39 protein-coding genes and 3 pseudogenes are annotated in these 49,034 nt (G+C 52.1%); all 42 read right to left on the minus strand.

Translation table 11 applies throughout. The features are described 5' to 3' along the window. A partial coding sequence (locus tag M3G15_RS14020) for a hypothetical protein (RefSeq protein WP_260071276.1) occupies nucleotides 1–1,280 on the minus strand: 1,280 nt, incomplete at its 3' end. An 89-nt stretch (nucleotides 1,281–1,369) separates the two neighbouring features. Then, nucleotides 1,370–2,692, minus strand: coding sequence for a helix-turn-helix domain-containing protein (locus tag M3G15_RS14025; RefSeq protein WP_260071277.1), 1,323 nt, complete (start codon nucleotides 2,690–2,692; stop codon nucleotides 1,370–1,372). Next, nucleotides 2,689–3,525, minus strand: a complete 837-nt coding sequence (locus M3G15_RS14030) for a sugar phosphate isomerase/epimerase family protein (protein WP_260071278.1) — start codon at nucleotides 3,523–3,525, stop codon at nucleotides 2,689–2,691. The genes M3G15_RS14025 and M3G15_RS14030 overlap by 4 nt, the downstream gene beginning before the upstream one ends. After that, the gene (locus tag M3G15_RS14035; protein ID WP_260071279.1) at nucleotides 3,515–4,507 is read right to left on the minus strand and encodes a Gfo/Idh/MocA family protein; all 993 of its coding nucleotides are present in this window, start codon (nucleotides 4,505–4,507) and stop codon (nucleotides 3,515–3,517) included. The genes M3G15_RS14030 and M3G15_RS14035 overlap by 11 nt, the downstream gene beginning before the upstream one ends. 49 nt (nucleotides 4,508–4,556) lie before the next feature. Beyond that, entirely contained in the window at nucleotides 4,557–5,372 is an 816-nt protein-coding gene (locus tag M3G15_RS14040) for a carbohydrate ABC transporter permease (protein WP_260071280.1), read from the minus strand. Continuing rightward, nucleotides 5,369–6,340: a carbohydrate ABC transporter permease gene (locus M3G15_RS14045; RefSeq protein ID WP_260071281.1), complete on the minus strand. Its 972-nt coding sequence runs from the start codon at nucleotides 6,338–6,340 to the stop codon at nucleotides 5,369–5,371. Before M3G15_RS14045 ends, M3G15_RS14040 begins: the two co-directional genes overlap by 4 nt. 38 nt (nucleotides 6,341–6,378) lie before the next feature. Then, a complete protein-coding gene (locus M3G15_RS14050) occupies nucleotides 6,379–7,761 on the minus strand; it encodes an ABC transporter substrate-binding protein (RefSeq protein ID WP_260071282.1) in 1,383 nt (460 codons plus the stop codon). A 138-nt stretch (nucleotides 7,762–7,899) separates the two neighbouring features. Then, entirely contained in the window at nucleotides 7,900–9,969 is a 2,070-nt protein-coding gene (locus M3G15_RS14055) for an alginate lyase family protein (RefSeq protein WP_260071283.1), read from the minus strand. Nucleotides 9,970–10,039: 70 nt separating this feature from the next. After that, nucleotides 10,040–11,116: a dihydrodipicolinate synthase family protein gene (locus tag M3G15_RS14060; RefSeq protein ID WP_260071284.1), complete on the minus strand. Its 1,077-nt coding sequence runs from the start codon at nucleotides 11,114–11,116 to the stop codon at nucleotides 10,040–10,042. After that, nucleotides 11,116–12,132, minus strand: a complete 1,017-nt coding sequence (locus M3G15_RS14065; RefSeq protein WP_260071285.1) for an NAD-dependent epimerase/dehydratase family protein — start codon at nucleotides 12,130–12,132, stop codon at nucleotides 11,116–11,118. Before M3G15_RS14065 ends, M3G15_RS14060 begins: the two co-directional genes overlap by 1 nt. Before the next feature lie 169 nt (nucleotides 12,133–12,301). Further along, nucleotides 12,302–12,877 (minus strand): ATP-binding protein, encoded by a 576-nt coding sequence (locus M3G15_RS14070; RefSeq protein WP_260071286.1) that lies wholly within the window; start codon nucleotides 12,875–12,877, stop codon nucleotides 12,302–12,304. 132 nt (nucleotides 12,878–13,009) lie between these two features. After that, a pseudogene (locus tag M3G15_RS14075) lies at nucleotides 13,010–13,177 on the minus strand (GNAT family N-acetyltransferase); the annotation flags it as partial. Nucleotides 13,178–13,356: 179 nt separating this feature from the next. Then, on the minus strand, nucleotides 13,357–13,899 hold the full coding sequence (locus M3G15_RS14080) for a histidine phosphatase family protein (protein WP_260071287.1): 543 nt from the start codon (nucleotides 13,897–13,899) through the stop codon (nucleotides 13,357–13,359). Between the two features lie 40 nt (nucleotides 13,900–13,939). Further along, the gene (locus M3G15_RS14085) at nucleotides 13,940–14,446 is read right to left on the minus strand and encodes a GNAT family N-acetyltransferase (RefSeq protein WP_260071288.1); all 507 of its coding nucleotides are present in this window, start codon (nucleotides 14,444–14,446) and stop codon (nucleotides 13,940–13,942) included. 115 nt (nucleotides 14,447–14,561) lie between these two features. Continuing rightward, nucleotides 14,562–15,107, minus strand: a complete 546-nt coding sequence (locus M3G15_RS14090) for a GNAT family N-acetyltransferase (RefSeq protein WP_260071289.1) — start codon at nucleotides 15,105–15,107, stop codon at nucleotides 14,562–14,564. Nucleotides 15,108–15,528: 421 nt separating this feature from the next. Beyond that, a complete protein-coding gene (locus tag M3G15_RS14095; protein WP_260071290.1) occupies nucleotides 15,529–15,792 on the minus strand; it encodes a helix-turn-helix domain-containing protein in 264 nt (87 codons plus the stop codon). 14 nt (nucleotides 15,793–15,806) lie between these two features. Further along, the gene (locus M3G15_RS14100; RefSeq protein ID WP_260071291.1) at nucleotides 15,807–16,814 is read right to left on the minus strand and encodes a GPP34 family phosphoprotein; all 1,008 of its coding nucleotides are present in this window, start codon (nucleotides 16,812–16,814) and stop codon (nucleotides 15,807–15,809) included. Between the two features lie 181 nt (nucleotides 16,815–16,995). Then, the gene (gene helD, locus M3G15_RS14105; protein WP_260071292.1) at nucleotides 16,996–19,371 is read right to left on the minus strand and encodes an RNA polymerase recycling motor HelD; all 2,376 of its coding nucleotides are present in this window, start codon (nucleotides 19,369–19,371) and stop codon (nucleotides 16,996–16,998) included. A gap of 232 nt (nucleotides 19,372–19,603) precedes the next feature. After that, nucleotides 19,604–20,089, minus strand: coding sequence for a nitroreductase family protein (locus M3G15_RS14110; RefSeq protein ID WP_260071293.1), 486 nt, complete (start codon nucleotides 20,087–20,089; stop codon nucleotides 19,604–19,606). 172 nt (nucleotides 20,090–20,261) lie between these two features. After that, complete coding sequence (locus M3G15_RS14115; protein ID WP_260071294.1) at nucleotides 20,262–20,435, minus strand: hypothetical protein; 174 nt, start codon at nucleotides 20,433–20,435, stop codon at nucleotides 20,262–20,264. Nucleotides 20,436–20,532: 97 nt separating this feature from the next. After that, nucleotides 20,533–20,748, minus strand: a pseudogene (locus M3G15_RS14120) (SDR family oxidoreductase); the annotation flags it as partial. Between the two features lie 158 nt (nucleotides 20,749–20,906). Next, a complete protein-coding gene (locus M3G15_RS14125) occupies nucleotides 20,907–21,257 on the minus strand; it encodes a hypothetical protein (RefSeq protein WP_260071295.1) in 351 nt (116 codons plus the stop codon). 78 nt (nucleotides 21,258–21,335) lie between these two features. Then, the gene (locus tag M3G15_RS14130) at nucleotides 21,336–22,382 is read right to left on the minus strand and encodes a glycoside hydrolase family 88/105 protein (RefSeq protein WP_397376626.1); all 1,047 of its coding nucleotides are present in this window, start codon (nucleotides 22,380–22,382) and stop codon (nucleotides 21,336–21,338) included. Nucleotides 22,383–22,416: 34 nt separating this feature from the next. Continuing rightward, on the minus strand, nucleotides 22,417–24,057 hold the full coding sequence (locus M3G15_RS14135; protein WP_260071297.1) for a type 2 periplasmic-binding domain-containing protein: 1,641 nt from the start codon (nucleotides 24,055–24,057) through the stop codon (nucleotides 22,417–22,419). Between the two features lie 26 nt (nucleotides 24,058–24,083). Beyond that, complete coding sequence (locus M3G15_RS14140; RefSeq protein ID WP_085278312.1) at nucleotides 24,084–24,983, minus strand: carbohydrate ABC transporter permease; 900 nt, start codon at nucleotides 24,981–24,983, stop codon at nucleotides 24,084–24,086. Between the two features lie 15 nt (nucleotides 24,984–24,998). Then, the gene (locus tag M3G15_RS14145) at nucleotides 24,999–25,961 is read right to left on the minus strand and encodes an ABC transporter permease (protein ID WP_085278313.1); all 963 of its coding nucleotides are present in this window, start codon (nucleotides 25,959–25,961) and stop codon (nucleotides 24,999–25,001) included. 267 nt (nucleotides 25,962–26,228) lie between these two features. Then, nucleotides 26,229–28,508 (minus strand): helix-turn-helix domain-containing protein, encoded by a 2,280-nt coding sequence (locus tag M3G15_RS14150; RefSeq protein WP_260071298.1) that lies wholly within the window; start codon nucleotides 28,506–28,508, stop codon nucleotides 26,229–26,231. Nucleotides 28,509–28,801: 293 nt separating this feature from the next. Next, nucleotides 28,802–29,275, minus strand: a complete 474-nt coding sequence (tnpA, locus tag M3G15_RS14155) for an IS200/IS605 family transposase (protein WP_016311435.1) — start codon at nucleotides 29,273–29,275, stop codon at nucleotides 28,802–28,804. A gap of 190 nt (nucleotides 29,276–29,465) precedes the next feature. Next, nucleotides 29,466–31,079, minus strand: coding sequence for a response regulator (locus M3G15_RS14160; protein WP_260071299.1), 1,614 nt, complete (start codon nucleotides 31,077–31,079; stop codon nucleotides 29,466–29,468). After that, a complete protein-coding gene (locus M3G15_RS14165) occupies nucleotides 31,054–32,973 on the minus strand; it encodes a cache domain-containing sensor histidine kinase (protein ID WP_260071300.1) in 1,920 nt (639 codons plus the stop codon). Before M3G15_RS14165 ends, M3G15_RS14160 begins: the two co-directional genes overlap by 26 nt. 70 nt (nucleotides 32,974–33,043) lie before the next feature. Beyond that, entirely contained in the window at nucleotides 33,044–34,735 is a 1,692-nt protein-coding gene (locus M3G15_RS14170) for a type 2 periplasmic-binding domain-containing protein (RefSeq protein WP_260071301.1), read from the minus strand. Nucleotides 34,736–34,855: 120 nt separating this feature from the next. Then, complete coding sequence (locus M3G15_RS14175) at nucleotides 34,856–35,746, minus strand: carbohydrate ABC transporter permease (RefSeq protein WP_260071302.1); 891 nt, start codon at nucleotides 35,744–35,746, stop codon at nucleotides 34,856–34,858. An 18-nt stretch (nucleotides 35,747–35,764) separates the two neighbouring features. Further along, a complete protein-coding gene (locus tag M3G15_RS14180; RefSeq protein WP_397376627.1) occupies nucleotides 35,765–36,733 on the minus strand; it encodes an ABC transporter permease in 969 nt (322 codons plus the stop codon). Nucleotides 36,734–36,902: 169 nt separating this feature from the next. Next, the gene (locus tag M3G15_RS14185; RefSeq protein ID WP_260071303.1) at nucleotides 36,903–38,888 is read right to left on the minus strand and encodes a hypothetical protein; all 1,986 of its coding nucleotides are present in this window, start codon (nucleotides 38,886–38,888) and stop codon (nucleotides 36,903–36,905) included. A 299-nt stretch (nucleotides 38,889–39,187) separates the two neighbouring features. Further along, entirely contained in the window at nucleotides 39,188–40,933 is a 1,746-nt protein-coding gene (locus tag M3G15_RS14190) for a class I mannose-6-phosphate isomerase (protein WP_260071304.1), read from the minus strand. 20 nt (nucleotides 40,934–40,953) lie between these two features. Then, nucleotides 40,954–42,432, minus strand: coding sequence for a glycoside hydrolase family 38 C-terminal domain-containing protein (locus M3G15_RS14195; protein WP_260071305.1), 1,479 nt, complete (start codon nucleotides 42,430–42,432; stop codon nucleotides 40,954–40,956). A gap of 234 nt (nucleotides 42,433–42,666) precedes the next feature. After that, a complete protein-coding gene (locus M3G15_RS14200; RefSeq protein WP_260071306.1) occupies nucleotides 42,667–43,749 on the minus strand; it encodes a Gfo/Idh/MocA family protein in 1,083 nt (360 codons plus the stop codon). Between the two features lie 19 nt (nucleotides 43,750–43,768). After that, nucleotides 43,769–44,752, minus strand: coding sequence for a Gfo/Idh/MocA family protein (locus M3G15_RS14205; protein ID WP_260071307.1), 984 nt, complete (start codon nucleotides 44,750–44,752; stop codon nucleotides 43,769–43,771). Between the two features lie 36 nt (nucleotides 44,753–44,788). Further along, a complete protein-coding gene (locus M3G15_RS14210) occupies nucleotides 44,789–46,486 on the minus strand; it encodes an extracellular solute-binding protein (protein ID WP_260071308.1) in 1,698 nt (565 codons plus the stop codon). Nucleotides 46,487–46,544: 58 nt separating this feature from the next. Next, entirely contained in the window at nucleotides 46,545–47,465 is a 921-nt protein-coding gene (locus M3G15_RS14215; RefSeq protein WP_260071309.1) for a carbohydrate ABC transporter permease, read from the minus strand. 33 nt (nucleotides 47,466–47,498) lie between these two features. Continuing rightward, a complete protein-coding gene (locus tag M3G15_RS14220) occupies nucleotides 47,499–48,407 on the minus strand; it encodes an ABC transporter permease (RefSeq protein ID WP_260071310.1) in 909 nt (302 codons plus the stop codon). A gap of 359 nt (nucleotides 48,408–48,766) precedes the next feature. Further along, nucleotides 48,767–49,034 (minus strand): annotated as a pseudogene (locus M3G15_RS14225) (hypothetical protein); the annotation flags it as partial.

The raw sequence follows: 49,034 nt of genomic DNA on the forward strand, positions 1-49,034 counted from the left end.
AGGAAGAAATCACGTCCCTGTTTTTGATACCAGGTGGTCACGTCGCGGAAAGCAGCGATTCCTTCCCGGTATCCGATCTCCCCGGTCTCTCTTAAATGAAGCATCCAAGTCACCAACCCGTTCTCCGGATGAAAATACAGCTCATGCAACGCCCGCTGCGTCTTGCTGCCGCGGGTCATGCCATACGCGCTGGAGGGGAGTTGGAATAAGGTGTGCATCTGCAAGCTTGTCGCACCGCGCAGCGCGTATTCCAAGGCCATCTTGCCGGAGCGAACATCCCCTGTCCCCGAAATGACCGGAACCGGAGCTGATAGTTTTCCTTGCAGCTCCAGCCTGCGTAATCGGGATAGCATGCACAGATTCCGCCGGCTTAGATCGGGCCCGCCGTAGGCAGCCCCGCCTCCCCCGGAATCCAGACGCGTGCGGTCATATAATCGGTTGGCATAAATCAGGTAATCCGGCCGAGCCTCGCCTTCCTCAATCAACGTCCGGATCGTTTGAAGCTGGAAGTCATCATCAAACACCGTATTCATCAGCTTGATGCCCAGCAGAATTTCGCCCGGCGGCAAAGCCGATCGGATCAGCTTAGGCACCTCGCGATACCACCGCAGAATTGCCTCCTGCTGCATCGCCCGGTCCGAGCCGGCCAGGGTTGGGCTAAAATCTTTTTCCAATTGAAGCGGCCCCGCTTCTCCGGCTTGCTGCCATACCTGAGCCAAGCTCTGCGTGCTGTAGTGATATTCCTCCAACGCGAAATCGTCGTCCCCTGCCGGCAAATGATATTTGCAGGAGGGCACGACAACGGTTCCCCATTCCCGTCCAATTTGCAGGGAGGCGGAGACAAAGCGCAAGTATTCTGCAAAAGTCCCATGCCAACCTCGTCCGTTCCAGGTCACGTTCCAACCGGTTTCGCCCGTTTCCTTCCCTACGATGGGCTCCACCTTCATCCGTGTATCCTTGATGGCCCAAGCCTCCATCGAACGCTGGCCTTGTCCGTTTTCCGCGATCACCGTCTTAAGGACGACAAACCCCAAGCCCGTCTGCGCATCGGTACGGACTTGGGAATCATTCAGCGACAGCTGACCGGCGGCTTTCCCAAACGGGTTCTTGATCGGGGCCGGTCCATAATTCGAGGATACGTCGATGCCATATTCCTCCAACAGATATGCTTCAACCCGGTCCGGAAGACCGGTATGCCGGAACCGTTCGTAGTCGCGACGGATTCGCGCCTCATCGCTGAGACGGATGTTGGGCACGGCGGGCAGTATCAGGCGGTCCATCGGCTTCATCCCCTTTGCATCGTGTATATCCCCAATTGTATGCCGACCGAGCGCCCGTTTTATCCGTCGAAACACCTATTTTTGCCCCGTCAAAAAAATCCGTCGATATGCAGCGCATATATCTGCCTTGGGCGACCGCGGCCCACCGGCTGCTCCTCCCCAACGATCGTGGCCAGTTCGTATTTCTCCAGCGCGGCCATAATCCGCCGGGCACTGCGCAGCGTAATCCCAAACCCTTCGGCCAGCTGGGCGGCGGTTAAGGTGGAGCTGTCCAACCTTCGACACAGGGAAATCAAGCGGTTGAGCGTCCCGACACTTAACCCGGCCTTCTTGGCCATCGAGATCAGTTCGGGATCTTCGCTGCGCGCCGAATATTTTAGCGTCAGCTCCGACCCCATTGGCCCGTAGACCTGCCCGTCCTGCATCATCAGAAAGCAGTTACCGCCTCCGCTCGTTTTGGCTTTCAGGAGCGCCTCGCGGGCCTTCCCTTCCGCCTCATTTGCCGTTCGACCTAACCCGATCCCGATGCTCGCCTTCCACTGCAGCCGTTCCATCACTTCCAGCAGCAGCGGGGCCTGTTCAAATTTGCGGGTCACTTGTTCAATGATTCCGCGTGTTGTAATGAAGGAGACCTCATTGGAGTCCGTCCAATTAATCAAGGATTGGGTCTCTTCGCCAAAGTCGATCAGGATTTGCTGGAGGATGATTTTTTTGCGTTGAATTTCGTAATCGGAAGCCGCCTCCTTCACCACCCGCTCAAAGTGGTCGATACTCAAAATGCCGATGGCCATTTGGTTGCTGGATAACCGCAGGCTCTTCCCCTCAAGTAACGCCCGGTTCAAGGCGTCTCGAATCGCGGATTGCGTAGGGACGACGCGAAAGGCCGGAACGCCAAGCTCAACTAGCTGCTGGTATACCGAAGTGAGGCAAGTGACGGTGGCATGAACGAGTCCGCGGCTCCACAAATCATAGTGAAAGGCGACCAAATCTTCATGATGGATTCCGGTACTGTAGGGTTTGACATAAATTTTCCGATGCATCAGCCCCAGCTCGCCGAGCTGCTCTTCCAGTTCATGTAGTAAGAGCACGTCCGCACTGATGCGTATTTCCTCCTCCAAATCGAACAGGCGACTCCGATAAAAATCAAACAATACCTTATACAACGCCGTCCCGGAATATTGCACATGCAGCATCGGAACGCCAGGCTCACGATCCAGCGCCAGATGATAGGGGATCGGTCCCGTAAATAACAAGATGTCCGCCTGCTCCCGAACGCGGGCGACAACCCCTAACGTTTCCTGCTCATGCGAATAGGGAGTCGGGATCATCGTGAGCTCCTGAAACAAGCTGCCCACTTCTACGACCTTATCCACCAGGTCGCTTGGACCGATTACCGCGACATTCAGATTCACGGACGTTTTGCACCTCCGCCGGAGAATTGATTTGCCACTTCGAGATAGGACAACCGCGTTAACTCCAAGACCTGATCGCCAAAATATTCAAACGAGACGAATCCGCCATACTCCAGCTCCACCAACTTTTGCAGAATTGTACGCTGGTCGCTGTCTCCCTGCAGCACGGGAACGGGAACGCTTTGAGCCCAGTCGTGGTGGTTCCATTTGTAGTTTTTGACATGAACGTGCGTGATTCGGGGATAGAACTTCAGCAACGCCGGTAACGGGTCCAGCTGATCCACGAAAAAATTAAACCCGTCGAAAATCAGCTCCACCGAGGGTCCCCCGAGCTCCAGCAGTGCTGCGAGGCTCTCCTCCGTATCAGCTAGCGTATTGTTGTGCATTTCGACGGCCAGGCGAATGCCAAACTGCGCGCAAACCTCCGACGCCGCACACAACCCGGATTGAACTTGCTCCCATAACGCAGAGTTCGCCTCACGGGAAGGCAGATGTCCGGCGAACGTGCGAACCCTTGGGCAGTCCAGCTCTGCCGCCCAGTGGGCTGCCCTTTGGATGTGCTGGAGATCCTGCTCCCAATCTTCTTTGCTTTTGGAAAAAGCAGCATACGTGCTGATCGCCGGTACTTCAAGCTGGTGCGCGGTGAGTTGCTGCCTTAACTCCGCAAGCGAGCCGCCGCTGTCTAGATACGCCTCGATATGGCCGTCCCACAGCTCAACGCCATGAAGCTGCAGCTGGGTTGCTGCTTCCAGCACTTTTTCGAGGATCATCCCTTTGAGTCCGGTGGAGCAGATGCTGAATTTCATCGCGGGGGTTCTTGGGTTATTTAACAACCTGCTCCGCCCCCTCCTCCTGCGAACGGTACACCGCCTCCAGAACAGAAATCACGGACTTGGCGTATTCGCCGGAGCACTCCGGCTCGGTGTGATGCTCGATCGCATCCAGCAGATCATCAAGCTGTGCGGCAAAAGGTTCTTCGGCCTCTTGAGCCTGGAATTCCTCTGCCGGCTCGTATTGCCCATCACGGCTGATCCATAGTCCCTGGTGCGAAACCAGCCTGGCCATTCCGCCGGTAAAAATCAGCTCCGTCTCATCTTTCGCCACACCGGGATAGCCAGATTGAACAATCACTGCACCGATGCCGCCTTCCGTTTCCGCCAGGACCACACCGCTGCCCTCCACATTACCGATCGGCGCTTCGTAGCTTAGGACCGCCTTAACCTTGGTCACCCGGCTGCCGGTGAGCCATTGGATTTTGTCGATCGAGTGGGCGCCCAAATTCATCAGGATGCCGCCGCCCGCCTTCTCCTTCTCCAGGAACCAACGCGGCCGGTCCTCTTCGAAGTAGGCTTTATGCCGGGTGTCGTGAATCGCCACCAGCTTGCCCAGCCGGCCGCTTCCGATTAAGGCTTTCGCTTGCCGGTTCTCCGGCAAATAATGCTGCGTGTGCCCGACCATCAATGTGACGCCCGCTTCCCTCACCGCGTTCAGAATGACGTCGCAGGACGCCGAGCTTAAAGCCATCGGCTTCTCCAGCAGCAGATGGCTGCCGTTTGCCGCGCAGAAGACGGCACATTCCTCGTGCAGATGGTGCGGCAACGCAATAATGGCGATGTCCGGCTGTTCCTGAATGATCATCTCCCGATAGTCGTCGTACCATCTCAAGCCATATTCCGTAGCCACCACCCGCCCCTTCGCCTCATCCGGCTCCGCCACCGCCACCGCGGTCAGCCGCTCCGGCCCCAACTGCCGGATCGCGTCCAAATGATGGCGCGAAATGCCGCCAGCCCCGATCAATGCAACCCGGTAACGCATAAGCTCCCTCCTTTTCCGTGAATTGCTGCCTTGGCAGAAATCCGCTGCCTTATTTAATACCCGCGGAATTGCTCCCTTGCACAAAATACTTCTCCGCAAACAAGAACACGAGCAGGATCGGAATCAGACTCATCAACGCGGCGGCGACCATATATTGTTCATTACCCGACCATTGGCCGGCCATAGACAAGATGCCAATCGGCAGCGTAAAGTTTTCCTTCGAGGTTAAGAAGATGGCGGGGGACAAAATCTCGTTCCATTTTGTCATAAATGTAAATACCGCCAGCGTCGCGAAGGTAGGCTTACACATCGGTATAAAGATCCGCCAATAAATCTGCATCGGATTGCAGCCGTCCAGCCGGGCCGACTCCTCATAATCCCGGGGGATGCCCAGAAAGGCTTGCCGCATCAGAAAAATACCAAACGGCTGAGCCAACCATTCGATGAGCCAGAGCGGCGTCAACGTGTCGAGCAAGTGCAGCGACTTGAAGATCACGAATTGCGGAATGATCAGTACGACCGGCGGAATCATCATCGTACCGAGAACGACGAGGAACAGGGTGTTTTTGAACGGAAACTTGAGCCGGGCAAACGCAAACGCCACCATGGAGCAGGAAATCAATGCGCCAATCACCGACAGCACCGTGATGATGACACTGTTCATCGTATACTGGCCAAACGAACCGAGCTTCCACACTTCGGCATAATTGCTCCACTGCACCGGCGAAGGCAGCCATTCCGGCGGAAATTTGGTGTATTGGGCATAGCTTTTCAAGGAGTTAAACACCGTTGTGAGAAAAGGCAAAAACATAATCAGCGAGCTGCAAATGATGACGATGTAACCGGCGATTTTTTTCTTCTTCATTCGTAATGCACCCACTTTTTCTGCAGCGTCATTTGGACGACCGTCAGCAAGAACAGGATCACGAACAGCACCCAGGCGATGGCGGAAGCATACCCCATGCGCAGGAACGAGAAGCCCTCCTGATACAAGTAAATCATCAGCACCAGGCTCGCTTTGTTAGGCCCGCCTGCGGACGAAGCGTCCATCGCCCCGCCGGTCATGACGTAGATTTGCTCAAACGCCTGGAACGTTGAGATCGTACTCATGATCAGCACAAGGAAGGTGGTGCTCGAAATGAGCGGTACCGTAATCCGGCGAAACTTCTGGATCGTCCCCGCACCGTCGATTTCAGCCGCCTCGTATACCTCGGAGGAGACGTTTTGCAGTCCGGCCAAATAGATCACCATAATGTACCCGATGCCCTTCCACACCGCGATGAGCACGAGCAGCGGAATGACGAGATGTTCGTCCTGGAGCCATTTTTGCGGACTTAGGCCGATCGATTGCAGCAGTGAATTGGCAAACCCAAACCGCGGGTTGAACACCGCATCCGATACGTACATAATGACCGTCCAGGAGGAGATGACCGGCAAAAAATGCGCCAGCCGGAACAGCTTTAATGCCCGCAGCTTCTGGTTTAACGCCACCGCCAGGACGAGGGCGAAAAAGGTTTGCAGCGGCACGAACAAGATCGTGAAATAGACGGTGTTCCACAGCGCTTTCCAGAAAACCGGCTCGTTCAGCAGTTTGGTGTAGTTGTCCAATCCGGTCCATTTCGGCGGATTCAGGATGTCATACTCGGAGAAGCTGAAATACAAGGAGGCCAGCAGCGAACCTAGTACAAACACGAGAAAATGAATGATATAGGGGGTCACCATCAGGAGCCCCCATTTGCCGTCGTTATGCAAGCGACTTCGTCTTCGGCGAATCGGAGGAGACTCGACCTGAGTCACGTCTCCCGTCCGAAGTTCCACCGATTTTTCAACCATGTTCATCACGCTTTCTTATCGAAATGTACAACCCGGCCTTATTTCTTATAAAATTCGTCCAGCACCTGCTGCACATCCTTATCCGACTGAGTTAACGCCTCGTCGACGCTGATCTCGCCTTCGAAAGCCCGGTTGATGCTGTCTCCAAACTTGCCGACCCATTCGCTCCAGACCGCGTTGACGTCCAGCGTTCCGGCGAATTCGAAGCTGTCCAGGAACGCCTGCTTGTTGTCGGGCTTACCGCTTAAGAATTGCTCAGAGTTGGCCACCGATTTTTTCACCGGCACCGCTTCGCCTAAGCTGGCCCATTCTTTTTGTACGTCGTCTTCGGTCGCCCAATATTTCACCCATTCCCAGGCTGCCTCGCCCTTGGCGCCTTCCGCCTTCTTATTGATGACCCAGGAGTTGGCGATTACCGGGGAGAACCGCTTGCCTTCCGGACCCTTAGGCAGCAAGGTCACGTCGTAATTAAGCCCTGCCGCGTTGGCGTCGATCGTGCGGGCGTAAATCCCGATGCGCATCGCTGCCGCTTTGCTTGGGAAGGGGGCCATGTTGCTCTGGAAGCTTTTTAAATCGGAAGGGGTTGTTAACAGCTCACGCTGCATGCCGTCTACGATCCATTCCATCGCTTGCTTGTTCTCCGGGGTATTGATGATCGACTTCGTCAACGTTTCGTCCAACACGCCGCCTCCGTACGATTTCAGCACCGTCATCCAGCCTTCTGTTATGCTGAAGAACGTTAGGCCGTATTGCGTCACTTTGTTTTTGTCAAAAGCGGGATCGGTCGCATACACGCCGCTCGAATCCTTGGTCAGCTTCTCAGCCGCTGCTTTGAGATCGTCCCAGGTCCAGTCTTCGGTTGGGTACTCCACTTTTGCTTCATCGAACATGTCCTTGTTATAGTAGAGAACCGCGATTTGAATGCCCTGCGGGACGCCCCAATATTTCCCGTTCGCGTCCTTGTTGAAGTCAAGTCCGTAATAGTCGTCCTTCTGCAAATCCCGTTCAATCCATTCGGTTAAGTCCTTTAACACGCCACGCTCTGCGTATTTCGGGACAAGCACGCCGTCGGACAACCAAAGGTCGGGCGCGCTTTCGGCAGCGATTTGCGTATCGAGCTTCTGGAAGAACTGATTATACGGTGAAGACTCCGTCTTGATCTTAATATTCGGATGCTTCTCCTGAAACTTGGCGATCAGCTCCTGCATCTTGGCATCGGTTTGCGCCGAGGAATAATAGCCGAGTCTCAGCTCCACCGGTTTGTCGGCCGCCTCCTGCGGTTGATTTTGCGGTTGTCCCTCACCGCCGCCATTGCTGGACGGAGCCCCGTTCCCTCCTCCGGAACAAGCCGATACGACCAACATGAACGTCAATATGACGATAGCCCCTATGCCTTTCCGCTTTCTACCCAGACGTCCCATTTCCATCCCCCTTGCTTATTCCACCCCGTGTAAGCTTTTTCAAGAAGGTCGATGAGAGTGGTGTTGTGGTTATCTTCAAAGTAATGGACGCCGAATTAGAGTTCAACGTCCTTAAATCGCCCCAAAATCGTATGCACGCTAGACGTTAACGATATACGATTCAATGGGGGATGCTGCCGCGTTAGATCGGCGTACCAGCAGCACATCGCCGCTGAGGTGAACGCCGGCAAATTGATAACTTCGAGGACCCTGGTGCGAAAATAACACCGCATCCTCCCCGCCGCCATGCGTAATCGACAGGGCCGTTGCCAACTCCTTTGGAACGGTATTACCGTAGCTGTCCCGTACGTCCAGCAGACGGATGACCGGCGGTACCTCGCTCTGCCGCTGGGCAGGGTATAACACCGTAACAAACTGCGTCAACCCTTGGCCAGATTGGCGAAGGATCACTCTGCAGGACGGAGTTCTTTCGTTATAGTTACGGGAAATCCAGCTGGGTTCCACGTCGATCTTCACCGGGTGAACCGGTAAAATTCGCAGCACGGGTCCCTCGCCGTCGCCAGCGTCTCCGATGACGAGATGGCCATCGGCTTGAAACCGCACTTCAAGCCCTTCGGCCAAATGAAAGGGTAGCGCATACGCATGCTCCGCGTCTCCATGGGAACGGCAGGTGTCGACGACAACCCAATAATCCGGCTTGACGAACAGGATTTGCCGCAGCACTTGAACCGGATGGGACAAGCGCCAATAGCCGTCATGGCCCCCTTGGGCATAATCGTATTCCGGAGCGGTCCGCCATACGCGGCCCAGCGAACGGGCGACGTTGTTCCACTTCCAGGAATCCACATAGTCCGAAATCGTCTGCCCGTCGACAGAGACCGTATTATGCTGGAGCGATTCCTTAAAATACTGACGATCCCGGTTCTCCATATAGGTGCAACGCCCCGGATCAACCAGAAACTCGCGGCCGTAAGCAAATAGGCTGATGTGCAGGGCATCGTCATGACCGTGGGCCCGAATCACATCCATATGCCCGTTATCAAACCAAAGGTAACGGGCCGCCCGATGCCAATCGCTGCGCATGAAGGCATACCCGCTTTGCGCCAGCTCCTTGGAGACGAAATCCGGCGCTTTAGCTTCAAGTTGCTCGTAAAGCTCGAACCCTTTTTGCGTGAAATACCAGATCCCTTCGTAATCCAGCACAGCGTAAGCTTGCGACTTCAAATCCCCCCGTCGGTACAGCACCGCCCCTCGCGCCAGTACATCGCGGATATCCGTACTGTCGCTGTCGCTAAAATTCGGCTGGCGTCCATCCGGCTGAACGATCGTCAGCGAGGCGGTGTACATACGGTTTAAGGTATCGCGCAGGACTGAAGGTAACGTAATGCCGTTAAGCTCCGCAAGCCACACCGATTCAAATAAGCAATGCAGCACCTCATGGTGGTACATGCTGCTTTGTTCATTTTGCAGGCCATCATCATAAACCTGGAGCTGACACATCTCAACCAGTCGTTCAATCGCGGTTTGCAGCCAGGTTGCGGCTTCCTCCAGTTCAGGGAACAAGAGCGCCAGTTGAAATAAGCCGTTCGTTTCGAGAAAGCCCCAGTTGCTTTGCCGGTCATGCGGCGTATAAGCGATGTTCAGATACATCCCGTGACGTCGGACCGCTTCGAGGAATAACGCTTCCTCTTCCGCCCCCCAATGCTTCGAACCGCGCACACAATAATAGCCCTTGAGCCAATGCGTGATCCGGATGCCGCTGTCCAGCTTCCGCCAAGTGTCCTTGACGTTATAGCTTAGGTCCGCGCTTTCCCGCACTTCGTCTTCCGTCAGTGGATTCTGCGTCATCCAATCCTTCAGCAGCCGAATATACGCCAGAGCGTACGATTCATCGCCGGTTAACCAATACGCTTGCCCCAGCTCGCCCATGTACCTCGCGCGGTTCAGCATCACCAGCCATTCCAAATCCTCGTTATGCCGGTAATACCAATTGATCCCGTTCTCGAAGGTAACTTCCTCTTCGCATCGTTCCATATCCCAGCGATGGGTGAAAATAAACGTGTTCCGCGCAGCCAACCTGGCCCGGTGCAGCACCTGCTCCACTTCCTCCGGCCAATGCCTGCGGCAGGCATCCACGATAAATGTTCGATCCTCCTCATTCCAATAAAAACGCCGTGTTTCCAAGCTTCCCTGCTTCTTAAGCGCCATGGATTCTGCTTGCCTCCCTCATGTCTCCTCATTCGGCCAAGGGTTCCTGACCGCTCTCAAGCCACACACGTTAATGACCCAGCCATTGCTGCAACCCGGCTTGGACAAACTGATCATCATTAAGATCAGGATATGCGCGATAGACGCGATCAATTTCTTCAATTTGTCCCGGCGACAGCTCTTCCTCCGGATCGAGGCACCATCTCCCGTACAGCAAGCCTTGGCGCCGCAGCACTTCATGAATGCCGGGAAGACAGCCCTTAAACCCGTTCGCCGCATCAAAAAAAGCTGCATTCGCATCGGTAATTCGGATGCCGCGGGTTAGCAGCTCCGAAGGAATCGGGGCTCCGCTTTCACGGAGAGCGAGGATTTCCTCTAGCAGCTCCACCGCTTTGGACGTCCACACTGCCCAGTGACCCAGCAGGCCGCCAACGATTCGCTTCTCCACCGTTTGCCCCGCGGCGGTGCGGCATTGGTAGACCATCAGCAAATCGGCAACGATGTTATCGTCATTCCCCGTATACAAGGCAATGTCGTCCCGGCGGCTGGATTCGCAAATCGCCCGTACCACATCCAGCGTTTGGTAACGGTTAAAGGGGGCGATTTTGATCGCCTTCACCCCCGGCAGCTCGGCCAGTTCGCGCCAAAACGCAAAACTAAGCCGCCTTCCCCCAACGGCCGGCTGCAAATAGAAGCCGCAGACGGGAAGCACCTCCGAGATCGCTTCCGTACGGCGGAGCAGCTCGGCTTCGCTGTAGTCCGCCAGCCCGCCGTTGCTGACCAGCCCCAGGTCGTAGCCGAGCCCGGCGGCCAGCTCGGCTTCGCGAACGGCCTGGTCGGTTGGGCCGCAAATGCCCGCCACCTTGAGGAACGGGCGCTGAAGCCCGGCGGCATCCACCTCCTCGGCGGCCAGGCGGAGCACCGGTTCAAACAGGCCGATCTCAGGGTCGCGGATCTGGAATTGCGTCGAGTGGACACCGACCGCGATTCCGCCGCTGCCGGCGGCGATGTAATACCGCGTTAACGCGCGTTGCCGCCGCTCATCCAACCGGCGCGCCGCGTCCAGCGCCAGCGGGTGCGCGGGGATCACGGTTCCGCGATGCAGCAGCTGGTTCAGTTCAGGTTTCAACTGCGGTTGCTCGCCCATCAGAACACCCCTCCCCTTTCCTGAAAATGCGTAGGTTTGCCTAAAGTTGCGCCCCCGGCCTCAATCCACTCGACCGTCCAATGCATCATTTGTCTCAAGGAAACTAGCGGATACCCCCATAAAGCATGGGAGGTGGAGGCATTGCTCAATAATGCGGTCGGCTGTTCCTCCCCGGTGAATATCGGCTGGATCCCGAAGGCTTCGCCAAACCGTTCGGCCAGCCAACGGATCGATACGGTCTCCGGTCCGGTGACATTGATCGTCTTCGGCGGTGAAGCACAATGGAGCAGCGAGCGAATCGCCATTTCATTGGCGTCCCCCTGCCAAATGACGTTGACCATGCCCATATTCAGGTCGATGGGCTCCCGCTCCTTCACCGCTTTGGCGACCTCCAGCAAGATGCCGTAACGCATATCAATCGCATAATTCAGCCGGAAGTTGACCAGCGGAGTACCGTTTTTACGAGAAAAATACTCAAACACCCGCTCCCGCCCCAAGCAGGATTGCGCGTATTCACCAATCGGCGCAGGCGCGGTTTCTTCGGAAGCCCCGCCTTTCGTGATCTCCGTCAGCGGATAAATATTGCCGGACGAGAAAGCGACGATCCGCGACGCCTTAAACTTCTCCGCGACCCGCCCTGGCAAATAAGCGTTCATTGCCCAGGTATAATACTCGCGCCCGGTCGTTCCAAACTTATGGCCAGCCATGTAAATCACATTTGGCGCCTCCGGCAAGTGCGACATCGCGGTTTCATCCAGCAGGTCCGCTGAAATGGTGCGAATGCCGGCAGCCTCCAGCTCTTCCCGCAGCGTTCCTGAAGAAAACCGCGACACGCCGGTGACCTTCGTGGTCTTCCCTGCGGCGGCCAAGCCCCGGGCGAGCAGCTTCGCCAAGCTGGGGCCCATTTTTCCACCGACCCCAAGAATCAGCACATCGCCGTCCAGTTGGGCCAGATCCCGAATCAGCCGGTCTGAGGGCTCGCTTAACCGCTGCTCCAACTCCGATATCGTTTTCATTTTTCGTCACCTCTTCTATGCAAGGGATTCGCAAGACGGACTAAGAAGCCTTACTGTTTCCCCTTTATGGTAGAAGCGGGAGGAATTCCAGACAACGACCTTATATCGCCCCAAAAAAATCGGAACAGGAGGAAACCGGCCGTTGCCGATCCCCTCCTGTACTTTTGGGCTATAGCTTTTTGGGCAAACTCACTTCGTTCAATGTAATGAGTTTCTTGATCTGCGCAATGATTGCAGGGATGTCGCACGGATCCTTGATGACAAAGAAATAATCCGCTTCTTCTGGAGTCGGTCGATCCAGTTTTAAGCCTCTTTGTCGATCTAAGACTTCCTGAAAACTAGACGCATTCCGAAAGATCGCTTTACTTCTCTGAGTCCTTTTGATTCGTTCCTCTAGTAATTTAAAGGGCACATCAAAGTAAACCAAAATGCTCTTAAACCCCTTCTCCTGAAAAAAGCGAAGCACATCCCTTCGCGAGGGTTCATGCAGATTCGAATTGCTTAAAATGATGTGCATGGAACTATGATCTACCGCATACGTCACAATCGTGTTAGTGATGGAGAATTTTAACGTGTTTGGCCCTTCTGAGGGTCGCAGCTTCCGATAATGGGCGTTAATAAATGCTGCATGATTATCCTGATCAATGACGACTGCATCAGGCTCCATGGCGATTTCCAGCTCCGCGGCAAATGTCGTTTTTCCGCTATGCGTCATTCCGACCGTCATAATTACAAAGCGATTCATGAGTGCTGCTCAAACTCGCTTTTTAATACACTCATGAAAATGCTATAGTCCAAGTCCGAATCACGATATTGTCTAAAAACCACTTGCTTTCCGATGAGATGGGACATATTAATTCATCCTTTCCTTTCGAGGTCAATCAATGGCTTTAATAAACGCCACGATTCTGCCAGCTTCCCTAAATCCAATGCGTTGATGAAACGCTTGACTCCCGCGATTGTCCTGCTCCGTATCCGAGCCGATCTCCTTACAACCCAGCGATTTGGCCCAAGCTTCTCCCGCCTCTACCCGTTTTCTAGAGACGCCTTGGTTTCGGGTATATGCTTAAAAGGTTCTTCTCCTCAAAGTAAAATAGATCAGGCCTTCTTTTAATTCGCTTTCCGAACTGTTCCCCCTACTTTCACGACCTGATTGACGTTTCCACCGTTTAACATTTCTTCGTGTCCAGACAAGGCTTACACCTCCTTCGCTTCGTTGTCAGTCTAGATCCAGAAACGTTGGATATCCGTCCCCCCGCTGCTAGAGAATTCAAGCAGGTACACATCTGGATTCGTCAGCCGGCTCCATGCCTTGAACCCAAATGAACCAGTATAGTGTTTCAAGATTAAGGACATCAAATTCCCGTGGGTAACGACAGCCATATTCTCCTCTGGCCGTTGAATCAGGTCCTTGATGGCAGAGACTCCCCGGTTCATCGCCTCACGTGAAGATTCCCCTCCGGGCAGCTTCAAATCGAGATCGTCAAACGATTTACTTAAATGATCCATCCAGTCCGGCAATTCATGAGAAGCCAAAACTCGCTCACAGAGCCGATCATCCTGATAGATAGGTAAGCCCAATCGTTCTGCTAACGGTTGGATCGTGGAAACGGCTCGAAGATAAGGGCTGGTAACGATGCGGTCAATCGGTCTGTCATACAAAACATCAGCCAGTTGCTCCGCTTGCTGACGTCCCTCTTCTGTGAGTTCCGCCGAGGGCTCCTGCCCATTCGCTTTGCAATGCCTAATTAGATAAAAACGTTTCATCTCATCCCTCCGTTGTTGTTATTTCGCAGGATGGCCCATGTTACGCCTCAGGCACGCGATATACTTTGCTATAAATAAGCGCTCTGCACGCGAGGAACTCCTCTTGAGTGAGAGGTTTCGGGTAACTCATAATTTTCAGAGGAAGCTCGGCTCCACCGGACCGCAGCGGCGGCTGGACATAGCTGTAATCGTTGAGATGGAAGCCAAGCCGTTCGTAAAACCGGATCCGTCTGCAGGAGACGTTATTTTCCGGAAGTTCCACCTCTAATATGGTCAGTTTGTCAGAAGACTTCAAAAATGTATCTACCAACCTTTTCCCAATTCCCCCTCCTCTCACAGAGGGATCTACGGCAAGATGCTCAATAAATCGAAAGGTCGGAAATTCCCAAGCCGCCAAAAAAGCGATAATCTGTCCCTTCTCATCCGACTCGGTGATCAGCCGATATTCCGGATGCCACAACAACTCCATTTGCCCGGATTTGGTTCGATATTCGATCTCCGGAAAGGATGCGGACATGATCTCATATACACGCTCAAAATCATTCATTCTGCGAACAACACTTCCTCCTGGCTCATTTCTCAAAAAAGGCCTTTGGATAGTGGAGGTCCCCCTGAATCCGTTCAATTCGTTTGGACATCTCTAGGTTCTTCCGCTCTGATCATCATATGCCTGGATTCCACTCCTCTTTTAAGAGCCCGTAAATCACTTTATCGATGTAACGGTCAATGAACCATTCCGCTTGACGCAAAATCCCTTCCTGAACAAATCCGAGTCTTTCCGGGATTTTTCGACTTCTTGCATTGTCGGGGTGAACTCGAAGCTCGATTCGATGAAGTGCCAACTCTTCAAATATATACTTTATGACTTCACGGCACGATCGGATGATAATTCCTTTCCCTTCATATTCCTGCGCGAGGTAATACCCGATTTCGGTTGTTTGATCCTTCCGGTTGATTTGTACTAACCCAATGGCTCCGATTAATTGGTGCTCCTGCCAGATGCCGCACCAACCTCCATTCCCGGAGGCCTGTTTCTGTATCGTTCTAGCAATGAACGCTCTGGTATCGTTAACGGTATGGGTGTGATGAGGGAATTCAAGCCACTTGCCAAAATGATCCCGGTTCGATTGAATGAGCTTAAACAAAGCTTCGGAATGACTAAGCTCGAATAGTTCAATCCGAAGCTTCTCATCTACGTTTCTTCGCATGTAAATTCCCCCTTAACATCGATCATACGATGAATTGACTCAGGTCATATTTCGCAATGCCCAATTCATTCACTAATTCGGATCTAGATTTCATATCTAGGGCTGGCGGGAAAGAAGTTAATGATTTGGTCACCTGAAGACCGCGCTTCATTCCGCAGCATCCCCCTTTCTCATAATAGGATTCTCTGAAATTCCTGTAGAGGCTGGAGTCTTCCATAATTATACAACCGATCCTGAGGGGGCGATAGCAACGATTCTGTTATAAGAAAAACGTTTATCGACGTACATTCAAAGTAGACAGACCGCGTTGATCGGAAGTTTTTCTTGCGATATCAGGATGCCAATGCCCCGAAGTGTATACTTTCTGATATCTGAAAAAAGAAAACCCCGCCATTCGCAGGGTCATTCTTATCATATGCTTCTAAGATTCCGTCATCAGCTTCGCCTTGATCTCCGGGATGGACATCCCCTCGGAACGCAGTTGCTTGATCCGAAAGATCCGCTCTACCGTCTCTTCCCGCCGGTATCGACGCGTCAAATTCTCTTCGGCTTGCTCGAACGGCAGCATCCCTTCCTCTGTGTAGAACTTCAACGTGCTGTAGCGGGTTGCCGTCAATCGAGCCAGTTCGCCAATCGTGACGAATTCCGAAGCTTGAATGACTTCCATGGATCGTTGTCTGGACATGGGGCAGAACTCCTTTAGATCGGGCGTTTCGGAAGCAGCCGCACCCCTTGAATCGGAATGCGCACCGTCACAAAATGCGGGACCGCTTCATACACCAGATTGTTGATTTTGATCATCGGAATCTCCCCGTCCTTCAGCACGGTAAATATATGGCCTTGCGACTCAAGCCGCTTTCTGACGGCTTCCAGCCGGTGCTTGGAGTCGGAGAACCAGGCCTCCGTCTCAATAAAAACCGCTTGCGAGCGGTCCAGCAACGGAAACAGGAAAAGCAAGCCGGTACCGACCGTCGTGCGTATAAAGCTTCTTTTTATCCGCAACGCATGTTTTACTCCTAATTCCCATCCCCGGTAGATTTGAAGCGGTAAGATGGTTTGGGCCAGCGAAGAGTTTGCGTTCAACTCGTTAATTCTTAACGCCACAAGATCCAGCTCATTCCGCGAAAAGAGATCCGGCAAACAGCCGCTTTCGCGCAGCAGCCACAACAGGCAAACCGCATCGTCGCTGATGGGCCCCTCCTCCAGAATCTCTGCCCGAAACTCCTCTGTAATCCTCGTATATTCATGAATCGGACAGCGGTATTCTTTCACCGAAACGCCTGCCGACTCGTAAAACATATCACACCCGAGCAAATTCGGAATCTCCTCCAACATGCCCAGATCGAAAAGGCTCTTAGCCATGACACGCTCAAAACGAGTCAATGTTCGCTTGGGCAACGAAGCGGCTCGCTTCAACCACCACGTGAGCGGAAGTTGACGTCCACGCGCTTTCGATCGAACGGACTGCCAAATCAATTCCCGGTAAGCCAAGTCTACGTGCAAATTGTCCTTCCCCGGCACGGGTGCATCCTCGATGTTGCCATTCGCAGCGGCGATGCCGCCTTCCAAGTGCACCTCCAGGATGACCGCTGCCGCCATCGCACGGAGCGAGATTTTCTTCACGGTTGTCATCATGTTGCTTCGCTGTGCATTCAGCGCAATCATCGAGAAACGCTGGACCAAAGTAAGCTCCTTCGACTCTGCCATCGCTAAACTCCCCTCTCGTTCAGGAATCGATGAGATCCACCAACACGAACCACATTTCAAAGTTCCGAGATTTGACCATTCACTTACTACTTACTACTTATCACTTACTACTTCCAATATATTCCTCCTATAACGAGATGTCAATGGGATCACGTCTAATTCATCCTTGGCTTCTCCCGCCTTACGGCTCAACCAACACAAGCCCCTGGGTAATCGCTGGCTCCATAAACGGACTTGCTGCACCTACACTAAACAACTGCAAATGATGCATTGCCCGGGTGCACGCCGTATAAAACAATCTCCGCACGTTTTCCTCTCCATAAGAGCTTGCCGAAGCATCGTAAAGGATCACCGCGTCGAACTCGATGCCTTTGGCTAAATAAGCAGGGATGACCACCACGCCTTGCTTGTATTCGACTGAATCACGGGTGACCAGCTTGAGCTCGGCGATTCGGTCTCCCCGCAAGTCCTCATAAGCGGCTGCACTCTCCGCTGCCGACCGGCAGATGATCGCGATCGTAGCTGCCCCTTGCTCTTTCAATTCAGCGACTCTGGCTTCAATACGTCGGTGCAACTCATCCGAATCAGCCACCTGCGTCAGCACCGGCAGCTCTCCGTTTCGGTCAAACGGTTCAATGTGTTCGCCGCCGGGGATTAAGCTCCGCGTAAACTCGACGATCGGCCGGGTCGACCGATAGCTTCGCCGCAACTGGATCGTCTCCGTTTGCTCTGGCCCATAGAGACGCAGCAATCCCTGGAAATCCGCCGTTTCAGCGGCATGAGCAAAGATCGCCTGATGAAAATCGCCGAGTACCGTCAGTTTCGCGGCCGGAAACAGCCTTTTGATAAACTCAAACTGAAGCAGGGAGTAATCCTGGGCCTCATCAATCAAGACATGGCGGATGGATACGTTCGCCTGGAACCCAAGAATCAGCTCATGCAGTAGCAAAAATGGCGTCGTATCCTCATAAAACAACTTGCCCTTATCGAGGCTCTGAAATGTGATGCGGCAGATCTCCGACCATGCATCTCGAACCTCCGGCGTCTCCGTCTCCAGCCAAGCACCGGAATGAGTTGGATCTTCAAAGAGCTGCTTATACACCCCGGTCAGATCGATAAACCGCAGTTTCCGGATCTGTTCTCGGATCGGCTTCAGCTTTCTGCGCACGACCATACGTGCAAGCTCCCTCGCCAAGCGTTCGCCATCGATCTCCTCGTCGGAATCCTCGGTTAAGCCGTATTTTTTCCGAATCCGCTCATAGGCCCGTTCGTATTGTTCGTTACTGAGCAGCTCAATCGCGTCCTGCACCCAGGGCTTGCGGCGCTCCTGCTTCTCGATCTCGCCTATACGTTCATTCAGCCATGTCGTCAGCCGTTCGATCCGCCCGGACATTCTCAGGGACTCCTCCCCGCCGTAAAAACGCTCTGCCATTTCTTCCGCCGACACCAAGGTCTCCCCGCGGAATTGGATCGGCTGGAACTTCATGCCGCCTTGCTCCAAGGACGACCGGTAAGCCTGAATCGCCTCGAAGAAAGACACCGACGCCTTCAACCGGATCGCGGCCAATCGCGCCTGGTAATCCGGATCCTCTTTCGCCGTCAGCACGTATTCCAACTGCGCGTAAGCATCCTCGACCTCGAACATCTTGCTAAGCCGGTGATCCAGGTATTCCTGGAACGTCACCTGCTGCATATTTTCCTCTCCAAGCTCGGGAAGCACGCCGGATACGTAAGTCTGAAACATCGCATTGGGTGAAAATAACACGATCTGATCGGCCGTCATCCGGTCGCGGTATTTGTACAGCAAATACGCGATCCGCTGCAAAGCCGCGGACGTTTTCCCGCTGCCGGCGGCGCCTTGCACGATCAGCAACCGGCCTTGATCATGCCGGATGATCCGGTTCTGCTCCTGCTGGATCGTAGCCACGATGCTGCGCATCTGCGTATTGGCCGTACGCCCGAGCACCTGCTGCAGCACCTCGTCCCCAATCGTCAGCGAGGTGTCAAACATCGATTCAATCCGTCCGCGGCGAATGAGATACTGCCATTTCCGCTTCAGTTCCCCGCGGATCGTCCCGCCGGGCGTATTATACTGGGCTGGACCCGGCCCGTAATCGTAATACACGCTGGAGATGGGAGCCCGCCAATCGTAGATTAGAAACTTCTCCCCGCTTGGATCCATTAAAGAAGATACGCCAATATAGACCCGTTCCGTCTCCGGCTCCCCTTCCTCCGCAAAATCGATCCGTCCGAAGTAGGGGTTCTCCTGCATCCGCAGCAGCGCCGCCCGGCGTTTGGAGGCTTGGCGATGGCTGCTTTGGCTTAATGACAATACTTCGGCCTGCTGGCGCAAGCTGATCACCGTTTCCAGAAAATCGTCGAAATTATCCACGTTCACCGTGACGTCCTCCCAGAAATGCTTGCGGAACTCGACAACCTCCTTTCTGCGGCGTGAGGTATCCTCCTCCAGTTCGCCAATGCTCTCTGCGAGGACTTCCATGACACGGTCCAACCGTTCCTGCTCCCGCTCCAGCTCTTGGTGAAGCTCCTTCTCCATAACCAGCACTCCTTTTTGTAAAAATGGGGGTTGACGCGGCGCTCTTTTTTCTGTAGAATAAAATTAGGGTAAATTTAAATTTATACATTAAATTTGCGCGCATGCTATACCAATATAGCACGCTTTTTTGCGTTTATCAATTTTTTGCGTTTATCAATATGAAAAAATGCCCAAAGCCGCCCCTCTCCAATTGGAGCAAAGGCGGCTTTGGGCATTTACGCATCTATAAGGGTTACGGCAGCGTCTTGATTTTTTCCGCGATGGGTGTTCTTGGCTTGGCCTCCGGAATTTCGGCCGGATACCCGATCCCAAATACGCCAATGACCTCGTAGCCTTCGGGTACACCAAGCACTTCCCGGTTTTGCGCCGAACTTCCGACGGATGACCAGAACGTACCGACACCTGCTTCATGAGCAGCCAGCAAAAAGTTTTGTGCAAAACAAGCGGCAGCCATCACATTCTCATCCCGCGCGAGCGGAGTGGCTCCCGGCTTGGACAACAACGCGATCACAACGGGAGCTCCCCAGAAATCACTCTTATGCTTCAGCTTCGCTCGCGTCTCCGGTCCAACGCGCAATAGCTCCCACGGCTCGTTAAAGCGATGGTTTGGCGCGTAGCTTGCAGCTTCCAGCCAGCCCATGAGTGCTTCCTCATCAATCGGGTCGGGTTTGAACGCTTTTATATTTCTCCGGCTTTTGATCAAATCGATCGTAGACATTGGGTATGTACCTCCTTGAGTAACGAACAAATGGAATAAATGACCTTAAACTCTCCCTCTTGTTTTTATACATATCCTGAGCAAAAGTCAAGCTCGCCCAGATCTACACCCTCAAAACAAAAGACAGCCCCGAACAAAACAGGGCTGCCTTGAGTCGAGAATCTATTGTCGCCTAGTACAAACGTTCCTCACCGGTGACCGGATTTTTAAAAGCCGATTGAATATCGCTTTGGGTCAATTCATCGGCAAATTCCGTATCCTCGGCACGTTTTACGGGGGTTGCCCGCTTCTTTTCCGGGGTTTGCTCCCGGGCTGCTTTGGACGTATCTTTGGATGGATTCGCCATCACCTATGCACACTCCTTCTGCCTTTCATGTTAGGCCTGCTTATGTGCGATAGGTTGCGGCCTAAAGCCCTTTTTTATTCCTATGTAAGCGAATGGCTTAATACGCCGTCCATCCGGCATCCGCCGTAAGCGTCGTACCGTTAACGAAGCTCGAATCATCGGAAGCGAGGAACAAGGCTACCTTGGCAATTTCCTCAGGTTGGCCCGCGCCGGGATTTACACCGATTCCGACTTGCGCCCGCTCCATGCCAAACGGATTGATCGCCGTAAGGGTTGAACCAATGTTCGTTTGTACCGCGCCTGGCGCGATCGCTTTGCCCATTCCGGATGCTGTACCTGTGACGACCGCAACTTTTCCACGTTCCCGCCGTTAATGATAACGATCAGATCCGCATCCTGAATGGTGCTTAACCGATGGGCAATAACGAAGCTGGTACGCCCCTTCCACATCTCGCTACCCGATCCTTTCAGCTACGCTTGTTCGTCGGAGCCATCCGTTCCATCCTTCATTTCATGCAGGCCAAACAGATGGATAAACTCCTGAATCAACTCGTCAACCGCTTTCAGCTCTCCGCTAATCACCGGCTTAATCGCCTCAAATTCCGCCTGACTTAGCTGCCTCTGCAAGGTTTCGCGTTTAATTTGCATCCGTTCCAGAAAGGCGATCGCCTTGCCGCGCCTAAAGGTTTGGGCGCTGCGCAGCTGCGGCTCGGCTTCCTCATGAAATCTTCGCTTCTCCTCTCTACCGTGTCCTCGCCCATCCCGATGCTCATGATGAACGCGTTCATAACGCCCTCCGGGTCCGTGTCTACCGTCTCGCATGTGGCTCCTCCTTATTGTATACATTCGTATACGTTATTTTTGTTATGTATACAAATGTATACTAAGACTAGCAAAAAATCAACTTCTACCAAGCTCATCCAAGCCGTCGTCTTCGAGAACAGCCGCCAGCAACGCCAGCGTCAGCCCTTGCCCCCAGCCCTGGGCCCACTTCTTGTCGATGCCCAGATACCCTTCGATGTCCTTCATCACGGCGGTACCGCCGGATACGTTGAGCACCCGCCCCCGATCGGTGACGTTCTGGAGTACGCCATCTAACGCTTTCTGCACATATTTGGCATGCAGTGGATTGCCCTGAATGACCATCGCCGCCGCGATCCCCGCTGTCGCGGACACTTCACCATAAGCAGCCGGGTAATCCAGTACCGTGCCCCACAATCCGTCCTCGTGCTGTAATGTTTTCAACGCCGCCAGCTGATCGCGCAAGGAACTCCAAATATGCATCATCGACGGATACAGGTAAGCTTCCGGCAAAATCTTCGCCGCACGGGACATCGTGTACGCCGCCCAAGCATTGGCGCGCCCCCAGAAGATCCCGGACATATGATTTTGGCCGATATGATTGTACCCATGATACCAGAGGCCGGTGTCTTCGTCCTGCAAGTAATTAATGTGCCAGTAGAACTGGTGCAGCGCATCCTCGATGAGCGGCTTCTCGTCTAGCATGATACCGGTGCGCAGCATAAAGTAGGCCGCCATAAACAACGTATCCGCCCAGCACTGCTCCGGAAAATCATTGCCCGCAGATACCGTATGCTGAAGCACCCGATCCCCAAACCGGGGAGCTTGGTTCTGCAGATAGTCGATTTTGCTCAGGATGAGATCGAGATATTTCTGCTCCTTCGTTTGTTCATATAACGTCAGCAGCATATGCCCCATCGCGCAGGAATTTACAGTCCACACCGGAAGTCCGGCGTCGATGTACTCGTCGCACCACTGGGCCATTCGCTCCACATAGGCCTTCTCCCCTGACGCTTCAAAGGCCCGGCTGATCCCGTAATAAGCCACGCCGCACGGCCAATCCCAGGTCAGGTCCATCCCGAAGGTGTACTCCACGATGCGCCCGGCAATTTGCTTCAACTCGGAAGGGGCTGCCTTTAGTTTCAATCTTTCCATCTCCCTTCGTGTGAACGGCTAACCCCTACTTGAAGTTCCCGGCATCAATCGCCGCTTGCTTCTCATCCGAAATCTCCTGGTAACCCGCATTAAGGTACGTTTTCTTCGCGGCCTCGTAGGTGGCGTCGAACTCGCTTTCCGGCGCGATCGCAATCTTGACATACAGCTCCTGGAACAGCGAATTCAGATCTGCCTTATATTCATTCACTTTCTCAAGCACCACGCTGAACAAGGCGTCCGGTGTGCGGTACTCCGCATACTTGTCGTAAAAAGCTAACGAATCCTTCGCCAAATTTTCATACCCTGGAGGCGACATGCTGCGGAGGTACGCTTCACGCATTTTTACCGGATCATCGTATTTCACCGTTTCAACCACAAGGCACCAGTAGTCTTTGTTGTTATTTTGCGAGAGGACGGATTCCCCTTTAAAATCCGGATTTTTCACCGCGATTCCATCGGCATCCAACGTATAGTTTTGGCCCTCAACACCGTTTTGCAGGAAGAACAGGTTCTCTGGCTGGCTCATCCATTCCAGATACATCCACACCGCGGCGCGTTCCATGTCAGAGGATTCATAGTTGATGCCCATGATCATCCCAAACGGCCAGTAAGCGCGTCCCTGCGGCTTCCGTCCCTCCGGTACCCCGGCTTGCGGGTCCAGTACCGCGAACTCGGCATCCGGATTATTTTTTAAGGTCGAGGTGATTACGTCAGTGTTGCTGGAGAGATAGAAGCTGAAGGTACCGGTTTTCCCTGCTACAAATTCAGCCTTGGCTTTGTTCTCGTCGTCGCGCAGATAAAATTCTTTATCAATCAGGCCGTTATTGTATTGATAGTTCAGGTTGCGCAAGTAACGCTCCGTATCGGCGGTGGTCAGATCGGCAACGCCCAAGTCGGAGTAAAGAGCACGGTATTTCTCGTCGATCGGCCAATCGCGGAACGCGTAGTTAAACGTGTAGTTGTTCTTTTTCAACGTTTCGCCGCCGACGCCAAGGCCTGCATCTCGCCATTTGCCCAGCAGCTCATTATATTTTTCGAGAGAAGTCAGATCTTCGACCTTCATCCCCACCTTCTCAACCCAATCCTTACGGATCAGCGTCGTGAAGCTGTCCAAGCTGGGGCGCTCGCCGAAGAAGAACACGTTTTTCTTATCGACCACGCCATACTGCTGAATGGTGTCCCCCATCGTTTTCCAATACGTAGGCGCATAATGCGCGATTTCGTTCCAATCCAGCTCCTGCATCACGCCTTCCCCGTAGTAGGCCAGAGCCTGAGGCATATCATAATGGAAAATAATATCCGGCGCCTTATGCGAAGCCAGCAGCTGCTCATAATCCGTTACCTCGTTACTGCGGGTGATCGGAATAAATTTCACGTCAACGTTGTACTTATCGCCGAATTCTTGTTGAATCCAACGCGTGTAGTAGTTGTCGGTCACGTTCCAGCCTTCGAAAGCCCTTTCATAAACAGGAAGCTCAAGCGTGACCCTCTCAGGAAAACCAGCCGAATAATCGGGATATTTGCCATCGGTGTTTGTGTTGGAGGAAGGAGACGGCTCCGTGGTGTTGTTGTCCGAATTGGCGCTCTTGCTGCTGCCTCCCATACAGCCTGACAATAAACCAACGATCATCACCAAACTTAAGATCCAAGTGAACCTTTTACCCATATCGATTCCCCCTAATGAATAGATGGCTACTCCTTAACCGCCCCGAGCATGACCCCCTGGACGAAATACTTCTGGATGAATGGATACACGAACAAGATCGGCAGGGTAGCGAATACAACACACGAGGCTTTGAGTACCTCGGGATTGCTTAACGATACTTGTGTGGCTTCCAGTTGGAAGCTTTCGCTCGCCTGAATGACCAGGTAATACAATTTGAGCTGCAATGGCCGTAAATCCACCCGTTGTTTAATGTAAAAGAGAGCGTCTTGATAAGCGTTCCAGCGACCAACCGCGTAAAACAGCGACAACGTAGCCAGGATCGGCTTGGAGAGCGGGAGCACGATGCTCCACAGGATGCGGAAATGCCCCGCACCGTCGATCCGCGCCGATTCCTCCAGACTGACCGGAATGCTGCTGGAGATCGCCGTCTTCATGATCAGCAGGTTAAAGGCGCTGAACGCCTGCGGCAGAATGAGCGCTGACCACGTATCCAGCATGCCGAGATTGCTAATCAGCATGTATTCGGGAATGATCCCGCCGCTGAAGTACAAGGTGAACATAAAGAGGAAGGTCAACGTCGTGCGGCCCTTCAACTGCTTACGGGATAAGGGATAAGCTGCACAAACCGTAATGATCATGCCAAGCAGGGTAAACAGCACCGTCACCACCACCGACACGTACAAGGAGCGCAGGATGCTGGCGTCGGCAAAAATTTTACGGTACGCCTCCAAGGTAAACCCTTCGGGCCATAAGAACACCTTGTTCGCAATGACATACGCATCATCGCTTAACGATTTGGCGACGACGTGGAGAAACGGCAGCAGGCATACGAGCGAGGCGAGGACAATAGCGAGATGGATGAGGACATCCCAGATATCATAGCGTTTGCTGCGGCGCAGCGGCAGCGTGTTTGCGGATGCTTTCATGGTTCGCCTCCTTTCTTAGAGCAACCCGTCTTCGCCAAGCTTCTTGGCGACCCGATCGGCCATCAGCACGAGCGCGAGTCCAATGACGGACTGGAACAGCCCCAGCGCGGTGGCGCGGCTGAAGTTCCCGCTCTCAATCCCCCAGCGGTACACCAGAACCGGGATCGTCGTCGTGAATTCCGTGGTCGCTTTATTTTGCAAGGCAAAGATCCGTTCAAAAGATCCTTCCATGACCCGCCCCAAATTCATAATGAGCAGCGTCACGATCGTTGGGCGAATCGAAGGCAGCGTTACATTCCATACTTTCCGCCACCTTCCGGCGCCGTCCACGGTAGCTGCCTCATACAGCTCGGGGTTGATGCCGCTCATGGAGGCCAGATAGATGATCGTTCCCCAGCCCATGCTTTGCCACACGCCAATGGCCAGATAACTGACTAACCAGTTGTAATCTTCTTGCAGGAAGGGAATCCGCGTACCGCCCATCATCGCAATCAGATTATTGATGACGCCGTTACTTTCGCTGAGCAGTTGATATGCGATGGCACCGATAATGATCCAAGACAGGAAGTGCGGCAGATAGAGCAGCGTCTGATTAATCCGTTTGAACTTCACGTTCTTAATTTCATTGAGCAGGATGGCAAGAAGCACGGGAATCGTGAAGCTAAAAACCAGGTCCAGCGTATTCAGCAATAACGTATTACGGACGGCGCGACCGAAGTCGTGTTTTCCGAAGATCTCGGCAAACACTTCAAAGCCCACCCATTCGCTGCCCCAGAACCCCCGGGCGATTTTATAGTCTTTAAAGGCAAGCACAAGCCCGGACATCGGTGCGTATTTGAACAGCAATACAAAGGACAACGGAATCAGTAGCAGCACATAAAGCTCCCAGTCCCGCCGAAGATAAAATGCGGCCCCCCGACCTAACGAAGGGTCCAGCTTTGGCTTGGACTTCACATTTGAAGCGCTTACAAATTTCATAACATTCACCTCCTCGTACATTCTGGCCTGGCTCGTTTCGGACTCGGTTCCATCTCATCTTGCGGTTTAGCGATGGTGAGTTTGTGTCAAATCATACCGCCCCGCCCGGCCGCCGTAAATCATGAGTTTTGATACTAAGCTTCATTTTTGATTCTAAAGCCTGCAAATCGCTTGTTTCCTGCAGCAAAAAGATCAAATTTGATAGGTTGTAGCAAAAATGGAGCTATATGCCTCGGCTCTCTCCGAAGCAATACAGCTCCACCGTATCTATCCCGAGCTCCGCAGCTTGCTTGCCTTGTAACCGCTCGGCGGCATCCCTTCATATTTCCGGAAAAACCGGTTAAAGCTCTGGACGTTCCCGTAACCCACTTCCGCCGCAATCTGCTTCACCGTCATCCCGGACTCCAACAGCAGCTCCTTCGCTTTCTCGATGCGCCGCAGGTTAATGTAATCGATCAAGCTGGTCCCCGTCATCTCGTAAACGATCTTGCGCATATAGGAATAACTGATGCCAATCTCTTTGGCCATCTCCTCAAAGACGATTTCTTCGCAATAATGCGAATCCAAATAACGAAGAATGCGTTCCCCATACCCCGCATCGCTCTCTGGCTTGCGCGCCAGGTACTGGAGAATATCGCGGTAGAACTCGCGCATATACGCATCCAACTCATCCAAAGTGTCCATGGACGCGATGGAGGAATAGATGTTGCCCCGCCCGGCAAAAATCCGCGTCGGATTGATTTGATTTTCCCGGAGCTGCTTAATCGTAACCCCAACCAACTGATGATATATAAACATGATGTTGTCGTAGGAAATCGACGGGGACGATTGAATTTCCTGACGAATCACCGTTAATTCCTCCATCAGGCGCTCAAGCTCACCCGCAGCCAAGTAATTGAGAATCCGCCTCTCGCTATCCGCGGGATAAAGATAATGCTTGCCGCGCCCACATTCATCCTCCTCGCTCCAGAAGGAGATCCCGCCGCCACCGCTCACCATACGCTGCTTGATGACTTCCATCGCCTCCGCTGCCCGATCCTGAAGCTCGGAGCAGCTCTCCGTCCGGCTGCTAACGCCTACGGTCACGGAATGACCCAGCAAATTGCCTGCATACTGGCTAAGCGTCCCCAGCGCTTCCTTCATCCCTTCGTATCCGCCATCCGCTTCTCCTTCTCCGAAATTGACCACCACGGCGAAGCATCCCTCGCCTTGATAAACACACCGCGCCGATATCCCTGGTGGAAACACAGTTTCGCTATGGGTGACGATCAGATACCGGTGATAGCTGCGGGTTTCCGGGTTCGTCGCGTCCACATAGCTTCGGTACCGGTCAATCGAGAGAACGGCCACCAGGTAATAAGCTTCGGGAAACATCTCTTCGACGTGTTGCACCTCTTCCCCTCGCAGCAAACGGTGAACCGCCAGACTGCGGGCATCCTGCTCCCGTTCCCGCAGAAGCTTATAGAGCTGCTCCTCTTCCTCTTGCATCCGGTTGAAAACCGAGTTGAGGAAGGCCAGTTCATTTTTGTCCGATACCCCCCGGCTGCCGCGGGATCTTACGGTCCTCACCAATTCGCGCAGCGGCTTGGACAGCCAAGTCGCGAGAAACACCGTCAGCACTGAGCCGGCAAATATAACGACAGCCGTCAGCCAAACGATATTGTGCTGCAGCTTATTCGTTTTGGTCATCAGCGCGTCCATGGAATAGACGTTAACATTCCACCAGTCAAACAGCTTGGAATGGGACCACGTATATAACAGCCGCTCCCCGTCCAGCTCATGGAAGGCATACCCTTCCTCCGCTTTGCTCTCCAGAATCTTCTGAATATAAGGTTGATTTCGCCCATCGGTAAGCAGCAGTGACTTATCGTTATGCGATAGGATCGTCCCGTCCGCGTCCAGCAGCATATAACCTTGCTCCCCAGGTTCAGTGGACTGTAAATACGTCCCAATCTGGCTTTCCCGCAAGTTGACTACGATGGTGCCGCGGGTTGTCGTGGACAAGCGGCTGAGCGGCAAGACATAAGATACAACGGTCTCCCCAGTGGCCAGCTTGCGCGGGAACCATACGCCGCTAATCCCTCGGCGCCCGGCCAACGCTTCATCCAGCCAGTCTATCGATTCATAGCGGTCCAGTGTTGTGATGCCCTTGTCGGTTGAGATCACATAATTCGCGTCACTCAGGTAGAAATAAGAGGAATACACCCCGTTCACCCGATGATTCAAATTCACCAGTTCCCGGAGCACGACCAGGGCTTGGCTGACATGTTGATAGTTCTCCTGCAGCTGAGCATAAGTTTCGAACGAACGAATGCGGTCAAATACCCGGTTCGCAGTCAGACGGACCGTATCTTGCGCCAGATTATTTAAGGCCGTTTCATTGAGCCTTCGGTTCGCATCCAGCCCCGCCAGGGAAGATTCTGCAATCGCCTTTTCTGAGTACCGCAAAATCTGCGTACCGCTGTACAACGTCAGAATGATCGCAGGAACCGCCATGACGCAGAACAGGATGATTCCCAACTGAAGCATCATCGGAATCCGTTTCATCTTCCCCTTCATCCCCTCCGAAATGGTCTTTTCCGCAGCAGACTTCTGGGCCAAGGAAATAAAGCGCTTTCATCGCACACTTGGATAAATTATACAACATCGGTGCTCTTAGGGTCTATTTCTATCATCTAAAATCTAATCATTCTCCAAAAAATCATAACCACCCGTCCAACGGGTGGTTTGCTCTTGGGGTATAACCCCTTGTTGCCAAACTGCGCCTAAAGACGCTAGCCTGACAATAAAATTGTTCAGGCTCAGTGTTTTTGTCACTTTCACTTACCAGTTAAACTGGTTTACTTTTTCTTGCTACCGTTTCTGCTAAATGGATCTTCATACTCTTTGACGCTCAGTTTATCGATTGCCTGGTCATGTGCTTCCTGCTCGCGGATATACTTTGCGACAGTGGCCTCATTCAAGCCCACTGTGCTTACGTAGTATCCCTCCGCCCAAAATTTCCGATTTCCATATTTATACTTTAGGGTGGCATGCTTTTCGAATATCATTAGTGAGCTCTTTCCCTTCAGATACCCCATAAATGAGGATACTGAGATTTTGGGTGGTATCGCTACCAGCATGTGTACATGATCCGGCATCATGTGGCCTTCTATGATCTCCACTCCCTTGTATTTGCACAGACGCTTAAATATTTCGATCAAATCTCTCCTCACTTGATTATAGATCTCTTTCCGTCTATACTTCGGGGTGAACACGATATGGTATTTGCACATCCACTTCGTGTGAGCTAAACTATAGCTCTTGTTTGCCATCTAAGACCATTCCTTTCTTTTATTGAGCCTGAACATCTCAATTTTATGGGAATGGTCTAGTTGGTCAAACCTTCGTTCCTCCACCCGCATAGCGGGTGGTTTTTTGTTTCGCACGCTTCGCGAGCTCAACTGGCTAAAGCCATAATTAAAAGCCCGCACCCTATAGGTACGAGCCTGATGAATCGGATTTTCACTCGCCGTCCGTGGGGAGGTCGGCTCCTGCGAACCGGGCGTTGCCGGCCACTAACTTGTCTCGATACTCCTGCGGAGACACGCCCTCCAGTTCTTTGAAGACGCGGGAGAAATGACGGGTGTTCTCGAACCCGACGGCATTGCTAATTTCCGACAGCTTCAGCCAACCCTTTCCGAGCAGTTCCTTCGCTTTGCGGATTCTTACTTTTTTCAAGTAGGTCACAAAGCTTTCGCCAGTATACGCCTTAAACGCCTCGCTGAAATAGGAGTAATTCAGGGATACATGGTTGCTGACGATCGCCATGTTCAGTTGCCGGTCGTAATGGCTCTCGATATACGCCACCGCTTCTTTCATATCTCCGTGCTCACTATGAGCGGATCGGATCTCCTTAATGTATTCGTCGAGGTCTGACAACAGCTGCTCCAGCGACCGGAAGTAGTCGTGAAAATGGCAGAAGTTCGACATGTCTCCCACTTTGCGATACAGCTTCAGCACGTCGACGGAGGCTTCGCCGTACACGCGGAACACTTCGTCCAGCACCTCCTCATTCATATGCCGGCTGACCGCTTCCAGGTATGACATATCGATCTCAGGCAACTGGTCAACCCGAAAAATCTCATGGAGGAGCGCTCCTATCTCCTTCTCCCGGTTCGTGCCCAGGATATTGCCCAGCTTACGGATGGCCTCCCTCGGCACGGGATAAGACAACCGCTTCATCTGCAAGTCCTCATACCAGATCAATCGAGTCTTCGGATAAATAAAGGTGTATTTCAGCGATTCGCACGCCTGGTGGTAGCACAACGGCAGATCCGTGAGCCGGCTCCCCTCCTGGCTGACACCGATCAACATCCCGTCAAGCTCACGTTCCGCCGCCAGGAGCGACAAATCCTCAAACTTGCTGCGCGGCCCCCCGAGAAGGATCATTCGCCCTTCAAGATCCAGCAGGGAAGCGCTAAGTACGCCGTCCACGCTTTCAAACATATGCTGCGCGAGCGACTTCAAATCCTCTTTCTTCATCCGGCTTCCGTCCACGTTCTTGTACGTCAACGCCGCAACCGAAAAGGGGACGGTAAATTGATCGAAACCGATTTCGGAACTCCAGACGCCAAGATCCTCCGCGGCCAATTCCCGTTGCAGCAGAAGCTCCTGCAGGCGAACGGACTGAACCTGCATCCGGTAGTTCTCCGTAGCGGCCAATTGCTCCGCCAATTGGGAGCGCTTCGCCAGATTGTCCTGGCATTTGCGCAGCGCGGAAAACAGTTCATCGCGGCGGATCGGCTTCAACAGATAGTCGACAGCCTGGTACCGGATCGCCGCCTTGGCATATCTAAAGTCCTCGTAACCGCTGAGGATAATGATCTGAGGCCGACCGGCTTGCTCGGCCGGCTGCGGTCCTTCTGACACATTCTCGATCAGCGCAATCCCATCCATCACGGGCATCCGAATATCCGTTATGATAATGTCAGCGCCGTGGGCCCGGTACAATTCAAGGGCTTCCGCCCCTTGAGCTGCCGTGGTCAGCTCGTATTGGTCCGGGAATTCGCGTTCAATCATGGTTTTTAGTCCGAGCCGGATATTTTTCTCGTCATCCACGATCAGTAGTTTTATCATCTGTGCCACCCCTCCCTGTTAACAGCACCTTCGGCATAATCATCACTACCTCCGTGTACTGTCCTTGATCGCTGAAAACCTTCAGGCCGTATTGTTTACCATAATATAACCGAATGCGCTCTTGAACATTGCGAAGGCCAATCCCGTATTGGTTTGGCGACTTCGGCGCAAAATTCCCCGGAACCTTATCCGTAAGCCCCACCTTATCCAATTCCAGGTTCAGTTCGGACAGCGAAGCTTCGTCGACCCCTCTACCGTTGTCTGTGACAACGATTCGGATGTCGCTTTGCGGCAATTCCTGCACCTGAATCGAGATGTTCCGCGGCCCCGTCTCATCCCCTGCCCAAGCGTGCTTCACCGCATTTTCGACGATTGGTTGAAGCGACATTTTAAGCATCTCCATATCCAGGAGATCACTCGGAATATCCAGCCGCAGCTCGATCGGTTCATCAAACCGGATATTCATCACATCGATATAATTTTCGATGTGGCGAAGCTCATCCCGCAGCTTGACGTACTCCCCGGACCATTTGAAATTGTACCGCATCATGCCTCCGAGAGAAGTCAGCGCATCCGAGATTTGTCTTTGATTTTCGATCTCGGCCAGCATTTTAATGTTCTCTAACGTATTATACAAAAAATGGGCATCAATCTGATTGTGAAGCGTACGCAGCTCCGCTTCTTTCGTGAGCGCTTCTTTGTATACGGCTTGAGCCACCAGCGTATTAATGGTGTTCATCAGCTTGGAAAAATGATGCGCCAACTCCCCAACCTCGCCGCCGCCGCGGATCGTGATGCCGCTGTAGGCCTCACCGCGCCGGACTTTCTTCATCTCTTCGGTCAGCACGCGGAGATTCTTCAGGATAAACGCATTGAGGATATAAGCAATGATCGTTACCAACGTAATAAATCCGATATTGGCGCCAATCAAAATATTTCGCATATGTGAAATTTCTTTAAACACGCCGTCCATCGAGACGACATTCACCAAATCCGCGTTGATTCGCTCGATGGGCTTGTGCAGCAGCAGAAATGATTTTCCGTTCTCTTTATAGTCATTATTCCATTCGCCTGTTTCTTTATAGTGCATCAGACGCTCCCGGATCGCCTGCTCCAGTCCTGGATTCGCTTGGAGATAAGAATCCCGTTCACGGGTAAAGATCTGAGCTTTGCTGTCCATCAGCACCATTTGCGAGTCACTGTTCGGAACCGCCGCATAAGTCCTTGGACTAAACTTTTCGAGCAGCATATCCACCTGCACCATTCCGACATGATGATTTGCCGGAATGCTCATTTCCCGCAGCAGCGACACTTTGGGCGTTGGGGCGGGGGTCTGCCCTTGGTACCGTTCCATGATGTCTGGATCATTGTGCAAAAACGACCAAGACTCCATGCCCTTTAATTCCTTCGCTTCTTGATACCACGGCTCATCCGCTACCCGGTTCTCCCGGAAAAAGATCGGCCAAATTTCGGTTACGTTGCTGCTTGAGAACAGGCGCAAATGCTCCACATTCGGGTTGTAATATTGAATGCGTGTTAGGCTTTTAAAGCTGTGGTTACTGAAATTCACCAGTTCCTCGGTGCCGGGCTCGGTGGTATTCGCTAGATAATCTCGAACTTCGATATCATCATAGGCGACCTGCACCGCCCGTACCATCGATTCAATCTGCGTCTCGATATGCTGGATTTCCATCTCCAGCAACGAGTTGTTCTTGTCCTCGGCATCCCGGATATACATATTGTTGATCAATCCATAGGAATAATAGGACACCAGCGCGCTGGGTCCCAAGATGATAAAGATATACGAAGCGAGCAGGCGGCTCTGAAGTGAGCGGCGCCCAAACCAATACTTAAATGACTCCCACCATGCTGTCCAAGGTTTGCTTCTTCCCATATGCCGAGCGACTCCTTTGAATAAAAGCCCAAAAGCCCGCGAAATGCGGGCATTTTTGGGGCATTAACGATTATTGCATGCCAAGTTTTTTCTTGTTCTCTTCATACTTAGTTTGCTGGAACGCTTGGACTTTGGCAAGCCCCAGATCTTCTTGCTTCTTGATGTAATCCGCCCAGATCTTATCGAATTCAGCCTCGGACGATGCCATCAACAGCTTCGGCAATGTTTTGCCGCGAAGATCCTTGATCTTGCTGAGGATGATGCCTTCTTCCGAGTTAGCCAGCGGGTCCAGCAGGTCGAACTCGGAGACACTAACCGTTTTGCCGCGAGTCCAGTCTTCCAACTGCTTGAACGGTTCTACCGATTCAGGCTGCCATTGTTGAATGATGTTGGTATCTTGCATCATCCAGAACGTGAAGGAAGACCCATATTGCTTATCGAAAGCAGAACGATCCTTATTCATAAGTTCGAACACTTCTGGTTTGAATTGGTCTTTGCCATCAATGGTATCGTAGCTGACGCCTTTTTCACCCAGATACAGGTCTTTCTGTCCTTCCTCACTCATCAGGTACGTCAGGAACTTGATCGCGCGAGCTTTATCCTTCACGTCCTTGGAGATCAGGGTAACCGTCCAACCGGAGATCGAAGGACCATTTAACGTAGGCGGATCCAGTTTGGAGTTAGCCGGACCGTCCACGGCGATGTAAATTTTGTTAGGATCTTGTTGATACAAAGTCCCTTGTTGCGCTGCAAAGTCGGTGCGTTGATACAGCATGGCGAAGTAACGGCCTTGCGCAATTTTCTCTTCCATTTGAGCGCGTTTGTCGATGAAGATATCCTTCGCCAACAAGCCTTCTTCGTTCGCTTTACGCAGCGTTTTTAACCAAGTAATATATTCCGGATCCGTTTCGCGGTTGTACAGCTTGCCGTCTTTCTCTCTCGGAATCGCCAGAAAGTTCTGCAGGTAGCCTTCCAAGGAGTCATTGCCGGTAGCCGTAAACTCGTGCAAGCCCAGCGGAATCAGCGGCTGACCGTTCACCTCAGGGAATTTCTCTTGCGCTGCTTTCAGAGCGGCGATGAAGCCTTCCGGAGTTCGCATGTCCGGGCTGCCGATTGCTTCGTAAATATCTTTACGTACGACAAACGTTTGGTTGGATACATATTTGTCGCCGTATTTCTCATAGTCTTTCGGAGACGAGGAAGAGTTCGGATAACCGTATACGTTCCCGTCTGGTTGCGTGTACCAGCCCAGTTTATCCGGGTCGGCCACTTTGAAGAAGTAAGGATCGTATTGTTCAGCCAATTTGTTCAGCGGCTCAACCAGTCCGCCCTCGATCATTTTCTTCACGCCGTCTTCCCACCAGCCCAACGTAATGAAGTCAGGCAGCTTGCCGGAAGCGATCAACGTGTTCAACTTCTCGTTCTCATTACCGGCAGGGACGATGAAGTTGATATTAACCCCGGTTTTCTTCGTCACGTATTGAGAGGTCGGATCAACGCCCCATTTATTTGGGAACCAAGCAAAGTTCAGGTACCAATCGAAGGTGATGGGGGACGTATCGGATTTCCATCCCGGTTCGTCGGCCGATGGTGTCGCAGCCGGATCGGTGGTTTCCTGCGTGCTGGTGTTGTTGTTAGCAGCAGCATTGTTAGCGCTTTCTTTACTGTTATTGCTGTTGCCTCCGCAAGCAGCCAGGGACAGGACCATGATGGCCGCCATCAGCAGCATCATCACTTTTTTGGACTTGCTTTTCATGCCCATGCTTTTTTACCCCTTTTCTCATTTGATGTGATTCCATTTATGTGCAACTCCGTTAGCCGCCGTGAAGCGGCTCGGAGGAGTTACCGACGGTGATATGGCGAGTTCATTATAGACGAACCCTTACCCTTTGATCGAGCCAATCATCATCCCTTTAACGAAGTAGCGTTGCAGGAACGGATAGGCAAATACGATTGGCAAGGTTGTCACGACCATTGTCGCCAACTTGATCGATTGGGAAGTGACCGTTTTGGTTATCGCACTGCCCTGCACCGCTGTCGTCATGATATTGGAGCTGGACTGGGCCACAACCCGGTACAGGAATGTCTGAATCGGCTGCAGGTTCTCGTTGTTGACATAGATGATCCCCGTAAAATAGTCATTCCACTGATACACCCCGTGGAACAAGGCGATGGTGGCGAGAACCGGCAGCGATACCGGCAGCACGACCCGCAGGAAGACGGTCCAATCATTGGCTCCGTCGATTCGAGCCGCTTCCTCCAGACCATCGGGAATATCCCGGAAGAAGGTCATGAAGATGATCAGATCGAAGAAGCTGAACAACACAGGAATAATATAAACGATAAATTTATCGAGCATATGCAAATCGCGAATGAGCAGGAAGGTTGGAATCAGCCCTCCGGAGAAGATCATCGTGATCGTTCCCATCAAGATATAGAACTTTCCTGCAATCAGGTCTCTGCGAGAGAAAGCGTACGCGACCATCGCGGTAAAGAAGACGTGTGCTATAACCCCAATGACGGTCTTGGCAACCGTGAGTCCCATCGCCGTCATGATGCCGGGATTATCAAAGACCGCTTCGAAGTTCTCAAAGCTGAACTTCCGCGGCCACCAATAAATGCCGCCAAGCATCGCGTCCTTCCCGTCGTTAAAAGCGTTCACCAACACGTACCAAATCGGATATAGCGTGACAAAACATACGACGAGCATGACCAAATTGTTAACTGTATCGAAAACGACATCGCCTTTGGTTCTGCGGCGTAATGAAAACATAAGCAGGTCCCCCTTGGCCTAAAACAACGAAGTGTCGTTGAGTTTTTTGGTTACTTGGTTCGCAATCAGCAGCAGGGCAAGTGCAATCACAGATTTGAACAAATTGATTGCTGTTGAGTACGAATAACGGCCAGAGGATATCCCCGTGTAATAGACATAATAATCGATTACATTACTTGCACTATCGTTCAGTGAGTTACGCAACACCAGGATTTGATCAAAGTTGGAGTTCAGCACACCGCTGACAGCCAGGATGAACAAAATACTGATGGTCGCTTTGATAGCTGGAAGCGTCACATACCACATTTGCTGAAAACGCCCAGCTCCGTCAATGGTTGCCGCTTCGTACATCTCGGGCGAAATGCTCGTAATGGCCGCCAAATAGATAATTGCTGACCATCCCAGCTCCTTCCAGACATCCGAGGTGATGACGATCGTCCAGAAGTACTTCGGCTCCGCCAAGTAGGAGATCGGCTTATCGATAATATGCAAAGCCATAAAGATCTCGTTAATAATCCCTACATCCGACAACCAGGTTGCCAGGATCCCGCCGAGCACAACCCAAGACAGGAAGTGAGGCAGGTAGGAGATCGTTTGGATCGCTTTCTTGTACCGGAGCGAGCGAACTTCGTTCAGGAACAAGGCGAAGATAATCGGCAACGGAAAAGTGAGCAGCTTCAGGAAACTGATCCCCAGCGTATTTTTGATCACATAGCCGAAATTTTCATCGGACAGAAACTCTTTGAAATGTTCCAAACCGACCCATGGAGCTTCTGCAATCGTTCGAATAATGTCGTAGTCCTTGAAAGCGATAATGACACCGTACATTGGAATATAGTTGAAGATGATCATCCAAGCGATGCCGAGCAAAGCCATAATTTGAATATGTCTTTGCGAGTAAAGTTTCTTCAGCCATTTCCGCCTTGACGAGGGCGGCGTTTCTATCTCTTGCATGGCTGCGGGTTGCGTCGACGGCTGCATATCCATCCCCTCTGACCTCCAAGCTGTTCTAGTCTATTAATGTAAGCACTTTCACCTATCTGTATCTATTGTACTTGGGATCGGATCGTAGGGATATGCTCCAGATTTCGTCTCGGTGTATTCGTTTTTCGGCTAAAAATGAAAACCCGTACCGAAAAGTACGGGTTTTCAATGCTTACTTAATAATCAGCTCTTTTGGCTGAACATCGTACGGCTCTCTTTTCCCTAGAAGCACGTCCAGCAATCCCTCATGGGTGGCCTTGATTTCCTGCACAAAAGCTTCATAGGGCCGGTGGCAGACATCCACGATCCCGATTTGGTAGTTCTCCCCGTCGAATCGGCCAAGCGTCGCTTGATCATTCAGAATAAAATAATGCGCACCCACTAAATGCTTCTGACTCGCCGCAAACTCCGCGTAATACCGGTAGGCTTTGCCGCGATCCGCTTGGGTATAGACGCCCTTCAAGCCGGGGCTTAGCAGCCCGACGTCCGGGGCCCCAAAGTGGAACTCCCCGATCATCACCGGCTTCCCGGTCTGTTCATAAATGTACCTGATATCCGCCTCATCCGGTCTGAACTTGTAGCAGTTATAGGTATAGACATCAAAATATTCGCTCCCTTCCAGCACCAGCTCCGACGATATCCAGGCGTACCGGATGCCGAGGTTCAAATGATTCGGGTCTACCCGCTTTAAAGCTTCAGCCGGAACTCGAATAAACTCATGCGCCATCCTGCGGGAAAATTCCAATAGATCCGCATCGGCCGCATCAGTAAATTGATCATAATGAAGTTGCCGGACCCCGCCGAAATCGGCGAGCTCCATCGCCCATGCCTCGCTCAGCGCCTGGGGATCTTCTTGATATTTGTGCTCAAGGTAATGAATCAGCTCCTCCTTGCTGGCAAAAGCATGCGCGCTGCGAAACATTTCCCGCGCCAGGTTCACCCGGTCCCCAAACGCCCAATGCGGTTCGTTGGACATAAAATATCCGATCAGGCAGCGATCTTCCTTAAACGGTTTCAGCTGCGCGGCATACCGCTCCGAGGCCTCCCGGTATTCCTCGCTGAACACATCCGGGAAATCCCGGTACACGGGCACTTCTGTCATCGGAAACTCGGCCAGCGGGATTACATAGGGCAGCTTCGCCCATTGGGCAAAGTTCAGATCCGACCAGTTTCCGATCGTATTAAATCCCCAATCGATTAGCCGGGAGCGGGTCATTTGGCTCCAAGCCTCATCATAATTCTCGCCGAAGGCCCGAATCAAATTGCTGACGGCATAACTATAATATCGCTCCCCCTTCCGCCCCCCTCTCGTTTCGAACGCAGGGCGGAAAGGCCCCTCCTCATCCGGGAGCCACTCGAAACAAGGCTCGATACCGTCGATCCGTCCCGTTTCCCCGGGAGCGACTACATCCAGCCCTTTGCTGTAAAAAGCATACCCGTCCGGGTCCACCAGCCAAGATCTGCCGTCATGCTGCACCACCCGAAAGTATCCCGTCGGTTCAAAGGAAATAGATTTGTACCCTCCGTACACACTATATTCCGGTCCAAAATCCGCTGCCGGACCGGCTTCGGCTTCCTTCCGCAAATATTGAACCAATTCGTCCGCCGAACCCGTTTTGCCGCTCCAGTCCTTCATCTTCAGCTGTCCCAGCTCATCGACGATCGGTTCCACTTCTGCTCCTAGGCTGCAATCGGGCTTCTCGTCCGCCAGATACAAATCATGCAAGATCAAGGAACGATTCGTATAGAAGGGCAGAAAAATCATCTCGAAATGCTTGGCTTGCTCCGGCTCCAAGGCGGCTCCCTGCAGGAACGACTTCAGTTTGCCTGGCGTTCGTTCCAGATAGATGCTTTGGGCATCTAGATGTACGAGATCAAAATAAGTACGAATCCGAATTTGGGGCAAGAAGCCGGTCATGCAATACAAATCCGGCACACCCTGCTCCGAACCGGGGTCACGCTTGGAGAATCCCAGCACCATTTGAAACTCCGTGATCGATTGAACCGTCAGCTCCATCACCAGGTACTGGCCTTTCTTGAACCGCAGGCCGGCAAAATGGAGTCTTCCCCCATCGGGGGAGATTTCGATGACACGCCCGCCTTCTGGAAGCGATTTCAATTTAATGCCGCCGCTTACGTTCACCTGTGTAGGTCTCATGTCTACAGTCGCTCCTTCGGAATGGTCAATTCTTAGAAATTATACGACATTCCGAAGCGCTCCCTGCGATTTTCCGAAATTGCGTAACCTCTTCCGAAATTAGGAGACCTCTTTCATAAAGAAAACAAGTGAACGATCCAGTTCATCATGGAACGGGATCGTTCGCCTGCCAATGGCATAGAGATTGCTGCCGAAATCAACATGGCCAAAGCATCCGGCTCCAAAGTACTTGTAAGGAATGTCGATTTAAGCTCCTGCACCAGCTCGGCGTAATCTGCCATCATTCGATTGTAGCGAACTCAGCGGACCGATGCAACGATGATCATGACCTTCTCCCCTTCCGAAATTCCCGAGGGCCGGACCGAGTATGTCCCCACGGCTGCTGGAACAATGGCAGTTTCGGCATAATGAACATCGAAAGGAGGAAAAGCATCGGTTTTGCTGTAGATCGTAATTTGCCCTCCTTCAACTAGGTTCAGCACCTGTACGCTGTCCTTGCAGGCGATCTCTACCTCCTGCGAAAAGGTGTAACGGAAGGTCTCGATAAATTGCCGCACATGCAGGCCGGTTCGCTCCACTTTAAGGTGTTCGTTTTCCTCCAGCACTTTCCCCTGTTGAATGAGATTCTCCTTGACCCAAGCGGTGTCCCAATCCCATTGGATATTCTTTAACCCATGCTCCAAATGGGTAGGACGAGGGAGACCATCCAAGCCTACACGTCCCCAATCCCAAAGCTTAAAGGTAAAAATATAAGGGGTCGCGCTAATCTCCAGCACCATCGTGTCCTTGCCTGAGCAGTGGATCGTACCTGCAGGAATAAGCAAATGATCATGCTTTTTGACCGGGATTTTGTTGACATACTCCTCTGCCGGAAAGGGCGCCTCTCCACTTTTCGCGCGGTACAGATCGCTCGCCATGCGTTCGCTGTCCACATTTTCTTTGAGTCCCAAATATACGTAAGCCTCTCCGTTTTCAGCTGCATCCAAAATATAATAGCTCTCATCTTGGGTATAGTGCATGCCAAAGGTCTGTTGGATGTATTCGGTCAGCGGATGTACCTGGAGAGACAAGTTCCCGCCCCCCATTGTGTCCAGCAAATCAAAGCGGATCGGGAATTCCGCCCCGAATCGGGCGTGTACTCGCTCACCCAGCAAAGGACGGGGGCAGAACAGCACCAGGTCCATCGCCGGAATCTCCAAGGTGACCTGCCCGAAGCGAAACTGAAGGCTATTCTCTTCGGGTACCCCGTCAAAACTCCAGGCATAGTTCGGCGGTCCGTCGGGGAGGCCAAAATTCTCCCGCATCCACTGCCCGCCCCATACCCCCGGATCAAAATATGGCTTTAGACGGAACGGTCGCGAAGCCGCCGATTGAAGAGCGGCGCGAAAGGCGTTCCCGGTAACCATGTTGGGCTGCCCCGGCGTGGTGGTTTCTATCAGATAGTCCAAGCTTCCCAGCAACTTAGCTTTATGCCGGTCCGCCATGCGCCATTCGACAAAGAAGCCGCGTTTGTATTTTTCCAGAATGGGTGCATCGGGATTGTCGGCTAGCCAGTTCGTCATTCCCCGGCGATAGCGCAACTGGATTTCCCAACGGGGCAAATCGAGGTATACGAGCAAATCTCCTTTGGTGACGAGCGACGCGCCGGTTCCATAGAGAAAGATTGGCCCATCGGATCGCTCAATTTCTGTCCGCAATGCATCCAGAGAGGCGGGGTCAAAGCAATAATCCAACTTGCCGTAAAACATCACACCAAAAACCGGATCCGGCGGAAGGCTGGGGGCAAAGAGCTGTTCTAGCTGCTCCTGCGGCAACAGGCAGGTTTCGCAGTCCACCATCCGCGCTGGAGACAAAAGCGCCAGCTCCCTAGCCACTTCTTCTTTGTCCGTGCCTGGATAACAATCAAAAACGAATATACGGCATTGATCCATTTGCCGCCTCAGCTCTTCCCGGATGGCTTCCCATCCCGAAAAAGCATGGTCATCCCAGCCCGGGATGTCCAATACCGGCTCCAAGTCATAATTGCGGTATCTCGTGTTGTTCATATCTAAGTGCTCCTCAACGATTAGATGTAGAATGCGAGCAAGCCCTCGTTATAAGCCTCGCAAAGGCGCATCGCTGCTTCGGTTGTCTGTTTTTCCTGGCTGGACAGTGTAAAAGCAAATTCATAAAAGCCGCCCAAGTCAACCTTGAAGTTGGTCTCCCAGTAGTTGTTCATGACCCAGGCAAAGGTTTCCCCTCGGTTCAGCTCCCAATTGTTGCCGTCGCATAGCTGGATCGGTTTTGCTTCCAGGGGGCCAAACGTCAGCAAAGGCGTGTCTTTGACAGCGACCAGAACCTGCCGTTCGCCAGCTTCCATCACCAATCCGTTTTGGATCAGATAGAATTCCATATTACTGCCGGGCAGCTGATCAATGCCCGGACGAAGGATGCAGCCGGTTTTGTCCACATACTTCACCTCATCGTCGCCCGCCGTAAATGGCAGTGACACATAAAGGTTTTCCGGCTCCCACACGCTATCCTTGTGGATGCGCACCATCGCTTCGATTTTATTGATCTCCCGGTACAGCTTCAGGAACACCTTGTAGAACCGCGTGCCCTCCAGGCTGTAGTCGAGCTGCAGCGAGACAAACAACGGCCCGCTCTCAACAATTTGGATATCGGTCAGGTGAGCTTCATACCGTCTCGTTGCCGGGGATTTACGGTTGCGTCCCATTCGCCGGCGTTCCTCCGTCGGGGAGGTGCGGATATCGGTCACCTCGTAGATTCCGCTAAACGGGGCGTAGATCGCGTCCTGCCGGACCAGATTTTTTCCGGTCTTCCGATCGATGATCGAGGTAATCCCCCGCTTTTGATCAAACTCCACCCGGTAGAACGCCGTCTCCACGCAGGCCACATCCTCGCGCAACACCCCAGGCTGCAGCACATCTTCAACCCCCTCCGCGCCAATATGGGCATGGCTCTGGGAGGTGCCATTCGGATAGCGACCAGTCGCACGAACCCCGACGTTGCGTTCCTCCTTGGGCTGCACCTTAAGAGGGATTTCGATTTCGTAGGCCCGGGCGATACGCTTCACCTGATGCGGGATCACCTCATTTGTTGCCAAATCAAACACTTCGATGGGAACATCCAGGCTGTAGTTCAACCCATCAACATACTCCCAAAACTCGATATAGATTTTGGCGGTCGTCTCCAGCGGAATGTCGTGGGGATTGATAATTCGATAGTGCTGCGGCCGGTCTTGCCGGATGGCCACCTCCCCTTTTTTCGCTAAAATCCGGTCCAGATTATCCGCTACCTCAGTGTTGCCATTGATCGCGTAAGCAGATTTTTTGTGCTCCAGTTCCCCAACCAGAGTTTCCCAAGGTTCCGACACGGAGGAGGAATAACCCCAGGTGTGCTCGCTGTAGAGGATCAGATTTTCCGCCGCTTTCTGCATCAACCCCGCATCCCCCAGAGCGGAATCGGGATCCAGCTTTTTGCAGAGATCGTACTTGCGTTGCCCCTTCCGATACACCTTGACAACCGCCGGTGTGGAGCCCACGCCATCCGCCCACCAATCGTAATTACACCTTCAAAATATAAAAAAGGTGATGAGGTTACAGTGTTCTTTGAAGTAAGTGATGATTCATTTCCAGCACAAGTTACCGCTAAAAAAATTACAAAAGACAAAAATTAGGCAATGGCAGATACAACATCCATTGAATCAAACAATCACAAAAAAGTCCGTGAAGCTGTCGCTTCACGGACGGATTACGAGATTTATTATTTCGCGTACTTATTCCTGATCAAAATAAACGATTTTCCCCGTTTCCGCGGATTGATAGACCGCCTCCAAGATCTGAGACACGATCATCGCTTCCCTTGGTTTCACAAGAGGTTCCGTGTCGTTGACGATGCTGTGAATCCATTGTTTGGCTTCATACTCGAAATCGGTCAACTTCTCCCCGCGGAACAGTTCTCTTGCGTTTGGGTCCACGTCGATTTCATTCACGAACAAGCTTCCGTCTCTTTCGCCGTTGATCCGCAGTTTACGGTTATTAAAGTCCGCCCCGCCCTTCGTGCCGCACAGCAGGTTGCCTCCGCCGTCTGCAATATTCAGGGCCCAGCTCGTTTCAATAATTACCGTAGCCCCATTTTTAAATTTCACGTAGCCAAACGCGGAGTCTTCGACTTCGAACTCATTGGGATCCCAGGAGCCCCATTCGTTTGCGGCATTTTCGGTGTATTTCAGCTTATAGAACACACTGCCGACGACGCTTTCCGGTTCGTAGTTATCCATCAACCAGAGGATCAGATCCAGGGAATGGGTTCCGATATCGATCATCGGACCGCCTCCCTGCTTCTCTTTATCCAAGAACACGCCCCAGGTCGGCACGCCTCTTCTGCGGGTAGCCACCGCTTTGGCAAAATAGATGTCTCCCAGCTCGCCATTTTGGATCATCTTTTTGAGCAGTTGGCTCTTGGCGCTGGATCGACTTTGGTAACCGACGGTGAGCTTCTTGCCGGTTCGTAAGTGAGCCTCGTACATCGCTTTCGCCTCGGGACCGGTGACGGCCATGGGCTTCTCGCACATGACATGCTTGCCGCTTTCGAGCGCATCGATGGAGATCGAGGCATGAGAACTGTTGGGGGTTAACACATGTACAACCTCGATCTCTTCCATCGCCAGCAGATCCTTGTAATTCGTGAACACCTTGGCATCTGGCGTACCGAATTTTTGCGCGGCGGCCTCAGCTCTTTCCGGGATCAAGTCGCAGAAGGCCACCATCTGTACATTGTCCACCTTCGCTAAACTCGGCATATGCTTGTCATTCGCAATTAATCCGCAACCGATGATCCCAACCTTTACCGTTCTCATCCGTTTCCCCTCCTCCGCGCTATTTGAACTCCACCGTTCGGTTTTCCCTGTGGGCGATATAGGCTGCTTCCAGGAGCTCCGTCAATTTCGTTCCATCTTCCAGTCCGAACGGCATCGGCTTATCCTCAAGCAAGGCATCCGCCCATTGAATGATCGGAAGCGGCTGCGCTGCAGGGAGCTGTGTTGGCGTAATCCATCCGGAGAAGGGGGAATTGAACTTCTTCGAGATGACTTTCACGTTCGAATCCGAGATGATCAACGTGCCTTCCGTGCCGTAAATTTCAAGCGCAGAAGGAGTCCGATAGGTGATTAGGCTAGTTTCGACCAGAGCAACCGCATTGTTGGCAAACTCGATGGAGCATTGCGCATTATCTTCCACGGCGCGCTGGGTGAAGTAATGGAACATGGAGGTGATCCGTTTCGGCTTCCCTAAGTACCAGTTGGCGAGATACATCGGATGACAGCCTAAATCCATCATCGCTCCGCCACCGGCTTGCTTCTCATCATACCAGTACTCCGGAAGCCAATTGTTCAAAGCCCCGTCATGGCCGTTCCGAATACGCAGAAGCGTAACATCCCCTAGGATCCGGTCATCGATCAGCTGCTTCGCGAACAATTCTTGCGGTCTCGTGCGGGCAGGGAAGGAGATGCAGAACTTAACGCCAGCCTCACGTACCGCTGCCGAAATTCGATCGCATTCCTCCGTAGTCAGCGCCATCGCTTTCTCGGTGAAAATATGCTTGCCGGCCTGAGCAGCAGCCACCATGACGTCGGCGTGCATGCTCGTAGGAGCATCTACCACAACGCCATCCACATCTTCCCGCCGTAAAAGAGTGTCCAAATCCGCCTCAAAGTCCGCGTCTAAGCGGGCCGCCCATTCTCTGCCGCGTTCAGGTTGTTCGTCCCAGACCGCGGTGATCTTCACGTTCCCATGGGTTTGCAACTTTCTGGCATAATCCTCTGCATGCACATGCCATTTACTTAACATCGCCACGTTTAACATCCTCGTTCCCTCCTTCATCTTCAGGATGAGTAGGGGTTAGAACCCTACATCATCCCGTTCTGCCGCTTTTTGCGCCACAAACTCTGCCATTTCCTCTACGCCCGCATCTCTAAATTTCTCTTGAACTTTATGCAGCATATTTAAGGCTTCTTCATCCGACGAGGCAAACAGTGCTTTCTTAAATTCATCATCAAAGTTCAAGCTGCTGGTCTTATTGACGTATTCCTCATATTTCGGCCATTCTCTCGCGAGGTAGCTGGCGCTGACCTTGTCGATGATTTTGATCGGCATTCTGGCCGAGAAGCTCTCCTCCAGCTTTTGCCACTGCGTTTTTTGATCCTCTGGCGTTGGCCAAGTGACGGAATCGGAGAAAGCGCCAATGAATCGTCCCGGAAGGAAATTCAGCCCTGCGTCTCTCTTCAGATCCGGATTCTCATCAAATTGCTTCTTCACATCCGGAATCCATTGCGGAATCCCGTTTTCCAGCGTGTAGTGCGTGCCTTCAATGCCGTAGTAGGCAAGCAAACGTCCTTCCTCACTGTTCACATAATCAATGTAACGCAACGCCGCATCAGGATCTTTGATGTTCGCGCTTAAGAACAGGACGGGGAAGCCGGAACGTCCGGGTTTCTCGACTTGCGTCCGAATTTCTCCGCGCTTATTCTTCATCGGTCCAAGCAGCTCGTATTGCATTTCCGGATTCGTCTTATACAGCGTCTTAGACAACTCCGCTAACATCGGTTGTGCACCGAATACAGCGAGCTTACCTGTCGTCAGCTTTTCGTTCGCCGTTGTGCTCGTATTACTGAAGGCTTCAAGGTCAAACAAACCTTCGTTTAACAACTTTCTCATGTAGAACAGCCGCTCTTCATGATCCTTGGATTGCGTCCAATGGATCAGCTTACCGCCTTCTTCACGGTAGTCCGAAATGTTGTAGTCTGACCAACCGGCAAGGAATTGGCCATAATCCCAGCCATTCCACATCGTACCTGCCGGAATGACCGGTTTGCCGGCAATATCCTTAAAGCCGCCGTCTCTGATTTTAACCAGCAAATCATACAGTTCTTCTTGCGTATCGATATCCTCGGCTTTGACATTTAACGCCTTCAGAATATCTCCCCGGGCATAAAGGCCATAGTTCCAGTTATGAATGCTCTCAGGGGTTCCGTCTGGAGTTTCTGTAGGAATGAGATAGGTTTTTCCTTCAAAATCCGGGCTATTCAGATCGAACTCGTTAAAATCCTTGGCGATCCCGGTTGTCACCAGTCTTTTTACATTCGGGTACTTATCCAGATAAGGTGTTAAGTCCAGAATCTGGCCTTCCATGGCCGCCTTCTTGATAACTTGTCCTTCTCCCCCGGTCGTCGACCAGAATGGGGCATTCACGATATCCGGAACTGTGCCGGAAGCGAAGATGGTGTTCAGTTTCTCTACTTCGCTGGTCGTGATCGATTCTAGTTTTAAAGTGACCCCGGTTTTTTCCCGGATTTTTTGAGCTACGGGATTATTCTCCTGATCTTGCGGGAAGGCGCCTCCGCCGCCATTCCAGGCGCTGAGGTACGTTAAGGTGACAGGCTTAAATTCTTCGGCACCCGTCTCATTCACGCTACCCGGTTCGTTCGAACCCGAGTTAACCGTGCTAGCCTCCTTATTCCCGCCTGACCCTGCGCATGCCGTCAGCAGTAAGGCGATCAGTGTGATGATAAAACCGCTCCTCAACCCGTTTTTGCTCATACGCTACTCCCCTTTCAATGAACATTTTTTATATAAAAGGCTTAGCCTTTTATACCAACTACTCCTTAAGCGAACCAACCAATACGCCTTTCACGAAATACTTCTGGAGAAATGGATACACACAAATGATCGGTGTGGTAATAATGATGACGAACGTCATCCGCAAGGCTTCCGGAGTCACTCCCCGCAGCTCCAGCTGGGATTCGGTCATGTTCTGAATCGCAGAACCGCTGTTCCCCGACGACGAGGTCATCGACTGGAAGGAAGCTTCACTGATCATTTTGTTCAGGAATGTCGCGGCAGGGTGTAATTTCTCATTTTGGATAAAAAACTGCCCGGTGAACCAGTCATTCCACACCCCTACCCCAACAAACAAGGCAATGGTCGCCAGCACCGGCATCGAGAGCGGCAGGATGATTCTGGCGAATACGGATAACTCGCTGGCACCATCGATCCGGGCCGACTCTGACAAAGCCTCAGGAATTCCGTCAAAGAAGGTTTTCATAATAATCGCGTTAAAGAAGCTGTAAAGGGAAGGCAGCACCAATACCCAAAACGTGTTGAGAATGTGGATTTGCCGGAACAGGATAAAGGTTGGGATCAAGCCCCCGCTGAACAGAGTGGTAAAGAAAAAGAAGAAGACGATATACTTTCGGCCCGGCAAGCCTTTCCGCGAAAGCGCATAAGCCAGCAAAGCCGTCAACAATACCGAGCCAACCGTAACGATAACGGTTCGGGTCACCGAAATATAAAACGAATTTAAGATCAATGGGTTGGTAAACGCTTTTGCATAGTTCTCTAACGTAAAGACTCTAGGAAAAAAATAGATTCCGCCCTTCATCGCGTCGTAGCCGTCATTAAACGAAAGGGCCAGGAAATAGATAAAGGGATACAGCGCCGTGGCGCAAAATATAAACAACACCGAATAGTTAAGCACCATATAGATTCGGTCCGCCGACGTCAGCCTTTTTGCCCCCATGCGCACAACCTCCTCATGCTTGCCGTTGGCTTATTACCATAGCGATACCTCGCTCACTTTTCTGGAGATATAATTGACAAGCACAATGAGCCCAAGTGAGATCGCTGATTTGAATAAACCGATGGCAGTGGAATAAGCTAATTGCCCTTGCTGGAGTCCTGTTTTAAGCACATAAGTGTCCAATATCTCCGACACGCTTAAAGTAGCCGGGGTTTGCATCAGCCAAATCTGGTCAAAGCCTGCGTTCAGAATGCCGCTGAGCGAGAAGATGAGCAGGATCGCGATCGTTGGCGTCAGGCTCGGAAGCGTAATTTTAAACAGCTTACTCCACCTTCCGGCCCCGTCGATTTCCGCAGCCTCATACAAATGCGGATCGATGTTCGTTAACGCAGCCAAATAAATGATCGATCCCCAACCGACCCCTTTCCAGATGTCGGATATGACGACCAGCGGATAGAACAATTCCGGCTTACCCATAAAGAAGATCGGTTCCAACCCCATTTGATACCGGATGTCATTAATCAGCCCAACGTTCGGGGACAGGATTTTTTGCAGCAAAGTCACGACAACAACCCACGAAACGAAGTGCGGCAAATAAGAAATCGTTTGGAACACTCTCTTGAGCCTCCGGTGCATCACCGCATTGAGCATCAAGGCCAGGATCAACGGCGCTGGAAATCCGAAAATCAGTTTGAGCGCGCTGATGGACAAGGTATTGCGGAGGACATCGTAAAAGCTGGAATCGTTTAAGAACTGTTCGAAATACTTAAAGCCAGCCCATGGGCTCCCCAATATGCCCAGATTGTATTTGAAATCTTTGAACGCTATTAAAATGCCGTACATCGGATAATAGGCATAAATGAGATACCAAATGATCGCCGGAAGTAAAAACAAGTAGATGTGCCGGAAATACCAAATTTTGCGTAATTTACTGGATCCCATGCTGTGTTCACCTCCTAAAGCTTCGTTGGATGGATTCTAGTGACTTGTACTCCTAAGCTGCTAACTTTGCGATAGACTCCCCCCTTAGTTGCAAGCGTTTTCTTTTCTATGTGTTAATAATATTCGATATAAATGAATATATTCAATATGCTATAAGAAAAATTCCAAGATATTTTTTGTAAAAGTCACCTCTAAGGCTTAATATGTGTAAATTTCTAGGAATAAATTGGTTTATATATCCATTTTTGTGTAACATTCAATATGACATAATCAATATATGTAATAAGTTTTAAATGTAGAAAAAAGCCTAAGCTTGTCAGCTTAGGCTGAAGTAATTCCAATATACAAATTGATGTAAACTAATGAAAAATATGAAACAGGTTTTCACCCGCTTTTTCTGCCCATGAACTTGTCAGTTCGCCGAAGGTATAACCAACAAATCCACCCACCACCGATCCATACCCCGGACCGGCCAAGGTGCCTACTGCACCGCCTACAATAGCCCATGCTCCTTTCCAGACGATGGCCGTTGTTTGCTTCCACTTCTCCTGTTGCTCCAATTCTGGATCTGTTATCGTTTGATAAGTGTCGTAGGCGGTATACAGTGTTGCAGCCATCGGAACACGG

It is taken from the genome of Paenibacillus sp. p3-SID1389, assembly GCF_025151705.1.
Lineage (GTDB): Bacteria > Bacillota > Bacilli > Paenibacillales > Paenibacillaceae > Fontibacillus > Fontibacillus phoenicis.

Excerpts from the sequence above, each read along its gene's own strand:
- M3G15_RS14215 (WP_260071309.1), bottom strand. The coding sequence starts at position 47,465 with ATGGGGGCAAAAAGGCTGACGTCGGCGGACCGAATCTATATGGTGCTT.
- M3G15_RS14210 (WP_260071308.1), bottom strand. The coding sequence starts at position 46,486 with ATGAGCAAAAACGGGTTGAGGAGCGGTTTTATCATCACACTGATCGCC.
- helD (WP_260071292.1), bottom strand. The coding sequence starts at position 19,371 with ATGGAGAAGGAGCTTCACCAAGAGCTGGAGCGGGAGCAGGAACGGTTG.
- M3G15_RS14100 (WP_260071291.1), bottom strand. The coding sequence starts at position 16,814 with ATGGCAGAGTCGAAGGAGCTTACTTTGGTCCAGCGTTTCTCGATGATT.
- M3G15_RS14115 (WP_260071294.1), bottom strand. The coding sequence starts at position 20,435 with ATGGCGAATCCATCCAAAGATACGTCCAAAGCAGCCCGGGAGCAAACC.
- M3G15_RS14190 (WP_260071304.1), bottom strand. The coding sequence starts at position 40,933 with ATGAACAACACGAGATACCGCAATTATGACTTGGAGCCGGTATTGGAC.
- M3G15_RS14145 (WP_085278313.1), bottom strand. The coding sequence starts at position 25,961 with ATGAAATTTGTAAGCGCTTCAAATGTGAAGTCCAAGCCAAAGCTGGAC.
- M3G15_RS14070 (WP_260071286.1), bottom strand. The coding sequence starts at position 12,877 with ATGAATCGCTTTGTAATTATGACGGTCGGAATGACGCATAGCGGAAAA.
- M3G15_RS14180 (WP_397376627.1), bottom strand. The coding sequence starts at position 36,733 with ATGGATATGCAGCCGTCGACGCAACCCGCAGCCATGCAAGAGATAGAA.
- M3G15_RS14065 (WP_260071285.1), bottom strand. The coding sequence starts at position 12,132 with ATGAAAACGATATCGGAGTTGGAGCAGCGGTTAAGCGAGCCCTCAGAC.
- M3G15_RS14200 (WP_260071306.1), bottom strand. The coding sequence starts at position 43,749 with ATGAGAACGGTAAAGGTTGGGATCATCGGTTGCGGATTAATTGCGAAT.
- M3G15_RS14165 (WP_260071300.1), bottom strand. The coding sequence starts at position 32,973 with ATGGGAAGAAGCAAACCTTGGACAGCATGGTGGGAGTCATTTAAGTAT.
- M3G15_RS14110 (WP_260071293.1), bottom strand. The coding sequence starts at position 20,089 with ATGTCTACGATCGATTTGATCAAAAGCCGGAGAAATATAAAAGCGTTC.
- M3G15_RS14055 (WP_260071283.1), bottom strand. The coding sequence starts at position 9,969 with ATGGCGCTTAAGAAGCAGGGAAGCTTGGAAACACGGCGTTTTTATTGG.
- M3G15_RS14060 (WP_260071284.1), bottom strand. The coding sequence starts at position 11,116 with ATGGGCGAGCAACCGCAGTTGAAACCTGAACTGAACCAGCTGCTGCAT.
- M3G15_RS14080 (WP_260071287.1), bottom strand. The coding sequence starts at position 13,899 with ATGAAACGTTTTTATCTAATTAGGCATTGCAAAGCGAATGGGCAGGAG.
- M3G15_RS14095 (WP_260071290.1), bottom strand. The coding sequence starts at position 15,792 with ATGTCCAGACAACGATCCATGGAAGTCATTCAAGCTTCGGAATTCGTC.
- M3G15_RS14035 (WP_260071279.1), bottom strand. The coding sequence starts at position 4,507 with ATGCGTTACCGGGTTGCATTGATCGGGGCTGGCGGCATTTCGCGCCAT.
- M3G15_RS14170 (WP_260071301.1), bottom strand. The coding sequence starts at position 34,735 with ATGGGCATGAAAAGCAAGTCCAAAAAAGTGATGATGCTGCTGATGGCG.
- M3G15_RS14140 (WP_085278312.1), bottom strand. The coding sequence starts at position 24,983 with ATGAAAGCATCCGCAAACACGCTGCCGCTGCGCCGCAGCAAACGCTAT.
- M3G15_RS14045 (WP_260071281.1), bottom strand. The coding sequence starts at position 6,340 with ATGGTTGAAAAATCGGTGGAACTTCGGACGGGAGACGTGACTCAGGTC.
- M3G15_RS14150 (WP_260071298.1), bottom strand. The coding sequence starts at position 28,508 with ATGAAACGGATTCCGATGATGCTTCAGTTGGGAATCATCCTGTTCTGC.
- M3G15_RS14175 (WP_260071302.1), bottom strand. The coding sequence starts at position 35,746 with ATGTTTTCATTACGCCGCAGAACCAAAGGCGATGTCGTTTTCGATACA.
- M3G15_RS14160 (WP_260071299.1), bottom strand. The coding sequence starts at position 31,079 with ATGATAAAACTACTGATCGTGGATGACGAGAAAAATATCCGGCTCGGA.
- tnpA (WP_016311435.1), bottom strand. The coding sequence starts at position 29,275 with ATGGCAAACAAGAGCTATAGTTTAGCTCACACGAAGTGGATGTGCAAA.
- M3G15_RS14050 (WP_260071282.1), bottom strand. The coding sequence starts at position 7,761 with ATGGGACGTCTGGGTAGAAAGCGGAAAGGCATAGGGGCTATCGTCATA.
- M3G15_RS14205 (WP_260071307.1), bottom strand. The coding sequence starts at position 44,752 with ATGTTAAACGTGGCGATGTTAAGTAAATGGCATGTGCATGCAGAGGAT.
- M3G15_RS14220 (WP_260071310.1), bottom strand. The coding sequence starts at position 48,407 with ATGGGATCCAGTAAATTACGCAAAATTTGGTATTTCCGGCACATCTAC.
- M3G15_RS14185 (WP_260071303.1), bottom strand. The coding sequence starts at position 38,888 with ATGAGACCTACACAGGTGAACGTAAGCGGCGGCATTAAATTGAAATCG.
- M3G15_RS14085 (WP_260071288.1), bottom strand. The coding sequence starts at position 14,446 with ATGAATGATTTTGAGCGTGTATATGAGATCATGTCCGCATCCTTTCCG.
- M3G15_RS14135 (WP_260071297.1), bottom strand. The coding sequence starts at position 24,057 with ATGGGTAAAAGGTTCACTTGGATCTTAAGTTTGGTGATGATCGTTGGT.
- M3G15_RS14090 (WP_260071289.1), bottom strand. The coding sequence starts at position 15,107 with ATGCGAAGAAACGTAGATGAGAAGCTTCGGATTGAACTATTCGAGCTT.
- M3G15_RS14125 (WP_260071295.1), bottom strand. The coding sequence starts at position 21,257 with ATGCGAGACGGTAGACACGGACCCGGAGGGCGTTATGAACGCGTTCAT.
- M3G15_RS14040 (WP_260071280.1), bottom strand. The coding sequence starts at position 5,372 with ATGAAGAAGAAAAAAATCGCCGGTTACATCGTCATCATTTGCAGCTCG.